The organism is Rahnella sp. BIGb0236 (assembly GCF_004364755.1).
Taxonomy (GTDB): domain Bacteria; phylum Pseudomonadota; class Gammaproteobacteria; order Enterobacterales; family Enterobacteriaceae; genus Rahnella; species Rahnella victoriana.
In genome coordinates this window covers 56,549-113,207 of the sequence record NZ_SOAO01000008.1, presented here as the reverse complement: position 1 = coordinate 113,207, position 56,659 = coordinate 56,549, and the positions used below count along the sequence as shown (strand labels likewise).

54 protein-coding genes, 2 tRNA genes and 3 pseudogenes (1 of these 59 only partly in view) are annotated in these 56,659 nt (G+C 54.3%); 33 read left to right on the top strand and 26 right to left on the bottom strand.

The genetic code is table 11. The features are described 5' to 3' along the window. The 3 genes in view from EDF78_RS16850 to EDF78_RS16840 are tightly spaced (at most 9 nt apart) and all read left to right on the top strand, a layout consistent with a single transcriptional unit that may run on beyond the window. Positions 1-772, top strand: partial view of a MetQ/NlpA family lipoprotein gene (locus EDF78_RS16850; RefSeq protein ID WP_133823535.1) — the 3' portion only. The gene continues 71 nt to the left of window position 1, outside the view; 772 of the gene's 843 nt are visible here — the last part of the coding sequence; the start codon falls outside the window, past its left edge; its stop codon occupies positions 770-772. 9 nt (positions 773-781) lie between these two features. Then, a complete protein-coding gene (locus EDF78_RS16845; RefSeq protein ID WP_131693441.1) occupies positions 782-1,936 on the top strand; it encodes a methionine ABC transporter ATP-binding protein in 1,155 nt (384 codons plus the stop codon). Continuing rightward, entirely contained in the window at positions 1,917-2,573 is a 657-nt protein-coding gene (locus tag EDF78_RS16840) for a methionine ABC transporter permease (protein ID WP_095921580.1), read from the top strand. Before EDF78_RS16845 ends, EDF78_RS16840 begins: the two co-directional genes overlap by 20 nt. A gap of 41 nt (positions 2,574-2,614) precedes the next feature. Here the strand turns inward: EDF78_RS16840 and EDF78_RS16835 are convergent, their stop codons facing one another. Continuing rightward, the gene (locus tag EDF78_RS16835) at positions 2,615-3,928 is read right to left on the bottom strand and encodes an FAD-binding oxidoreductase (protein WP_133823534.1); all 1,314 of its coding nucleotides are present in this window, start codon (positions 3,926-3,928) and stop codon (positions 2,615-2,617) included. A gap of 326 nt (positions 3,929-4,254) precedes the next feature. Between EDF78_RS16835 and EDF78_RS16830 the strand changes: the two genes are divergently transcribed. The 11 genes and pseudogenes from EDF78_RS16830 to EDF78_RS16780 all read left to right on the top strand — a co-directional run bounded on the left by EDF78_RS16830 (position 4,255) and on the right by EDF78_RS16780 (position 12,764). Beyond that, positions 4,255-4,407, top strand: a complete 153-nt coding sequence (locus EDF78_RS16830; RefSeq protein WP_095921582.1) for a Hok/Gef family protein — start codon at positions 4,255-4,257, stop codon at positions 4,405-4,407. A gap of 207 nt (positions 4,408-4,614) precedes the next feature. Beyond that, positions 4,615-4,803, top strand: coding sequence for a hypothetical protein (locus tag EDF78_RS16825; RefSeq protein ID WP_095921583.1), 189 nt, complete (start codon positions 4,615-4,617; stop codon positions 4,801-4,803). After that, positions 4,796-5,608 (top strand): helix-turn-helix transcriptional regulator, encoded by an 813-nt coding sequence (locus EDF78_RS16820; protein WP_133823533.1) that lies wholly within the window; start codon positions 4,796-4,798, stop codon positions 5,606-5,608. The genes EDF78_RS16825 and EDF78_RS16820 overlap by 8 nt, the downstream gene beginning before the upstream one ends. Positions 5,609-5,707: 99 nt before the next feature. After that, positions 5,708-7,123 (top strand): NAD-dependent succinate-semialdehyde dehydrogenase, encoded by a 1,416-nt coding sequence (locus tag EDF78_RS16815; RefSeq protein WP_133823532.1) that lies wholly within the window; start codon positions 5,708-5,710, stop codon positions 7,121-7,123. Between the two features lie 329 nt (positions 7,124-7,452). Further along, positions 7,453-8,133 carry a type 1 glutamine amidotransferase domain-containing protein gene (locus EDF78_RS16810; RefSeq protein WP_095921586.1) on the top strand — a complete coding sequence of 227 codons (681 nt, stop codon included), beginning with the start codon at positions 7,453-7,455 and terminating at the stop codon, positions 8,131-8,133. A gap of 154 nt (positions 8,134-8,287) precedes the next feature. Continuing rightward, entirely contained in the window at positions 8,288-9,043 is a 756-nt protein-coding gene (locus EDF78_RS16805) for an alpha/beta hydrolase (RefSeq protein ID WP_119823748.1), read from the top strand. A gap of 133 nt (positions 9,044-9,176) precedes the next feature. After that, complete coding sequence (locus tag EDF78_RS16800; protein WP_133823531.1) at positions 9,177-9,998, top strand: alpha/beta hydrolase; 822 nt, start codon at positions 9,177-9,179, stop codon at positions 9,996-9,998. Beyond that, positions 9,999-10,085, top strand: a pseudogene (locus EDF78_RS16795) (YdgH/BhsA/McbA-like domain containing protein); the annotation flags it as partial. A 69-nt stretch (positions 10,086-10,154) separates the two neighbouring features. Next, positions 10,155-10,760 (top strand): TetR/AcrR family transcriptional regulator, encoded by a 606-nt coding sequence (locus tag EDF78_RS16790; RefSeq protein WP_133823530.1) that lies wholly within the window; start codon positions 10,155-10,157, stop codon positions 10,758-10,760. 121 nt (positions 10,761-10,881) lie between these two features. Next, positions 10,882-11,562 (top strand): type 1 glutamine amidotransferase domain-containing protein, encoded by a 681-nt coding sequence (locus EDF78_RS16785; RefSeq protein ID WP_131693436.1) that lies wholly within the window; start codon positions 10,882-10,884, stop codon positions 11,560-11,562. 71 nt (positions 11,563-11,633) lie between these two features. Then, a complete protein-coding gene (locus EDF78_RS16780; protein WP_133823529.1) occupies positions 11,634-12,764 on the top strand; it encodes an alkene reductase in 1,131 nt (376 codons plus the stop codon). Positions 12,765-12,936: 172 nt separating this feature from the next. On the opposite strand, the gene EDF78_RS16775 is transcribed toward EDF78_RS16780, so the two are convergent. Beyond that, a tRNA-Asn gene (locus EDF78_RS16775) sits at positions 12,937-13,012 on the bottom strand. A gap of 259 nt (positions 13,013-13,271) precedes the next feature. Between EDF78_RS16775 and EDF78_RS16770 the strand changes: the two genes are divergently transcribed. The 3 genes from EDF78_RS16770 (at position 13,272) to EDF78_RS16760 (ending at position 17,435) form a co-directional block, all read left to right on the top strand. Next, positions 13,272-14,297, top strand: a complete 1,026-nt coding sequence (locus tag EDF78_RS16770; RefSeq protein WP_133823528.1) for an LLM class flavin-dependent oxidoreductase — start codon at positions 13,272-13,274, stop codon at positions 14,295-14,297. Between the two features lie 252 nt (positions 14,298-14,549). Beyond that, entirely contained in the window at positions 14,550-16,760 is a 2,211-nt protein-coding gene (gene katG / locus EDF78_RS16765) for a catalase/peroxidase HPI (RefSeq protein WP_243839463.1), read from the top strand. 135 nt (positions 16,761-16,895) lie between these two features. Then, complete coding sequence (locus tag EDF78_RS16760) at positions 16,896-17,435, top strand: DUF2058 domain-containing protein (RefSeq protein ID WP_133823527.1); 540 nt, start codon at positions 16,896-16,898, stop codon at positions 17,433-17,435. Positions 17,436-17,443: 8 nt separating this feature from the next. Here EDF78_RS16760 and EDF78_RS16755 read toward each other — a convergent pair whose 3' ends face one another. Continuing rightward, a complete protein-coding gene (locus EDF78_RS16755) occupies positions 17,444-18,142 on the bottom strand; it encodes an RluA family pseudouridine synthase (protein ID WP_095925111.1) in 699 nt (232 codons plus the stop codon). A gap of 264 nt (positions 18,143-18,406) precedes the next feature. Next, a complete protein-coding gene (locus EDF78_RS16750; protein ID WP_133823526.1) occupies positions 18,407-19,192 on the bottom strand; it encodes a MipA/OmpV family protein in 786 nt (261 codons plus the stop codon). Between the two features lie 125 nt (positions 19,193-19,317). Between EDF78_RS16750 and EDF78_RS16745 the strand changes: the two genes are divergently transcribed. The 5 genes and pseudogenes from EDF78_RS16745 to EDF78_RS16725 all read left to right on the top strand — a co-directional run. Further along, complete coding sequence (locus EDF78_RS16745; RefSeq protein ID WP_095921594.1) at positions 19,318-20,013, top strand: response regulator; 696 nt, start codon at positions 19,318-19,320, stop codon at positions 20,011-20,013. Beyond that, positions 20,010-21,173: an ATP-binding protein gene (locus EDF78_RS16740; RefSeq protein WP_133823525.1), complete on the top strand. Its 1,164-nt coding sequence runs from the start codon at positions 20,010-20,012 to the stop codon at positions 21,171-21,173. Before EDF78_RS16745 ends, EDF78_RS16740 begins: the two co-directional genes overlap by 4 nt. Before the next feature lie 109 nt (positions 21,174-21,282). After that, the gene (locus EDF78_RS16735; RefSeq protein ID WP_133823524.1) at positions 21,283-22,425 is read left to right on the top strand and encodes an efflux RND transporter periplasmic adaptor subunit; all 1,143 of its coding nucleotides are present in this window, start codon (positions 21,283-21,285) and stop codon (positions 22,423-22,425) included. Continuing rightward, on the top strand, positions 22,422-25,499 hold the full coding sequence (locus EDF78_RS16730) for an efflux RND transporter permease subunit (RefSeq protein ID WP_133823523.1): 3,078 nt from the start codon (positions 22,422-22,424) through the stop codon (positions 25,497-25,499). Before EDF78_RS16735 ends, EDF78_RS16730 begins: the two co-directional genes overlap by 4 nt. 59 nt (positions 25,500-25,558) lie before the next feature. Continuing rightward, positions 25,559-25,696: pseudogene (locus EDF78_RS16725) on the top strand (LysR family transcriptional regulator); the annotation flags it as partial. Positions 25,697-25,772: 76 nt separating this feature from the next. Here the strand turns inward: EDF78_RS16725 and EDF78_RS16720 are convergent. From EDF78_RS16720 to EDF78_RS16710, 3 genes are all read right to left on the bottom strand, one after another. Continuing rightward, complete coding sequence (locus EDF78_RS16720) at positions 25,773-26,624, bottom strand: aldo/keto reductase (RefSeq protein WP_095921598.1); 852 nt, start codon at positions 26,622-26,624, stop codon at positions 25,773-25,775. A 198-nt stretch (positions 26,625-26,822) separates the two neighbouring features. Beyond that, positions 26,823-27,959 (bottom strand): HlyD family secretion protein, encoded by a 1,137-nt coding sequence (locus tag EDF78_RS16715; protein WP_119823863.1) that lies wholly within the window; start codon positions 27,957-27,959, stop codon positions 26,823-26,825. Positions 27,960-27,963: 4 nt separating this feature from the next. Then, a complete protein-coding gene (locus EDF78_RS16710) occupies positions 27,964-28,287 on the bottom strand; it encodes a DUF3302 domain-containing protein (protein ID WP_095925587.1) in 324 nt (107 codons plus the stop codon). 248 nt (positions 28,288-28,535) lie between these two features. Between EDF78_RS16710 and EDF78_RS16705 the strand changes: the two genes are divergently transcribed. Then, positions 28,536-29,498: a hypothetical protein gene (locus EDF78_RS16705; RefSeq protein ID WP_119823867.1), complete on the top strand. Its 963-nt coding sequence runs from the start codon at positions 28,536-28,538 to the stop codon at positions 29,496-29,498. 97 nt (positions 29,499-29,595) lie between these two features. On the opposite strand, the pseudogene EDF78_RS16700 reads toward EDF78_RS16705, so the two are convergent. From EDF78_RS16700 to EDF78_RS25980, 8 genes and pseudogenes are all read right to left on the bottom strand, one after another. After that, positions 29,596-29,787: pseudogene (locus EDF78_RS16700) on the bottom strand (hypothetical protein). A gap of 326 nt (positions 29,788-30,113) precedes the next feature. Further along, on the bottom strand, positions 30,114-31,178 hold the full coding sequence (locus EDF78_RS16695) for an alpha/beta fold hydrolase (RefSeq protein ID WP_133823522.1): 1,065 nt from the start codon (positions 31,176-31,178) through the stop codon (positions 30,114-30,116). Positions 31,179-31,285: 107 nt separating this feature from the next. Beyond that, the gene (locus EDF78_RS16690; protein WP_133823521.1) at positions 31,286-31,870 is read right to left on the bottom strand and encodes a flavodoxin; all 585 of its coding nucleotides are present in this window, start codon (positions 31,868-31,870) and stop codon (positions 31,286-31,288) included. Positions 31,871-31,879: 9 nt separating this feature from the next. Then, positions 31,880-32,641 (bottom strand): carboxymuconolactone decarboxylase family protein, encoded by a 762-nt coding sequence (locus tag EDF78_RS16685; protein ID WP_133823520.1) that lies wholly within the window; start codon positions 32,639-32,641, stop codon positions 31,880-31,882. After that, complete coding sequence (locus EDF78_RS16680; RefSeq protein ID WP_133823519.1) at positions 32,619-33,098, bottom strand: cupin domain-containing protein; 480 nt, start codon at positions 33,096-33,098, stop codon at positions 32,619-32,621. The genes EDF78_RS16685 and EDF78_RS16680 overlap by 23 nt, the downstream gene beginning before the upstream one ends. 64 nt (positions 33,099-33,162) lie before the next feature. Further along, on the bottom strand, positions 33,163-34,620 hold the full coding sequence (locus tag EDF78_RS16675) for a heavy metal sensor histidine kinase (protein WP_133823518.1): 1,458 nt from the start codon (positions 34,618-34,620) through the stop codon (positions 33,163-33,165). A gap of 15 nt (positions 34,621-34,635) precedes the next feature. Then, positions 34,636-35,316, bottom strand: a complete 681-nt coding sequence (locus EDF78_RS16670; protein ID WP_095921607.1) for a heavy metal response regulator transcription factor — start codon at positions 35,314-35,316, stop codon at positions 34,636-34,638. Positions 35,317-35,330: 14 nt separating this feature from the next. Next, positions 35,331-35,462 (bottom strand): hypothetical protein, encoded by a 132-nt coding sequence (locus EDF78_RS25980; protein ID WP_267890962.1) that lies wholly within the window; start codon positions 35,460-35,462, stop codon positions 35,331-35,333. Positions 35,463-35,669: 207 nt separating this feature from the next. On the opposite strand from EDF78_RS25980, the gene EDF78_RS16665 reads away from it, so the two are divergent. Further along, the gene (locus EDF78_RS16665) at positions 35,670-36,719 is read left to right on the top strand and encodes an alpha/beta hydrolase (RefSeq protein ID WP_133823517.1); all 1,050 of its coding nucleotides are present in this window, start codon (positions 35,670-35,672) and stop codon (positions 36,717-36,719) included. A 413-nt stretch (positions 36,720-37,132) separates the two neighbouring features. Here EDF78_RS16665 and EDF78_RS16660 read toward each other — a convergent pair. Then, positions 37,133-37,208: transfer RNA gene (locus EDF78_RS16660), tRNA-Asn, on the bottom strand. 395 nt (positions 37,209-37,603) lie between these two features. Here EDF78_RS16660 and EDF78_RS16655 point away from each other — a divergent pair. The 7 genes from EDF78_RS16655 to EDF78_RS16625 all read left to right on the top strand — a co-directional run bounded on the left by EDF78_RS16655 (position 37,604) and on the right by EDF78_RS16625 (position 44,706). Further along, positions 37,604-38,476, top strand: coding sequence for a MurR/RpiR family transcriptional regulator (locus EDF78_RS16655; protein WP_119823046.1), 873 nt, complete (start codon positions 37,604-37,606; stop codon positions 38,474-38,476). Positions 38,477-38,512: 36 nt separating this feature from the next. Further along, positions 38,513-39,100 (top strand): D-alanyl-D-alanine dipeptidase, encoded by a 588-nt coding sequence (gene ddpX, locus EDF78_RS16650; protein WP_208294485.1) that lies wholly within the window; start codon positions 38,513-38,515, stop codon positions 39,098-39,100. Between the two features lie 48 nt (positions 39,101-39,148). Continuing rightward, on the top strand, positions 39,149-40,726 hold the full coding sequence (locus EDF78_RS16645; RefSeq protein WP_133823516.1) for an ABC transporter substrate-binding protein: 1,578 nt from the start codon (positions 39,149-39,151) through the stop codon (positions 40,724-40,726). 62 nt (positions 40,727-40,788) lie between these two features. Further along, positions 40,789-41,805 (top strand): ABC transporter permease, encoded by a 1,017-nt coding sequence (locus EDF78_RS16640; RefSeq protein WP_095921612.1) that lies wholly within the window; start codon positions 40,789-40,791, stop codon positions 41,803-41,805. Positions 41,806-41,808: 3 nt separating this feature from the next. Next, entirely contained in the window at positions 41,809-42,720 is a 912-nt protein-coding gene (ddpC, locus tag EDF78_RS16635) for a D,D-dipeptide ABC transporter permease (protein WP_162928571.1), read from the top strand. Position 42,721: 1 nt separating this feature from the next. Next, complete coding sequence (locus tag EDF78_RS16630) at positions 42,722-43,750, top strand: ABC transporter ATP-binding protein (RefSeq protein ID WP_095921613.1); 1,029 nt, start codon at positions 42,722-42,724, stop codon at positions 43,748-43,750. Next, positions 43,750-44,706: an ABC transporter ATP-binding protein gene (locus tag EDF78_RS16625; protein WP_095921614.1), complete on the top strand. Its 957-nt coding sequence runs from the start codon at positions 43,750-43,752 to the stop codon at positions 44,704-44,706. Before EDF78_RS16630 ends, EDF78_RS16625 begins: the two co-directional genes overlap by 1 nt. Before the next feature lie 201 nt (positions 44,707-44,907). Here EDF78_RS16625 and EDF78_RS16620 read toward each other — a convergent pair whose 3' ends face one another. Genes EDF78_RS16620 through galB form a run of 4 tightly spaced genes read right to left on the bottom strand, consistent with a single transcriptional unit; the run spans position 44,908 to position 48,387 of the window. Continuing rightward, positions 44,908-45,792, bottom strand: a complete 885-nt coding sequence (locus EDF78_RS16620; protein ID WP_119827394.1) for a DUF1932 domain-containing protein — start codon at positions 45,790-45,792, stop codon at positions 44,908-44,910. Further along, the gene (locus EDF78_RS16615; RefSeq protein WP_133823515.1) at positions 45,785-46,909 is read right to left on the bottom strand and encodes a 4-oxalomesaconate tautomerase; all 1,125 of its coding nucleotides are present in this window, start codon (positions 46,907-46,909) and stop codon (positions 45,785-45,787) included. Before EDF78_RS16615 ends, EDF78_RS16620 begins: the two co-directional genes overlap by 8 nt. 9 nt (positions 46,910-46,918) lie before the next feature. Further along, a complete protein-coding gene (locus EDF78_RS16610) occupies positions 46,919-47,644 on the bottom strand; it encodes a 4-carboxy-4-hydroxy-2-oxoadipate aldolase/oxaloacetate decarboxylase (RefSeq protein WP_119827390.1) in 726 nt (241 codons plus the stop codon). Beyond that, positions 47,641-48,387 (bottom strand): 4-oxalmesaconate hydratase, encoded by a 747-nt coding sequence (gene galB, locus EDF78_RS16605; RefSeq protein ID WP_133823514.1) that lies wholly within the window; start codon positions 48,385-48,387, stop codon positions 47,641-47,643. Before galB ends, EDF78_RS16610 begins: the two co-directional genes overlap by 4 nt. A 150-nt stretch (positions 48,388-48,537) precedes the next feature. Here galB and EDF78_RS16600 point away from each other — a divergent pair, with 150 nt between their 5' ends. Next, on the top strand, positions 48,538-49,755 hold the full coding sequence (locus tag EDF78_RS16600; RefSeq protein ID WP_095921619.1) for a LysR family transcriptional regulator: 1,218 nt from the start codon (positions 48,538-48,540) through the stop codon (positions 49,753-49,755). Between the two features lie 272 nt (positions 49,756-50,027). Here the strand turns inward: EDF78_RS16600 and aroQ are convergent, their stop codons facing one another. The 6 genes from aroQ to EDF78_RS16570 form a co-directional block, all read right to left on the bottom strand. Then, on the bottom strand, positions 50,028-50,468 hold the full coding sequence (gene aroQ, locus EDF78_RS16595; protein ID WP_095921620.1) for a type II 3-dehydroquinate dehydratase: 441 nt from the start codon (positions 50,466-50,468) through the stop codon (positions 50,028-50,030). Between the two features lie 15 nt (positions 50,469-50,483). Then, the gene (locus tag EDF78_RS16590; RefSeq protein WP_095921621.1) at positions 50,484-51,317 is read right to left on the bottom strand and encodes an amidohydrolase family protein; all 834 of its coding nucleotides are present in this window, start codon (positions 51,315-51,317) and stop codon (positions 50,484-50,486) included. Continuing rightward, positions 51,314-52,576 (bottom strand): gallate dioxygenase, encoded by a 1,263-nt coding sequence (locus tag EDF78_RS16585; protein ID WP_095921622.1) that lies wholly within the window; start codon positions 52,574-52,576, stop codon positions 51,314-51,316. The genes EDF78_RS16590 and EDF78_RS16585 overlap by 4 nt, the downstream gene beginning before the upstream one ends. Positions 52,577-52,680: 104 nt before the next feature. Then, entirely contained in the window at positions 52,681-54,060 is a 1,380-nt protein-coding gene (locus EDF78_RS16580) for an aromatic acid/H+ symport family MFS transporter (protein WP_095921623.1), read from the bottom strand. 324 nt (positions 54,061-54,384) lie between these two features. Beyond that, positions 54,385-55,224, bottom strand: a complete 840-nt coding sequence (gene dapF, locus EDF78_RS16575; protein WP_133823513.1) for a diaminopimelate epimerase — start codon at positions 55,222-55,224, stop codon at positions 54,385-54,387. 72 nt (positions 55,225-55,296) lie between these two features. After that, a complete protein-coding gene (locus EDF78_RS16570) occupies positions 55,297-55,872 on the bottom strand; it encodes a nuclear transport factor 2 family protein (protein WP_095921625.1) in 576 nt (191 codons plus the stop codon). A 196-nt stretch (positions 55,873-56,068) separates the two neighbouring features. Between EDF78_RS16570 and EDF78_RS16565 the strand changes: the two genes are divergently transcribed. Next, positions 56,069-56,638, top strand: coding sequence for a GNAT family N-acetyltransferase (locus EDF78_RS16565; protein ID WP_133823512.1), 570 nt, complete (start codon positions 56,069-56,071; stop codon positions 56,636-56,638). The last annotated feature ends 21 nt before the right edge of the window (positions 56,639-56,659 follow it).

Here is a 56,659-nt window from a genome sequence, read left to right as displayed (position 1 = left end):
GCTGATTTTCGGCAGCGTGCTGGCACCGCTGAGTGCCGCGCAGGCCGCCGATAAAACCACCATCAAGGTCGGCATTATCAGCGGTGAGGATGAAGATGTCTGGCGCGAAGTGGTTAAACAGGCCGCAGCAAAAGGTCTGACCGTAAAACCGGTGGTTTTCAACGATTACAATCAGCCCAACGAAGCGCTGCAAAACGGGGAAGTGGATGCCAATGCCTTCCAGCATCAGCCTTTCCTTGATAATCAGATCAAAGTGAATCACTACGATATCGTGCGCGTCGGGGATACCGCCGTCTGGCCGATTGGTCTGTACTCCAAAAAAGTGAAAACTGCCGACGAACTGAAAGAGGGCGCGGTGATTGGCGTGCCCAACGATCCGGCGAATGAAGCACGCGGCCTGATCCTGCTTCAGCAATCCGGTGTGATTAAACTGAAGCCGGGTGCCGGTATTTTCGCTACCACGGCAGATATCACCGAAAACCCGCGCCACGTCACCATCAAAGAACTGGATTCCGGCATTATCGGTCGCTCCGTGCCGGATCTGGATGCCGCGATTGTGAACACCGACTGGGCGCTGAAAAGTGGCCTGACGCCTGCCGATCGCATTGCGCAGGAACCGGTTAAAGACAATCCGTATAACAACTTTATCGCGGTGAAAACCGAAAATGTGCATGCGCCGTGGGTGAAGACACTGGTCAGTTCTTACCAGAATGATGCCGTCAAACAGGTGTTTGATAAGGTCTATAAAGGCACTGGCGTTTCCGCCTGGTAAGGATTCAGCATGACGACCCTCTCTGAAACCGGCGCGCATTTCACGGCGACGCCTTCAGAAACCGCCCATGCCCGCCCGGCTGACGCCGGGCAGTTTGCAGCGGAAAGCCTGAAGCCGAACCGCGGGGAGGCGCATGACGTCGTCCGTCTCGACCGCGTCAGCCGCCAGTTTGGCACCACGCAGGCGCTGAAAGATGTCTCACTGACCGTCCGGCGGGGCGAAATCGTGGGCATTATCGGTCGCAGCGGCGCAGGTAAATCTACCCTGATCCGCTGTCTCAACGGACTGGAACAGCCGGACAGCGGAGTGATTGAAATCGAAGGCCGCGCGATCACCGGTCTGAACGAGAAAGCTTTGCAGTCGGTGCGCAGCCGCGTCGGCATGGTGTTCCAGCATTTCAATTTGCTGGCGGCCAAAACGGTTGAACAGAACGTGGCGCTGCCCCTGAAAATCGCCGGGTATGACAAGGCCCGGCGGCAGACACGGGTGGCAGAATTGCTGGCGCTGGTCGGGCTGGCAGACAAGGCGAAAAATTACCCGGCGGCACTCTCCGGCGGCCAGAAACAGCGCGTCGGAATTGCCCGCGCACTGGCGGCGAATCCTGCCCTTTTACTTTGTGACGAAGCCACATCCGCGCTGGATCCTGAAACCACCCGTTCAATTCTTTCGCTCCTGCAATCGCTTAATCAGACACTCGGCATCACCATTTTGCTGATCACTCATGAGATGGAAGTGATCAAAAAAATTGCGCATCGCGTGGCCGTGATCAATGACGGTGAAATTATCGAAGAAGGGCCAGTGTGGCAGGTGTTTGCTCATCCGCAATCACCGCTGACCCGTACGTTGTTGCAGGGATTACTGCCGCAGTTGCCGGAAGCACTGGCAGAACGTCTGTCACCGGTGCGAAAAGGCGAGGCGATTTACAGCGTGCAATATGCGGAGCAGGGCAGGCAGGGGGAAATCCTCACGCTGATGGCTATCGCGTTGCCGGGAAAATTCCGTCTGATCCAGGGCGGGGTGGACCATATCCAGCATTATGCCGTGGTTCGTTTCTTCTTCTCAGTGCCGGTACAGGATGCCGCCGCTGAGCAGGCCGTTTTACACTGGCTGCAACAGCACCAGGCCACCGTGGAGCTGACAGGTTATGTCTCCGGTCATGATTGATTTACTGATTAACGCTGTCGAAGACACCTTGCTGATGACGGCGATTTCCGGCCTGTTTTCCCTGATTGCTGGTTTGCCGCTGGGGCTTATCCTGGTGATGAGCAGTCCGGGCGGCATTGCTGAAAACCGCTGGGTGAACCGCTCGCTTGGGCTGGTGATCAACGGTTTCCGTTCGCTGCCTTTTATTATTTTACTGGTGGCGCTGATCCCGGTGACCCGTTTTCTGGTGGGCACGTCGCTGGGCACCTGGGCGGCCATTGTTCCGCTGTCCATTACCGCCACACCTTATTTTGCGCGGGTGGCGGAGGTGTCGTTGCGGGATGTTGATCGCGGACTGATCGACGCCGTGCGGGCGATGGGAGCCAGTAAGCTGCGCATTGTCTGGGACGTTCTGATCCCGGAAGCCTTGCCGGGCATTCTTTCCGGATTTGTGGTCACGCTGGTGGCACTGATTGGCGCTTCCGCCATGGCGGGCGCTATCGGCGCGGGCGGGCTGGGCGATCTGGCGATCCGTTACGGGTATCAGCGTTTCGAGACGGTCGTGATGATTGAGGTGATCGTGGTGCTGATTGTGATGGTGTGCGGTATTCAGTGGCTGGGCGATCGCATCGTGGCGCGGGTCGATAAACGGCATTAAAAAAGCCGGTTGTCATGACGACGACCGGCTTTGTACATCTCTCAGAGTTCGCTGCGGGAACGCCACCGTTCCCGCGCCATAAAGCCTTTCACTCCGGCATCCAGGAACGGGCGCGGCGGCAGATAACTGGCGCGCCCGATCCCCTGCATATCCGCCAGCAACGGATTATCTTCATTCAGGGCATGTTCTGCCAGCAGACGCCCGAATGCGCTCTGTTTTGAACTGCCTGAACCGTTACATCCCGCAGACGAATAGACATTGTCGGCAATTTTCCCCCATACCGGCGCGCCGTTGCGCGTGATACTGATCAGCCCCGACCAGGTATACGCCATGTTCACGTCCTGCAACTGCGGGTAAATGCGCGCAAACAACCGCTGATGTCTGTGCGCATGGCGGCCGGTTTCAACGGCACCGGTCACCAGCCCCGGTGTAAAGTTGACGTGTTCGCGGATCAGGAAGCGGTGGTCAGAGGTATAGCGCAGCGTCGCGCCCGCCAGCGCATTGACGGGTGTTGACCCCCACGGCGCAATATCGCCGATCAGCGCGCGCTGTTCCGGCGTCAGGGGTTCGGTCAGGGTGGCGAATGTCGACATGGCAAACACGTTGCCTTTGAACAGCGGCAGACCGCGCGCGGCACCATTGATCGCCAGCATCAGCTTACCGGCGCGCACTTCGCCATGTGGCGTTTGCGCCCGGATCGTGCCCTGCGTATCAATCTGTAAGGCCGGAGAATTGGCGTATACCGTGACATTCGGCGGCAAGGTGTCCGCCAGTCCGCTGATCAGCGCCGCCGGATTGACCAGAATACAGTTGGGCGTATACACCGCGCTGCGGTAAAAACTTGTGCCCAGCCGCTGCCTGAGCGCGGCTCTGTCCAGCAGTTCGAAGTGCTCGCCGAGAGTGGTAAGCTCCTGCTGATAATGCGCGATTTCACCGTCAAACTGCTCGCTCACCGCGCAGTGATATTTCCCCGAATTCAGCCAGTCACATTCAATGTGATGGCGGTCGACGGTGTGTTTCAGATGACTCAATCCGTACTGCAACAGGCGGCGATACGCATTGGCATGCTCCAGCTCCGCCGATGTGCTGCCCACGGTGTGCGGCAAATCAATCACAAAACCCGAATTTCGTGCCGATGCGTTATCCGCCACATCCAGCGCTTCGAGCACAACAATGTGCTGGTGAGGGCGAAGTTCCGCAATACGGCGGGCAAACGCCAGTCCGGCAAATCCGGCGCCAATCACCAGCCAGTCGGCGGTGACCGGGCCACGCAAGGCCGGGTAACGACGTGTCTCATCCCGCAGCGCGGCCCAGCCATTAATATTCTGATCAAGAGGTAGGTGTTTAATTTTCATCGTGGCATCAGGCAGTTATCCCAGGTGGTTCAATCCTAAGTGATAGCCGTATAGATGTCTAATGCCGATTAGAGAAAAGGATAATACGGGAACGTGTAAGCGGGTGAAAATTAGGACAAAGTGAACAATAAAACATCGTAATACAGAGAGGGAAGGCTGGTAGAATGCGCGCGGGTGCTTGAGGCTTGTCTGGCTTGAGCAGTGTTGTTCGAGGCATATAAGACGAAAGCCCCGGGGAAATTTTTTCAATCTACCCGAGGCTATCACTTCATACCTAGACAGCATGAGGATAGCCTCTTAAAAGCAGAAATGCAACGGAGGGCAAGATGTCGCGAAAGCTTGTGTTACATGGCCTCATCGTGATTTGTTTCACGCTTTTGGCCTGGACCTGGATGGTACGGGATTCGCTTTGCGAATTGCATATCAAACAGGGCATGACAGAAATTGCGGCAGTCTTAAGCTACGAAATTAAGAGCTAACCGTAAGGTGGGGTTCGCCCCACCTTTTACGATGTTGCCAACGTATGTTGACCTCAGGCACCCGTTCTTTTCCTTTTTTCTCCTCATTCTGTCAAGACCACCAGAATGACCCCTTTTTTATTAGTCTCTCGGTGGTAAATGCCTGCTATAACTTACTACCGAACTGAGCGCGGACAACACGCAAACTCCACTAATCGCCGGCATTACTTGAGTGATGCGTTAATTCTTGGCTTCGATGCTTTCCATCTGGCGGAAATCCTGCTCACACAGCCGGTCCTTGAAATCCCAGGCGCGCGCCATTATCAGATGTATGACGTCCCGGAATACGTCGGTCAGGCGGTGGACCACCTCGAGCAGTTTTTCACGCATCATTTACAGGCAGACTATTATGGTTAAAAAAACCACTTCAGAGCAGCGTCGTGAACTCGGTGTTTTCTTAGTAAGCCGGCGCGCACGCCTTAATCCTCAGGACTTCGGCATGCAGCAGGGTACCCGCCGTACACCCGGTTTACGTCGTGAGGAAGTCGCCATCCTGGCTGGAGTCAGTGTGAGTTGGTATACCTGGCTTGAGCAGGGGAGAGAGATTAAACCTTCGGCAGATGCACTCCAGCGTATAGCAAAAGTTCTAAAACTTAACAGAATTGAATCATCCCATCTTTTTGCCCTTTCACCGCGCGAAGAGCCGGTACCCCATCCCCTCGCGGATGGTGTGAGTGATGGCCTGAAAAGTTTAGTGCGCGCTATCGATCCCATTCCGGCCTATGTGAGAAATGCCCGACTTGATATTCTCGCCTGGAATGATGCTATTGCTGATTTGTTCATCGATTATGGATCGCTGGAACCTCATGAGCGTAATACGTTGCGACTGCTGTTTCTATATCGTCCGTATCGCACGCAGATCCTGGATTGGGAGCAGATGGCACGAGGAATGATCTCCGTTTTCCGCGCGTCACGCGCCCATGCTCAGGACAAAAAGCCTTTTGACCATCTCATTGAAGAACTCTCTGAAAAAAGCCCGGAATTCAAGGAGTGGTGGCTGGATACGGAAGTGAAAGGCATGGGTGAGGGGAGCAAACGGCTTTTGCATCCCACTTCCGGACATATTGAATTTACCTATGTCGCACTCACGCCAGAGGGAAGACCCGACCTTTCTCTGGTGACCTATATTCCCCGGCACGTTGCCGGTGACTCCCGGTCATAGGATAACAAGACGCCTTCCAGGGATGATTCGACCTGCCTAAACTGAATTTTATCGAAGCACACAACGTGCTTCTCTTAAACCGTTTATGAGGCAAAAACTATGTCATCCCAACATGTCACACAGAATACGCTTTCTCCTGATGTCGCGACTTCACGTAATCCTGCGACGGACGAGTTGATCGCGACTTATGCATTTCAAACTGCTGACGAAGTAGAAGGCATGCTGGCGGATAATAACGCGGCTTTTCGCCTGTGGCGTGCTACTCCCATGCCGAAACGCGTAGAAGCTTATCGTCGTTTATCCGCGATTCTGCGCGAGCGCTCAGAAAATTTGGCAGGGATTATCACCGCTGAAATGGGGAAAACACTGGCAGCAGCCCGCGCAGAAGTTGAGAAGTGTGCAGCGACAATTGATTGGATTGCCAGCAATGGCCCGGCAATCCTCGCAGATGAACCTGTTTCTGTCGAAAATGACGATCAGGTACATGTCTCGTATCTGCCGGTTGGCTCAATTTTGGCCGTCATGCCCTGGAACTTCCCTTTATGGCAGGTCATTCGCGCTTCGGGCCCGATTATGCTGTCGGGTAACGGTTTTATCCTCAAGCATGCGCCCAATGTGATGGGCTCTGCCTATGCTTTGCAGGATGCTTATGAGAGCGCGGGCTTCCCTAAAGGTTTATTCGCCAATCTTATTGCTGATAACGAAACTGTTGCAAAAGTGATTGAGGATGATCGCATTGCCGCAGTGACATTGACGGGGAGTATGCGGGCGGGGTCTGCCGTATCGGCGATTGCAGGCAAAGCATTGAAAAAAAGCTTGCTTGAGCTAGGTGGTTCAGACGCATTTATTGTGCTGGCTGACGCCAATATTGATTTGGCTGTTACCGCGGGTGTTGAAGCGCGATTCCAAAATGCGGGCCAGGTGTGCTTAGCCGCGAAACGGTTTATTTTGGAAAAACCCATCGCGGAGGAATTCACACAAAAATTTATCGCGGCCGTCAGACTGTTGAAAGTTGGCGATCCGCTGGACCCGCAAAACAGAATCGGGCCAATGGCGCGAAAAGATTTGCGTGATGAATTACATCATCAAGTAGAACGAACTCTCGCAGCCGGCGCGACACGTCTTCTTGGGGGGAATAAAATTGCTGGCCCCGGCAACTTCTATGAGCCTACCGTATTGGGTGAAGTCGGTCCGGGAATGGCTGCATTTGATGAGGAAACCTTCGGCCCTGTTGCAACTATTACTGTCGCAGATGACGTCGAGCATGCCATTGAGCTGGCAAATACCAGCGATTACGGCTTAGGGGGCAACCTTTGGACCAGCGATGTTTCACGTGCCCAGCGAATCGCGAGACGCTTAGAAACAGGAGGCGTGTTTATCAACGGATTTTCTGCCACGAATGCACGTATCCCTGTTGGTGGTGTGAAAAAGAGCGGGTATGGTCGCGAGCTCTCCCACTTTGGCCTGCGCGAATTCACAAATGCTCAGGCAGTTTGGGCAAAGAAAGTTGACTAAGTGCGTTATCAGTACGTAAAAAAACGCAGTTGAATAAGCAGTAAAATGAGTGAGTTATCTCATCATGACAGGCATCCGCTATGAGAAGGTGCCTGACATATAAAAGATGAAAAAGTTTTATTAACTATCTATAGACGACCGGTCTATTCGGTGTTAGCTTATTCACATGGCAACGGCGACTAAGCGACATAGCACGACAGCCGTTCCGCTGGAATGAACAGCACGCAGAGTTGGCAGGAATAGCAGGCACGGATATAACATTTTTATTTAAGAACATATTAGACGACTGGTCTAATTCAATTATCAATTTGAAATACTGGAGAGTAATGATGAAAATTCTGATGGTCTTAACCTCACATGACAAACTGGGTGACACCGGCCGCAAAACCGGCTTCTGGCTGGAAGAGCTGGCCGCACCTTACTACGCCTTTAAAGACGCAGGCGCAGAAATTACGCTGGCTTCACCGAAAGGCGGTAACCCGCCGTTAGACCCAAAAAGTAATGAGCCTGACTTCCAGACCGAGCAGACCCACCGCTTCGAGGCAGACGCAGAAGCAACCGCACACCTGGCGTCAACGGTTCGTCTCGACAGCGTTTCACACGCTGATTACGACGCCGTTTTTTATCCGGGTGGTCACGGCCCTTTGTGGGACCTGGCCGAAGATAAAAACTCCATCGCCCTTATCGAAGCCTTCCTGGCGGCAAACAAACACGTCGCTCTTGTCTGCCATGCGCCTGGCGTGCTGCGCCACGTCAAAACCCCGGAAGGAAAACCGCTGGTAGAAGGCCGTAAGGTCACCGGTTTTACCAACAGCGAAGAGGAAGCCGTGGGCCTGACGCAGATTGTGCCTTTCCTGGTAGAAGACGAGCTGATTGCCAAAGGCGGGATTTACTCTAAAGGGGCGGACTGGAGTTCTTATGTTGTTACTGACGGCCTGCTGATCACCGGGCAAAACCCAACCTCCTCTACCGAGGCGGCAGAAGAACTGATTAAACAGCTGGGTGCATAACGGTTAATCACGTGGGGAGGGAGTTCTTTAAGCCCTCCCCACGGAGCAAATCTGGACAACATTACACACCTGAATGTCCGTCCGCTGGCCTGTAAGGCAGGGGGCCAGATGTCAGGGTATTAACTTAAAAAATGACAATTGAAGGAAATACATCATGTTTAAAAAATCATTGACCACGCTGGCTTTAAGCCTGGTTCTGTCAGTTTATGCTCAGTCTTCAATGGCTGCGCCGGTAAAAAACATCGTTCTGGTACATGGCGCTTTTGTTGATGGCTCCGGTTGGGATCCGGTGGCTCGCATTCTGAATAAAGCGGGCTACAACGTATCGATTGTTCAGGAGCCGCAAACCTCGCTGGCTGATGATGTCGCTGCGACTCGACGCGTTCTCGCGTTACAAAGTGGTAAATCATTGCTGGTTGGCCACAGCTACGCCGGCATGATCATCAGTGACGCGGGTAATGATCCCTCTGTTGCCGGTCTGGTTTACATCGCAGCGTTCCAGCCGGAGCAAGGTGATTCATTGCTGAGTCTGGCAAAAAAATATCCGCCAGCTGCTCAGTCAATTACAGAAACGCCAGATCACTTCCTTTATATCAAACCGGAAAATTTCCACGCGGACTTTGCCGCTGACTTGCCCGTCAAAGAAACAAATCTGTTGGCGCAATCTCAACTCATGCCTGCAGTAGCCGCATTCACTGCCCCGGCAGGCGTTCCTGCATGGAAAACGAAGCCTAGCTGGGCCGTCGTGGCGACGCAGGATCGTGCTATTAATCCAGAACTGGAGCGCTTCATGGCTAAACGCGCGCACAGCACCGTCACTGAATTGAAAGGCAACCATGCCATTTACGCATCGCAGCCGGAAAAAATTGCGGCGGTGATCGAAAAAGCGGCACAAAGCTTATCTCAGTAAACATCAGTGAAATGCTTTCCTTGCCAGCCATTATTTGAATGATTGCCAGGTGTAAAAGCAAACATACGAAAAATCAATTCTAAGTTAAATGCGCCGCCAATGAGGCGTCGCCAACAGAAAAGAGAAAAAAGAGATGAAAACTATTCAGGTGAAAGACGGTTCTAAGATTGCATATAAAGACTTTGGCAAGGGACAAACCATTATTTTCTCCCACGGCTGGCCATTATCGAGTGATGCATGGGACGCGCAAATGTTGTTCTTCGGTCAGCAGGGGTTCCGTGTCATCGCTCACGATCGCCGCAGCCATGGCAACTCCAGTCAGACGTGGGACGGCAATGATATGGATACCTATGCTGAAGATTTATCATCACTCATCGAGCAGTTAGATCTCCACGACGTTGTTCTGGTTGGGCATTCGACCGGTGGCGGTGAAGTCGCACGCTATATCGGTACCTACGGTTCAGCCCGTGTCAGCAAAGCCGTTCTTATCGGCGCAGTACCGCCGGTTATGCTGCAAAGTGAGAAAAACCCTGGCGGTCTGCCTATGGAAGTGTTTGATGGCATCCGTGCTGCGGTCGAAAAAGACCGTTCTCAGTTCTACAAGGATCTGACCACGCCGTTTTTCAACTATAACCGTTCATCAGAGACGCCTTCTGAGGGTGTGAGGGAAAGCTTCTGGCTTCAGGGCATGCAGGGTGGGATCAAAGGTCAATATGACTGTATCAAACAGTTTTCTGAGGTTGATTTCACTGATGACCTTAAGAAAATCGATGTACCAACCCTGATCATGCATGGTGATGACGACCAGATCGTGCCGCTGGCCGACTCTGCCATTCTGTCCGCGCAACTTGTCAAAGATGCGCAGATCAAGGTCTATGCAGGATTTGGCCACGGGATGACAATCACCCAAGCCGGGACGATTAATGAAGACCTGCTGCGATTCATTGAAGAGTAAGCGACTGAACATGGCGCAACGTCTTACCGTATTATTTCAGCCGGTGGCGATAACCATCTGTACGGTACTGCTGAAATCTACAAATAAGCGTTAGCAAAATGGGATATTTTTAACTTGCTTGTAGACGACTGGTCTAGTTCTTGGTAGATTGAGCACATGAATACTACAACGCAACTACATAACAATGAAATCCGCGAGCATATTCTGGCGACAGGTCAGCGGATCATGGCGGGTAAAGGATTTTCCGCGGTCGGATTGAACGAAATACTCAAAGATGCTGGTGTGCCCAAAGGCTCTTTCTATCATTACTTTAGTTCGAAAGAAGCTTTCGGCGCAGATATGCTGGCACATTATTTTGATGTTTATCTCGCCGATATCGACAGGACACTGGGCCAGCCTGGTCTCAACATGGCTCAGCGGCTGATGAACTACTGGCAGCAGTGGCGGGAATCTCAGTCGTTCTCTGATTGTCAGGGTAAGTGTCTTGCCGTGAAACTAGGCGCTGAAGTTGCCGATCTTTCGGACACGATGCGCTTAACGCTAGAGGCAGGCACTTCAGGGATAATCTCGCGTCTGGCAGAAGCGTTAGAAACGGGCGTAGCCGAGGGGTCTCTCACTATTGACGATACACCTCGCACCGTGGCAGAAAGCCTCTACCAGCTTTGGGTAGGTGCAAGCGTCATGGTCAAGATTGTTCGAAATACTGGCCCGTTTGATTCAGCGCTGCTGACGACAAGAAAAATTATTCATATTACCCCCTAGCCAGGGGGTACTCAGTAAAGAGCCGTTTTTGTACCCGTTTAATATACGACCAGTCTAATATTTACCGCTTAATTAGACGACTGGTCTAATCCAATTATTGATTTGAAATGCAGGAGTTGTTATGAAAATTCTGATGGTCTTAACCTCACACGACAAACTGGGTGACACCGGCCGCAAAACCGGCTTCTGGCTGGAAGAGCTGGCCGCACCTTACTACGCCTTTAAAGACGCAGGCGCAGAAATTACGCTGGCTTCACCGAAAGGCGGTAACCCGCCGTTAGACCCAAAAAGTAATGAGCCTGACTTCCAGACCGGGCAGACCCACCGCTTCGAGGCAGACGCAGAAGCAACCGCACACCTGGCGTCAACGGTTCGTCTCGACAGCGTTTCACACGCTGATTACGACGCCGTTTTTTATCCGGGTGGTCACGGCCCTCTGTGGGACCTGGCCGAAGATAAAAACTCCATCGCCCTTATCGAAGCCTTCCTGGCGGCAAACAAGCACGTTGCTCTGGTCTGCCATGCGCCTGGCGTGCTGCGCCACGTCAAAACCCCGGAGGGAAAACCGCTGGTAGCAGGCCGTAAGGTCACCGGTTTTACCAACAGCGAAGAGGAAGCCGTGGGCCTGACGCAGATTGTGCCTTTCCTGGTAGAAGACGAGTTGATTGCCAAAGGCGGGATTTATTCGAAAGGGGAGGACTGGAGTTCTTATGTGGTCAGCGATGGCCTGCTGATCACCGGGCAAAACCCAACGTCCTCGGCAGCAACGGCAGCCCAGCTAATCAGGCAGTTGAGTGCATAACTGTTGACGAAGTGAAGGTGACAGGATGCCTGCCTGTCACCTCTTACGATGATCACTGATGGAAAATCCTTATGAATCATAAAGCCTTATTCGAGCCAACTCAGCTTGGTCCTTATACCCTCAAAAATCGCATTGTATTTCCACCGCTGACGCGCCAAAGAAGTGGACAACCAGGAAATATACCCACCGACCTCATGGCCGAATATTACCGTCAACGCGCGGGTGCAGGTTTCATGATCACTGAAGGCACTCAGATTGAGCCTCGTGGACAAGGTTATGCCTGGACACCGGGAATTTATACTGAGCAACACATTGAGGGGTGGAAAAAAGTGACCCGCGCGGTCCATGCGGAAGGGGGGATTATTTTTGCACAACTCTGGCATGTGGGACGCGTTTCTCATTCCGCACTGCAACCAGAAGAAAGTGCCCCTGTGGCTCCTTCAGCCATTCAGGCTGAACAAGCAAAGGCGTTTATTGAGACGGGGCCAGGTACGGGCACGTTGGTCACCCCTTCAATTCCCCGCGAACTGACGCGGTCAGAAATTAAAGATCTCGTGAATTTATATGCCCAGGCGGCGAAAAATGCCATCAGTGCAGGTTTTGACGGGGTCGAGATCCATGCTGCGAATGGTTATTTGGTTAATCAGTTCATTTCAGAGCATGCAAACCAGCGTAAGGATGAATACGGCGGTTCCGTTGAAAATCGACTGCGGTTTTTGGATGAAATTGTGCAGGCTATCTCTCATGCAATAGGGCCAGACCGTCTGGGCGTTCGCTTTACGCCGTTATTTTCCAGCACAGATGAAGACCGCGTCTATATCGGCCTGGTTGAAAGTGATCCGCATAAAACCTATGTAGAAGCGGTAAAAATCCTGGAAAACGCCGGTGTTGCCTATGTGTCTATAGCCGAAGCCGACTGGGAAAATGCTCCTGACTTACCCGAAGCGTTCCGCCGTGAGATCCGCGCGATATTTAGTGGGCGCATCATCTACGCTGGTCGATACACAGCAGAACGTGGTGCCCGGATGGTTGAGGAGCAGTTGGCTGACCTCATCGCATTTGGTCGACCATTTATCGCCAACCCTGATCTCCCTGAACGCATAGCGAACGGTTGGGCATTTAACGATCTTAACAGCAGAACGCTGTATGGCGGGACGGGTGAAGGTTTTACTGATTATCCGGTTTACAACGCGCAGCGTTAGAAAATATTTGGCCAAGAAATCGCCACCCATGCCTGAGACGCAGAGGCGGGTGTCGTCTGAAGAACCGGGACTGCTTTTAAAAAGGCCAGCGCGGGAAGATAAATTCTGTATCCGGGACGGGTCAGGCAAAAGCAAAAAGCCCGCTCAGTTTCCTGAGCGGGCTTTTCTAATTTGGCTCCTCTGACTGGACTCGAACCAGTGACATACGGATTAACAGTCCGCCGTTCTACCGACTGAACTACAGAGGAATCGTGTGAACGGGGCGCATAATAGCGAGTGACGCCGCCGGTAGCAAAGGATTTTTTTGATCGGCGTTCTGATGGAAGACAATTTGTTCAGCTTATTAAAAAATAGCCAAAAATCGGCGGCATTCATCAAATAAACTGAATCAGTATGTTAAACAAATGATATTTATTCTCATCCTGAGTCGCGTAAAGTAAGCCTATTACTGCGCCATTTCGCGATGGCTCAACGTCAGGATTACCCGGACATGAGGATAAATACGCTATGAAGAAGATTGGATTTTTATCATTTGGTCACTGGACGCCTTCTCCGCAGTCGGGAACCCGCTCGGCGGCTGACGCGTTGCTGCAATCTATCGATCTGGCGGTCGCGGCAGAAGAGCTCGGCGCGGATGGCGCTTACTTCAGGGTGCATCACTTTGCCCGTCAGCTGGCGTCGCCTTTTCCGTTGCTGGCCGCCATTGGTGCGAAGACCCGCAAAATTGAAATCGGTACCGGCGTGATCGACATGCGGTATGAAAATCCGCTGTATATGGCGGAAAATGCCAGTGCGGCCGATCTGATCTCTGGGGGTCGTTTGCAACTGGGCATCAGCCGTGGCTCACCGGAACAGGTGGTGGATGGCTGGCGCTATTTTGGCTATCAGCCCGCTGAAGGTGAAACTGAGGCTGATATGGCGCGTCGTCATACCGAAGCCTTTCTTGATGTGCTGCGTGGTGAAGGTTTTGCGAAACCGAACCCGCAGCCGATGTTTCCGAATCCGCCGGGCATGTTGCGCCCTGAGCCGTATTCTGAAGGTCTGCGTGAGCGCATCTGGTGGGGCGCTGGCTCGAATGCCACAGCAGTCTGGGCGGCGAAACTGGGCATGAATTTGCAAAGCTCCACCCTGAAAGATGATGAAACCGGGGAGCCGTTCCATATTCAGCAGGCGCAGCAGATCCGCGCTTATCGTGAAGCCTGGAAAGAGGCTGGACATACGCGAACGCCGCGCGTCTCGGTCAGTCGCAGTATTTTCGCGCTGATGGATGACCGTGACCGTGCCTATTTTGGCGGCAGCAGCAACGATGGCGATAAAGTCGGTTTCCTCGATGAGAAAACCCGGGCGATTTTCGGCCGCAGCTATGCGGCGACGCCGGACCTGCTGATCAAACAGCTGAAGCAGGATGAAGCGATTGCTGAAGCCGATACGTTATTGCTGACGGTGCCGAATCAGCTTGGCGTGGAGTACAACGTGCATGTGATTGAATCGATACTTAAACATGTGGCCCCTGAAATGGGCTGGCGCGATTAATCTCCCGTCCGTCCTGAAGCCCGCCTGAGGAAACTCACGCGGGCTTTTTTCATTTTGCGACGCTGAAAGAGAAGCCTCGCTTATTAAGTGGCTATTCTATAATCACTGTGGCCCTTTTTGTGCTGTCAAAACCTTCAATGTCTGCGCATAAATCCGAAGGGAAGGTCTATCAAATACATAGGGTAATTCAGATGTGACTGGCGTAAATCCGCGTATAGAGTAGCAATGAGACTACATAACAGGAGTGTGAGCATGAGCAGTTCTATTGATGAAGAAGCAAAAGACGCAAAGCCCATTGTTGAAGCAAACAGAGAAGCCGATGTCAGCAAATGTCCTTTCCATCAGGGAAATACCAATAAAGCCTCTGGCGGCGGGACCGGTAACCGCGACTGGTGGCCTAACCAGCTCAGAGTCGACTTACTGAATCAGCATTCCGCGCGCTCAAACCCGTTGGGCGAAGCATTTGATTACCGTAAAGAATTTGCCAAATTAGACTATTCCGCACTCAAAGCCGATCTCAAGGGGCTGCTCACCGAGTCGCAACCCTGGTGGCCTGCCGACTGGGGAAGTTATATCGGCCTGTTCATCCGCATGGCGTGGCACAGCGCCGGGACCTACCGTTCCGTTGACGGGCGTGGTGGCTCGGGGCGCGGCCAGCAACGTTTTGCACCGTTAAACTCCTGGCCAGATAACGTCAGCCTTGATAAAGCGCGCCGTCTGTTATGGCCGGTGAAACAAAAATACGGCCAGAAAATTTCCTGGGCCGATTTATATATTCTGGCGGGGAACGTCGCGCTGGAAAACTCCGGCTTCCGCACCTTTGGATTTGGTGCCGGGCGTGAAGACGTCTGGGAACCGGATCTGGACGTAAACTGGGGCGACGAGACCACCTGGCTTGAGCACCGTCATCCTGAAGAACTGGCTAAATCGCCGCTCGGCGCAACGGAAATGGGGCTGATTTACGTCAACCCGGAAGGCCCGAATCACAGTGGCGATCCGGCGTCCGCCGCCCCGGCTATACGCGCCACGTTCGGTAATATGGGCATGAACGATGAAGAGATCGTCGCCCTGATTGCCGGCGGGCACACGCTCGGAAAAACCCACGGCGCAGGTCCCGCCACCCACGTCGATGTGGATCCTGAAACCGCACCGATTGAAGCACAGGGGCTGGGCTGGGCCAACAACTACGGCTCCGGTGTCGGCGCGGATGCCATCACGTCCGGTCTGGAAGTCATCTGGTCGCAGACGCCAACGCAGTGGAGCAATTACTTCTTCGAGAACCTGTTCAAATACGAGTGGGTGCAGACCCGCAGCCCTGCCGGTGCGATCCAGTTTGAAGCGGTCAATGCGCCGGACATTATCCCTGATCCGTTCGATACCTCGAAAAAACGCAAACCGACCATGCTTGTTACCGATCTGACGCTGCGTTTTGACCCGGAATTCGAGAAGATTTCCCGTCGTTTCCACAGCGATCCGCAGGCGTTTAACGAGGCTTTCGCCCGTGCCTGGTACAAACTGACGCACAGGGATATGGGACCGAAAGCGCGCTATATCGGTCCTGAAGTGCCGAAAGAAGATCTCATCTGGCAGGATCCGCTACCGGCGCCGGTTTATCACCCGACCGTCGCTGATATCGCGCAACTGAAAGAAAAAATTGCCGCGACCGGTTTGTCTGCCGGTGAACTGACCTCGGTGGCATGGGCGTCGGCGTCCACCTTCCGTGGCGGTGACAAACGCGGAGGTGCCAACGGTGCCCGCCTGGCGCTGCAACCGCAGCGAGGCTGGGACGTGAATGCCATCGCCGCCCGTGTATTGCCAGCGCTGGAATCCGTGCAGCAGGCATTCCCGAAAGCGTCTCTGGCAGATGTGATTGTGCTGGCGGGCGTGGTTGGTGTCGAAAAAGCGGCAAAAGCGGTCAATGTCGATATTGAAGTGCCGTTCACGCCGGGGCGTGTGGATGCGCGTCAGGATCAGACGGATGTTGAATCCTTCGAATTGCTTAAACCGAAAGCAGATGGTTTCCGTAACTACCGTGGGGAGTCGGCCAACACCTCAACCGAAAATCTGCTGATCGACAAGGCTCAGCAACTGACGCTTACCGCACCGGAATTAACCGTGCTGGTGGGGGGCTTACGTGCGCTTGGGGCGAACTATGACGGCAGTGATCTGGGCGTCTTCACCGATAAAACGGGCGAGCTGAACACGGACTTCTTCGTGAATTTGCTGGATATGCGCACGGAATGGAAAGCCACCGATGCGACCGGCGAACGTTTCGAAGGGCGCGATCGGGTCAGCGGGGAAGTGAAATATACCGCCACCCGCGCCGATTTGGTGTTTGGCTCGAACGCCGTGCTGCGTGCCAGCGCCGAGGTTTACGCCAGCGGTGATGCCAAAGAGAAATTCGTGAAAGACTTTGTCGCGGCATGGACCAAAGTCATGGATCTGGATCGCTTCGAACTCTGAGAGACAAAAGCCTGAAAGTATCAAGCCCGCGCAGGTTGCCCTGAGCGGGCTTTTCTAATTTGGCGCGCTGACTGGGATCGTGTCTGCAATTACAGGTATAATCCCGCCCATTATTCAGCGGATTCAGAAACCAAGATGACAAAACTTACTTTACAAGAGCAACTGCTCAAAGCCGGCTTAGTGACCAGCAAGAAAATGGCCAAAGTGGAAAGAACGGCTAAAAAGTCCCGCGTTCAGGCCCGTGAGGCCAGAGAAGCGGTGGAAGAGAATAAAAAAGCGCAACTTGAACGTGACAGGCAGCTCAGCGAACAGCAAAAACAAGCCGCGTTATCGAAAGAATATAAAGCGCAGGTGAAGCAGCTGATTGAAATGAATAAAATCGATATTTCAAAAGGCGATATCGGTTTTAACTTCACCGACAATAATCTGATTAAAAAAATCTATGTGGATAAAACCACCCAGGCTCAGCTGATCAGCGGTCGTCTCGCGATTGCGCGTCTGATGGTGGATAACGGCGGCGAGAGTCAGTACGCGATTATCCCGGCCAGCGTGGCCGATAAAATCGCGCAGCGCGATGCGGGCAGTATTGTGCTGAACAGCGCGCTGAGTCAGGAAGAACAGGATGAAGAAGATCCGTACGCTGATTTTAAAGTGCCTGATGATCTGATGTGGTGATACTGCGTTCAGAACGGACAGCGGTTACGGGCTTCGATTTTCTCTCCGCTGACGGGATGAACAAAATTCAATGCACTGGCGTGCAGCATTAATCGCGGCGTCAGTTCTGTGCCCGGCAACAGGCGTCCGCCATACAGGTCACAGCCCAAAATCGGGTGGCCCAATTGCTGACAATGAATGCGCAGCTGATGGGTTCGCCCGGTCTCCGGGATCAGTTCCACCCGCGTCAGCGGCAGTAACGTCCCGTCTTCCCCCTCACGATGAAACCGTTCAATCACCTTAAAGCGTGAGCGGGCGGGCTTACCGTGGATGGCGCAAATCGACATCAGCGGGAACAGCGCCGGATCTTTGGCAATCGCCGCATCTATCACCCCTTCGTCGTCGCGCAGGTGCCCGCAAAGCAGTGCGCTGTAGACCTTCGTCACCGAACGCTGACTGAACTGCTGGCAAAGCGCGGCATTAATCGCTTTATTGCGGGCAACCACCAGTAATCCTGACGTGCCGAAATCCAGCCGGTGAACCAGCGTACAGCCAGGGAAAATCCTCACCAGCCGGTGATGCACGGAATCCAGATTTTGCGGATTTTTCCCCGAAAGGCTGAGCAGCCCGGCGGGCTTATTGATCAGCACCAGATGATCGTCCTGAAAGAGGATTTCTATCTCGTCATGGCACGGCGGGGCAATAAACGTATCGGTGATCACAGACATCAGACTGACCGGCGGCAAAAGGGAGGCGGATGATAACGAATTTTCAACCAGCTGGCGAATCGACTGACGTGGCCTCAAAAACGCCGGGGCGATAATAATAAAAAAACGCAATAATATGAGAATAAATAAAACAGAATGATCACAACCAGTGTTGCGATATCTCCTTTCATCTGAGTCGCCTTTATTATGCAGGAAAGTGAATGAGTTTGGGCGTGTGAAAAGTCGCCGTTAAAGACGACTTTTCATCGGTTCATGTTCAGGCCTTCAGAAGGTATAAAGCACACCGAAATTGTAGGTTGTGCCGCCGCGCTTAACGACAATCGGGCTGTTACCGGCTTTGTCGTCCAGCCAGGTGTAATCGGCACTGACGACGCCGCCCCAGTGCGACGTGAACTGGTGGCTCCAGGTCAGGCTGCTGTCTACGCCATAGAACCCCCCGGCCGACTGATAAGGCGCGAAATTAGTGCGGTCGCTTTGTTCGCGGCTCACGCCATAAAAGGTGTTCATATAGCGCCGGTCGCCAAAGAGCGCCGCCGACTGAAGTGCGACAGTGTCGGTGTCGTTTTGTACCGGCAGTACCGTGACGGAAGTCTGATAATGCACACCTTGCCCGTCTGTCAGAGGCAGAGTGGCTTTGCCTTCAAAAGACAGCCACGGCGTGGCTGACCAGCCGACCGCGAGCGCGGTATTCATGGTCGCATCGATATTCCCCATGCCTTTGAGTTTATTCGAACCATCCCGCCAGGTGGAGTTTCTGTCTGTCCGCCCTAGGCCGTATCCCAGCGTATGCTCCAGATACAGGCCGTTATCCGCCTGCAGGTCATAACCCACGCCTTTGAGCGAATCGAAGAAAAAGGCACCGTCGCGTGCCTGAATGACCGGCGCGACCAGCCAGTGGCGCTGATCGGAACCGCTGTAGCGCGGCGCGCTCTGTGCGCCCATGCCGACGGTAAAAGTGGGGGCGGGTGGGGTATCGTCAGCCAGTGCCTGAAGCACTGTTGCGGACAGACCGAAACAGGTAATGTGCAGTATTAGTTTTCTGGATATCATGTGATTCCTCATCACCCAAACGTATGGTTCGTAGCGGATTGCAGCCGCGTCTGAGACCCAAAGTATGAAGAGGCAGTGTCAATAAACTGTCGGGAATTTATGAAGAAACAGTCAAGGCGACCAAAATGCAGACAAAACGAATCCTGATTATTGAAGATGATGCCGATGCGGCGGACGTTCTCGATGCCTATTTGAAACGTGAAGGTTATGAAGTACAGATTGCGGGAGACGGCCTGTCCGGGTTGGGTATCGCACAGGGCTGGAAGCCGGATCTTATTCTGCTGGATGTGATGCTTCCCGGCATGAGGGGAACAGAGGTATTAGCATCCTTGCGTCGGGAAAGCAGCATTCCCGTCATTATGGTGACGGCGATGGGGGACATGCCCGATAAGATCAGTGCGCTGCGTTTCGGTGCCGATGATTATATTGTTAAACCTTATAATCCTGCTGAAGTAGTGGCGCGGGTGCAGGCGGTGATACGCCGGATGTCGTCAGGTGAAAAATCAGCACCGATCCTCCGGTGGAGAGATCTGGAAGTGAACGCGGAAGCCTTCACTGCAACCGTCAGGACGCCCGCAGGCACGCTTTCCTACCTTGATCTGACGCCGACGGAGTTTTCCGTGCTCACGACACTGATGCGCACACCCACACGTCCGTTTTCCCGTCAGCATCTTCTGGAAAGTTGCCTGCCTGAAAGCGAGGCGCTTGAGCGCGTGGTGGACACGCACATTTACAACTTACGTAAGAAGCTTGAATCAGCGGGCATTGTTAACGTGCTGGTCAACGTGCGCAGCGTCGGTTACAGGTTCAGACAGCCATGATTTCGATCCAATCTCAGTCATTATGGCGCTGGATTTGTGTCCGCATCCTGACGCTGGCCATTGGCAGCGTGATCGTCATTGCGTTTTGCATGTGGCTGCGTTTTGCCATTGAGAACCTCTGGGTGTTACACCATATGTCTCCTGCGCTCAGGGCAGAATTTGACGTGCTGCGTGAAAATCCGGAGCTAAATCTTGCGCGATTTCATCAGATTATCGATGAAGGCTGGGGCGCGCGTTACTCGGATCCGTCTATTGCGAATGCCGACTGGATGATGGTCGGCATACTGGTCGTCGTGGTCATTCCCTTTATTGTGATACTCGGCCTCAAAGCGGCACGTCCGTTGTCCTCGCAGTTCAGTGATCTTGCACAGGTCGCGAGAGCCGTGACCCAGGGTAATTTCAATACGCGTGCCAGATCCGTTAAAAATGCCCCGTCCGAACTCATCCACTTTACTGATGATTTTAACGCCATGATGCTGCAACTCTCGCGTTATGAGAGGGAGTTGCGGGCTTCACACGTGGCGATGGCACATGAATTACGTTCACCGCTGACGGCGGCCGTGGGACGATTGCAGGGGATGCTTGACGGGGTATTTAAACCGGAGCCGCGACAATTGCAGATGGTCATGGAACAACTTCTGCACTTAAACCGGTTGATTGATGAGCTTCACCTGCTGTCACTGGCCGATGCAGGCCAGCTCAATCTTGATAACGTCCCAACAGACCTGACTGAATTGCTGCGTGAGCGCGCAGCATGGCTTAATCCTCAGACAACGCAGGCGGGGTTTAGCATCATCCTGAAGCCATCGGAGGTTTGCCATTACGTCGGGGATCCCTTTCGTCTTGGGCAGGTCTTCACCATATTGATGGAAAATGCGTTGCGTTATGCCGCAGAGGGCCAGCGTCTGGACATTAATGTGGTGCAGCGACCAGAGGGGGTCGACGTTGTCTTTGAGGATTTTGGTCCCGGTGTGGAGGGGGATTTTCTTCCAGTGATGTTTGAACGTTTTACCCGGGCAGAGGCCTCCCGTGCGAGACATTCCGGCGGAAGCGGCTTAGGGCTGTCGATTGCCCGTGCAATATGCGAAGCACATGGCGGCAGCATAAGGGCATCACTGAAAGCGCAGGGAGGGTTGATTATCACCGTGAGCCTGACCTGAATGGGCGGTAATAAAAAAGTGCTGATCTTGACGATTTCTTGATGAAATATTACGGGAATCTGGACAGTGAACGGATTGAATAGCGATATCTCAATTCAGGAAGACTGTCATGGCTGTTACCTTCACCGATTATGCGCGCCACGCCGTTCGCCACTTATCCGCCTCTGGTCGGATGCTTCCCTTCATTCCTGCCGCCTGTCTGCTGGTGATTGCCATGGTGCTGACAGGCTGTGGTGAGAAAGCCCATAAACACGCGCCCTCCATCAGGCCGGTGCGTACATTCATTGCACCGCCGCCTGTTGCTTGCGGCTCCCAGCTTCAAACGGGTGAAATTCGCGCCCATGAAGAGGTGACGCTCGGATTCCGGCTGGACGGGCGTATTCTGACGCGGCAGGCCGAGGTGGGGGACCACGTGATCGCCGGTCAGGTTCTGGCCACGCAAGAAAGCGAGACCAGCCGTAACCAGCTCAGCAGTGCGCAGTCCGACCTGAACAGCGCCCGCGCGGCTGAGCAGGTCGCGGCGCTCAGTCTCAGACGTATGCAGTTATTGATGCCTTCCGGGGCGATTGCACGATCGCAGCTTGATAGCGCGCAGGCAGACTGGCAGGCAGCCCGCGCGAAGCGTCAGAACAGTGAAGATGCGCTGAAAAATGCGCAGGAAAACGTCTCCTGGGCAAAGCTCACGGCTCCCGCTGACGGCGTGACCACCCAGGTCAGCGCGTCGGCAGGACAAGTGGTCAGTGCCGGGCAATCTGTAATCACCCTGGCCAGTGGTAACCTGCGTGATGCCGTATTTGATGTGGCCGATCCCCGGTCTGTTCCTCAGCAAGCTGATAGCCTGTTTACTCTATCGTTACTTTCTGCTCCTTCCGTGGTTGCGCAGGGGCATTTCCGCGACGTCAGCCCGCAGGCCGACCCGCAAACCCGCACCTGGCGCCTCCGCATCACCCTCGATAACCCGCCACCGGCCATGGCACTCGGTGCCAGTGTTCAACTCACTCTTAACGCATCAGGCCCGCTTTTGATCGCACTGCCTGCCTCTGCGCTGACCCGTACCGGGAATAAACCGGCTGTTTTTGTGTTTGATGAGAAAACGCAGTCGCTGCATTTACGACCGGTTGCTGTTGGGCGCTACAGTACCTCTGAAATATTTATCTCAACCGGTGTACACCCGGGCGAAAGGGTGGTCATTGCCGGTGTGAGTAAACTTCGTGAAGGTGAAAAAGTCATGCCCGGCGAGGACAGCGAATGAAACCGTCTTCCCCTGTCGGGGCCTTCAACCTTTCAGCCTGGGCGCTGGATCATCAGTCACTGATTGCCTTTTTTATGCTGCTGTTAATGGCGGCGGGCGTCATCAGCTATGAGCAACTCCCCCGTAATGAAGATCCGGCGTTTACCATTAAAACTGCCGTGGTGTCCGCGAACTGGCCGGGGGCGAGCGTGGAGGATACGGTTAATCTGGTTACCGATACGCTGGAGAAAAAACTGCAGGAAACGCCTTATCTTGATTTTGTGCAAAGTGAAACGCACGCCGGGCAATCGGTCATTTTCGTCAATCTTCGTGATGACACGCCCCCTGCAGAGGTTGCGGGTATCTGGTATCAGGTACGCAAAAAGATGCAGGATATCGCGCCGTCACTGCCAGCGGGCGTGCAGGGCCCCTCGGTGGATGACGAATTTGATGACACGTTCGGCACCCTTTATGGCTTTACTGCGGAAGGTTTCACGCCGCGCGAACTTCGCGACAAAGTTGATGATATCAGCCGCAGTCTGATGTCGCTGCCGGATATGGGAAAAGCCAGCCTGCTGGGTGTGCAGGAGGAGAATATGGTTCTCGAATTTTCACCGGCACAACTGGCGGGAATGGGACTGGATCTCCGGCAAGTCACCGATGCACTGAAGTCGCAAAATGCGGTTGAACCTTCAGGCGTTTTGCGAACCGACAGTGAAAACATTGCCCTGCGTGTGAGTGGCGCACTGACGTCAGAGCAAAGTTTACGCGCGGTGACGCTGCACATTGCCGGGCGCTACATTCCGCTGACGGATATCGCGAAGATTAGCCGCCAGGATGCCGAGCCTCCGTCACCGGCATTCCGGGTCAACGGGCAGCCCGCTATCGGTCTTGCCATTTCCATGGCTTCCACAGGCAACATGCTGTCTTTTGGCAAGGCACTTAATGACCGGATGGCCGTGATTGCCGCACAGCTCCCGCACGGTATTGAAATGGTTAAAGTTGCGGATCAGTCGGCCGTAGTATCGCAGGCGGTAAGCGGCTTTATCCGGGTGTTGATTGAGGCTGTGGTGATTGTGCTGGCGGTGTCCTTCGTCTCATTAGGCACCCGTGCCGGGCTGGTGGTGGCTGCGGCGATCCCCATCGTGCTGGCGATGACGTTTATCGGCATGATGCTTGCCGGCATCGGGTTACAACGTATTTCGCTGGGTGCGTTAATCATCGCCCTGGGTCTGCTGGTGGATGATGCCATGATCACCGTCGAGGCGATGGTGTCACGCATTGAGGCCGGTGATCCTACATGGCGGGCGGCGACTTACGCATTTGAAACGACGGCTTTCCCGATGCTGACCGGCACGCTGGTGATGATAGCGGGTTTTATCCCGGTGGGGTTTGCCGCCTCAAGTGCGGGAGAGTATTGCTATTCTCTCTTCGCCGTGGTTCTGATTGCGCTTTTATGTTCCTGGGTCGTGGCCATCCTTTTTTCACCCCTGATCGGAACCTGGCTGTTGCCTGAGAAACTGGCATCACACGCTGAAAAACAGGGCAGACTGATGCGTTTCTATCAGCGTCTGCTTAATCAGGTTCTGATGCATCGCGTGATGACCGTCGGCTTTGCCTGCCTTTTGTTAGGGCTTGCCGCTTATGCGACCACGTTTATGCAGGGCGAGTTTTTCCCGGCGTCGGATCGTCCGGAACTGCTGGTCAGCCTTACGCTTCCCGGCAATGCTTCTCAACGCGACACGGCACGACAAGCGGAGAGGCTGGAGCACGCCCTGAAAGACAATCCGAACATTGACCATTTTTCTACGTATGTGGGGTCAGGCGCAGTGCGGTTTTACCTGCCTATGGACGTGTTACTCAATGATGAGAACACGGCACAGGTGGTCATCGTCGCCAAAAGTCTGGAGGACAGGGATACGTTACGGGCGCGACTGGAAACGGTTTTGGCCCGGGATTTCAGCGATATCACGACGCGCGTTTCGCCGCTGGAACTGGGTCCTCCCGTCGGCTGGCCGGTAAAATATCGCGTCAGCGGACCCGATTATGCAAAGGTCAGGCAGATTGCGCAGCAACTTGCCAGCGTTCTTGGAAACAGTCCCGAAACCCGCGAAGTTAACCTGACCGCCGGTGAACCCGAACGGGTCATCACCTTAAAGGTGAATCAGACTGCGGCACGGGCGGCGGGTGTTACTTCCGAAAGCCTCGCTACGTTACTTAACACAGTCTGGTCTGGCAGCGTAGTCACCACCATCAGGGATAAAAACCGGTTGATTGATGTTGTTCTGCGGGGGAATAAGCGCGAACGGCAAGATTTGACGACGCTGTCCGGGCTGATGATCACCACGGCAAAAGGGCAGAAAATCCCCGTGAGTCAGGTGGCGACGCCGGTCTGGGGAATTGAAGACCCGGTTATCTGGCGTCGTCAGCGCCTGCCGTTTATTACAGTACAAACTGATTTAGCCGCAGGTCTGAGTGCAGAGGGGGTTTCTCAGCAGCTCTCTCCTTTGGTCTCACGTTTCAGGGCAACGTTACCGCCGGCGTATACGATAGAGGAGGGCGGTGTGGTGGCCGAGTCGGACAAAGGCAACAGCTCGGTGTTCGCGGTATTGCCGGTTACCCTGTTTGTTATGCTGACCCTGCTGATGATTCAGTTGCAGCGCTTCTCCCGTATGCTTCTCGCGTTGTTTATGGCTCCCTTCGGACTGATTGGGATTGTGCTGGCGATGTTGCCGACGGGGACGCCGATGGGCTTTGTTGCCTTGCTGGGTATCATCGCACTGGCAGGCATGATTATCCGCAATGCGGTGATCCTTATCAGTGAAGTGGACAATAACGTCAGGGAGGGGCTTGGCCGCGATGAGGCCATCAAAGCAGCGGCACAACATCGTTCCCGGCCAATATTGCTCACGGCTTGCGCTGCGATACTGGGAATGATCCCGATTGCCGGGCAGGTTTTTTGGGGACCCATGGCCTATGCGATTATCGGCGGGCTTATCATTGGCACGGTCGTCACGCTGACAGTATTACCTGCTTCGTTGAGTATTATTATGCAGTTTGAAAGGCGTCGTGATACAGGAAGGATCAATCGATAAACTTTTTTCACAAGGGTATTTTTCCGGATGCGGCAGTGCAATCGAACTGAAATGAACCCAAACTGGGTGTTTCTCCGTCTGAACTCAGCCAGGCGATGAAGGCACTAGAGGAAAGGCTGAATATCCGCCTTCTGACCCGCACGACACGAAGCGTTGCCCCCACAAAAGCCGGGGAGCATGCCGCGCTAAGTCTGGTATAGCCGAAGTTAAAACCTTTCCTCAGATTGACCTAAAAAAGCTTTTGCATTGAAAAAATGCCGCTTTTACCGCAACTTAAACATCAAGTTTGCGGCCAGTCAGCCATTCCACCATCGCCGGGTTGCGGTGAGAGAAGAAGGCGCTGGTTGCGGTGTCGAGGGCGGCAATTTGCAGCATATCTTCAGCGCTGAGTTCAAAATCGAGAATGTTGATATTCTCTTCCATGCGTTCTTTTCGCACCGATTTGGCCAGTGAAACGATGCCTCGCTGGAAGATCCAACGCAGTACCACCTGGCCCACGCTTTTGCCGTACTTCTGACCAATTGCCGTTAACACGGGGTGCTGGAACAGACCATTTTTACCTTCTGCAAACGGTGCCCAGGCTTCCGGCTGAATACCACGGCTTTGGTTCCATGGAACGGCATGCAGCTGCTGGTTGAAGGGATTAACTTCAATCTGGTTCACCGCAGGGGCAATGTTGTTGAAGGCGATAAGGTCGGCCAACCGGTCAGGATGGAAGTTGCTGACACCAATGGCGCGAATTTTGCCTGCCTGTTGCAGTTCTTCCATAGCTCGCCATGCCCCGTGGACATCGCCGTAAGGCTGGTGAATCAGGTACAGGTCGACATAATCAAGTTGCAGTCGGTTCAGGGAGCGTTCGAACTGTGCTTTAGCGCCCTCATAATTTGTATCCTGCAGCCATAGCTTGGTCGTTACAAAGAGTTCGTTACGGGCGATACCGCTTTGTTTCAGTGCGTTCCCGACCTGGGTTTCATTCTGGTAAGACGCGGCGGTATCGATCAGGCGGTATCCCGTATCGATGGCATCAATAACGGCTTTTTCGCATTCGGCAGCATCCGTCATCTGGAAGACACCAAAGCCCAGCAGGGGCATTTCAATACCGTTGTTCAGTTTTACAGTTTGCATGACGTTATCCTTCAGCTGTTGTGTAGGAAAAGCATAACGTAAAGTAATTTATTCGATTAGATGGGGTAATTAGCTAGGGCTTATTAGATGAGTTCATTAATTTTTGAGGGGGGGATGGTCGGCTTTGTGCCAACAGCGGACCTACAGGGGTTTTAAATGGCCACCTCATGAAGTGGCCAACTTTTATCGACCATTTCACTAATGATCCAGATAGAGGTAGTGCATCCAACTGGTCATACGCAGCAGTACTTTACGCATCACTGAAACATGGGCGAAATGGTCTGAGTACACGGCCACTTGTGCGTAAATACCATCAGGCAAAACGTCAATTTCATTGTTTGGCGCCAGTTCAATGATGGCAATCACGCTGTCGCTGCCCGCGACGTTACTCAGTGACTGAAGGGCACCCTGAGCCTGATATGCCCCTCCTGGTACTACGGGAAGAATACTGGTTAATTTTCCAGAAAATACTTGCCCAGGGAGTGCGTTGAATACAACTTCAGCCTCATCGCCAGCCTCCAGTCGTAGCAGCGAGTTTTGTCTGAACTGAGCTATGATTTGCCTTTTTTGCTGAGGAATAAATATCATTACCGGGCGCAGGGGAAGGGAAGCTGCATACGTTCCCGGTCGAATCAATACCTGAGTGACATAACCGTTACTCGGAGCCCGAACGACGGTTTGCTCAAGATTATATTTAGCTTCTGCCAGCTGAGCTCTGATACTCACTATTTGCGATTGCTCCCCGTTCAGCACACTGTCTAACTGACTTCGAATCTGTGACTGCTCGGCAACCGATCCTTTCACAAGCGCATCCTGAGCCAGGTAGTTTTGCCGGGCATTATCAATATCGCTTTCAGAAAAAGGGTTTACACGCGCTTTGCTCCCGGTAAGGTAACGTTGGTAGTCTTTATATAAACGATCGCGTTCGGCACTGACGCGAGATGTGTTAGCGATAGCGCCCTCTAATTGTCCCTTGAGGACTTGATTATTGTGAATAGCCGTCACCAGATCAGCTTGTAATTTATCAACACGAGCCTGAAAGCGGGCTGGGTCGATCCTGAAAAGAAGGTCTCCTTTTTTCATTAACGTATTTTGTTTATTGGTTACCTCGCTAACAATACCCGTTACCTGAGGAGTAATAGGAATTGAAATAACTGCTTTCTGCGCCAAATCTGTATAGGGATGGTTGTAATTCATCAATAAAATGAGCGCGCCAATTAAAAAAACGCCACCTAAGGCCGCAGTGGGTATTGTCCATTTATTTACCGGTATTCTGAAAATCTTAAATATTGCCCACGCAAAGGCGACATAAGTCAGGATAATGAGTAAATCCATGGTGTTACTCCAATGGAGGAATGTTGGTGTTTACCATTTTTTGTTCTAATTCCGTGACCCGTCGCTGCAACTGGGTCAAGGAAGCTTCCTGAGTTTGCATGCCCCATCCGCGTTCGGGACGATACAATGTGGCCCATATCCATAAAAACGGCCAAATAACATGTAGCGTAAATAAACTCACCCAGCCGGCCACGTGGATAGCATCAGCATGAGGATGGTTTCTGGATTTGGCAATGAGATAGGGAATATCATGAAGAATAATAATTCCATAGAAGATAACGAGGAAGACGACAATAAGGACACCCAATGCAAAATAATTCAGGAACATAGCGGCCTGGAACCTCAATAAGTGGTGTTGAGTAAATAATAGACGTTAAATGGCATTGCTGCCTTTTTTTTATGCGCATTAATACACTATACTGAATGTTTACAGAGTGTTTAGATTTAAATCCATGAAATTAGAGCTGTTTTATTTACGATGGGCTGGTTTTTATAGTGCTTTCTCAGCGCTCATTTAAAGAGAAAACATATAATATAACTATATTCCACCAGCAAAGGGTTTTAATGGAGCCAAGTATGGTGATACGGTTCGCAATTTATCAGTTCAAAATGGTTATCTTATTAATACTATTGCTGGGAAGCGCGAAGACTTTTTCCTCCGGTGGGGACCTGATCAAGAAACGGGCCAATGCGGTTCTTTCACTAATGACTTATACGGTGGTGCCTGATATCACCGCCAGCGACCTCAATATCCGCAATACATCCAACGAGAGTACGGCGCTCTCTCTCACTCAGATGGGTGGCGGAGCTACGTTGAGTGAAAAGGTCCCCATCTATCTGGAAGGAGTTCTGGGATATAGTCGATACGATCCCCAGTTTGTTGTCTCCAATGGCAGCGAGAGTCGTAATATCCCGGTCAAATGGAACAGCGTGACGGCCACCGGGGGCATTGGCTGGGACATCCGGCTTCTCAAAGATAAATTGGGGGGTAACCTGGTATTACGCCCCATCGCTAACTTTTCGTTAGGTACAGTGGCGAGCGATTTACGCATCGGCGCCCGGGTGCTTGAACGCCAAAGGGGCGGCGAGTACGACTTCCTCGACGGTGGACGCCTTAATGCCTACGGGTTGGGCGGAGCACTGATGCTGGACTACGAACTGTTCTCCAAGACCCAGGATATTGACCTGGAATTACGCTATTCCTATCAACATTTGCAAAGTTTCGCCACCAGCTCGGACGTTGTCAGCGGCAACGCCGACGCGGAAAATATCGGGCTATATTTGCGCCGTAGAGCACCAATAGCCGACTGGACGCTATTGGATAAACCGGTACGGTATGTAATGGAAGGTGCACGCACAGAATACCTGGGAAATCAAAGAGGCCAGTTGGGTTTTGATAGCTTAAATTCGTTAGGCCTTGGGTTGGAACTCGACAGCAGCAAGTATGATATTGTAATCAGCCGTACACGCGTGGTCGCACGCTACATGTTCGGAAATAACACCACGGGTTACGGTATCGGCATGGCAATCAGTTTTTGATCGCGCAATTGAGCCTGTGGCGATTTCAGGGCATCGGGACATGAGGTAGACTTTTTCGAGGTTTGGGTTTATTGAAGCAATTTAAACTTTTTGCATACTACTTTTTCTTATAAACAATTGCGGGGCCAGAAATTTTATTCGAGGTATTTGCTGAGGTTAAAAATTAAATGTCACCAACTTTAACATAGTTTTGTTTCACCTTTTCAAACTCTACTTTTGACATTAGTTCTGCTGAGAATACGCTGAATGATAGGGTTATTGTAATAAGACCAAGCACAAGTTTCTTCATTTAATATCTCCTGATGGTTGATGGTGTGTTGCTAATCAAGTAAACAACATCATGAGTATAGTAGGTAAATAAGTAGCTGGTATGTTTAATTTAAGCACGAAAATCACCGTCAATAGTCAGAGAGTGTCGGTGGCCAATTTAAAGACAAACACTACTTAATAGTGATTTGACCTGCTACCCATAACTTAAGTTACCTTGATGTAAGTATCAATTGCGAACTTCCGCTTTTCGCTCAAAACTGACCGTCACGTTCTCATTTTATTTTTTTGATAAAAGCTGATGTTTGTATTAAGCCCTCAATAATGAAGGCTCAATACTATTTCGTCCTACTGCAGATTTTTCTCTTTCAAAAACTGACTCACTAAATCAGCAATCTGCACATTATTTAAATCAGAGAACGGGAAGTGGGTATTCCCTTTTATTCCCACTTCTGGCAGATGCGTCACCGTCACATCCCCGCCATGCTTGTTCACCACATCACGCCACTCACGAGCCATCGCCAGACGTACGCGCCAGCTGTCCTGCGCGGGCATGGCGACAGGTTTATCCGGAATGTTATCGCCGTAAATGATCAGAATCGGGATTTTGGTCAGTGCCATAAACTGCGCCATTGGCACAGGCTCACCCTTCAGCGTGTCGAACGCGCTTGGCATAGGGGCAGGGAGTTCTTTTTCGGGGAAGACAAAGCTGCTGCCTGGCTCGAAGGCGACAATGGCTTTGACCTTGTCATTTTTCATCGCCGTATACCAGCCTGGTCCGCCACCCTGAGAGTGGGTGAAGAGGATAGCGGGGCCGGATTTATCCACGACGGCGGACATCGCATCAGAGATAACATTGATATCAAACGGCCCGGTATTCGGGGTCATCTGACGGAAATACTGATTCAGCGCTTCTTTGTCGTGAGAGAACTGAACGCCCTTAAAATACTCTGGCCACACGCCAACGCGGAACTGATTAAACCACATCTGTTCATCCGGTTTTGGCGAAACAGTACCTTCTACAGTCGTGCGCCCGGCGCTGCCCCGGCGTGGCTGATCGACAAGATAAGTTGAGAACCCGCGACGCAGGAATATGTTCCGGAACCCTTCGCGACCATCCGGCGTGCTTTCCCAGGTACGGGAGAACTGACCTGCGCCGTGCAGCATGACGATAGGGTATTTATGCGGATTCTCCGGGATTTGGTAGAACACAGACGCATGATCGCCATGGTAGGTTTGTCCGGCAGAATCCAGCGGCTTTTTCGCGTCAAATGTTCCTGGTGCGGTGATGATAGTGCCACCAGCAGAAAAGCTTCCCTGTTCCTGAATGACCAGCGGCCCGGCGTATACCGACTGAGCCACCAGACCACCCGCCATTACGCAGATGGCCAGCGTTTTTAAGATTGTCTTCAAGATTACATCCTCTGTTATGTGTGCCGTTCAATCATATCTGAGTTGTCAGCGTTAATTATTTAGCACCCCTGATTGCCCTTATTTGGCAGATTCATGAATGCGGACGATTAACTGCGTATTGTCTCTAACCAACTGGTGACTGTTTCAGTGGTTCTTCGCTCCTGGTCGCATTCAATGACCAGCGGTTTTTCCCTGCGCGCAGTGGGGGCGAGGCTGGCAAGGATGTCGTCGCTGTCTCCTTTACCGTAGCCACCGTGAGTAATAAAGGGGATGAGTAATTTGCCCGCAAGGTTGTGGCTGCTGAGAAACGTTTGCACTACAGGCGGCACGCTGGTCCCCCAGATGGGAAAGCCTAAATACAGGGTCTCATAGCGGGAGATATCTGCGACGCTATTTTTCAATGCGGGTTTTACTCCCCGCTCACGCTCATTTTTCGCCTGTTCAACGGTCTGAAAATAGTCTTCCGGATAAGGCGCAGCCGGTTCGATTTCAAACAGATCGGTGTTCAGGCTACGGTGAATGACGCCCGCAATCACCCGTGTATTTCCGCTGCGGGAAAAGTACGCCACCAGAACACGGCTTTTACCCTGCACGTTTGCGGTTCCGGTGGCTGCTGATGCCAGAGAAACGTTCGCCAGCGTGAGCCCGGCAAGTGCGGTGATTAACATTCTGCGGTTAGGATCATGCTCCATACCCAACTCCTAATTGTTTGCGAGCGCCTGTTGCAGCGCCTTTTCAGCTCGCGTTGCTGCATCATTTTCGCCATGTTCACGCAGAACCTGTGCCAGCTGGCGCAGCTGCGCTGCCGTCAGGCCGACCCGCATGCTGGCTCGCGTATGCGATAACAGCTGGGCTTCAACGCCTGGCGTGGCCGCTAATGCGCCAACCGTTGCCAGCTCGCGGCTTTGCCAGTCGAGGTTATCGCGGGCGAAAATGTCGCCGAACAGGTGCGTTTGCAGGAACTGATTAATGACCGGGGCAAAATCAAACAGCGGGCCCTGAACGGGAGCGCCTGAGATTTTTGTCTGGTTTGCAGTACCGACACGGCGAAGCTCATCCCCGACAGGGATTGGGGCGACCGGTTCTTTGCCCTCAACGTCGTCGATGCCACGTTGTTTACGTGCTTCGACGACCTTCATCAGTTCACTAAGCGCATTCAGGCTACGGGGGAAGCCCGTGTAGGCATAAAGCTGGACGAGAACCTCTTTGGTTTCGTTTATGGTGAGTCCTGCATCAAGACCCTGATTCAGGGCTGCATTCAGCTTATCCATCTGACTGCTGGCCATCGATGCCGCAATCAACGGGATGGCCTGTTGGCGGGCTGACAGCGTATCTGAAACGGTTTGTTCGTGGTTCATTTCTGAGGCTCCTTTATTGACGGGTGCAGCATGTGCCGCGAGACCAGAACCAAAGGTCAGCAGCACTGCTGCCGCTAATGCTTTAATGGGCGTGGTATTGTTCATCTGTCACTTTCTCCATCCAGTTAACGCTTTTGCCATCCACAATCCCGGTTATCGCCAGATGCGTCATCGCGCTGCCGGGTGCCGCCCCGTGCCAGTGTTTGACGCCCGCCGGGCAAGAGACAACATCACCCGCGCGGATAACCTGCACCGGCTGGCCTTCTTGTTGGGTCAGCCCGATACCCGAGGTCACAATCAGCCGCTGACCTGCCGGATGCGTATGCCAGGCGGAGCGGGCACCGGGTTCAAAGGTGACATAAGCCCCGGAAACACTGATGTCGTTATCCGGCTTGAAGAGCGGATCAACCCGGACGCGACCGGTAAAGTTCTCGGCTGGTCCGTACACCGCATTCTGACTTCCTGCGGGGGCGATATGGACAGCGGGATTTTGCTCCGCTGCCCGTGATGAAAAGGTGAAGAGGGGCAGTAACAGCCCGAGGTAACGTAAATGTCCGATCATGCAAAGCGTCCTTATCAATGAAGAGGGGATTGCCTGCGATGATTTTATCGGGGGGGTGATGACGTCAGGCTGACGCCCCCCTGACAATTCTGTCAGTTAAACCGGGTCCCGGCTCAGCGCCGGATTGAGCATTGCCCGCCGCTTTATCCGCTTGTATTGCAAAGGTGAGGCCAAATGTATTGATGCCAGCTTCGCTACGGGCAAAGACATCTCCCCGGTGCATAATGGCGACGGCACGCACGATCGACAGGCCCAGCCCATGATGGGTATCACTCCTGGCCCGGGAGGTGTCAACGCGATAGAACCGCTCGAAAAGCCGGTGTAAGTGCTCTGGCGATATCGGATCGCCAGGGTTTGAAACTTCAACACAGGCCTGATGACCTTTTTCGCTTAACCGCACCGTTACCCTGCTGCCGGAGGGTGAATGTCTTGCGCTGTTTTCCAGTAAATTAGCCAGTGAGCGGTGGAACAGCCGCCGGTCGATGTGCGCGGTGACATCCCCCTCCACATCCAGAGAAAGCTGTTTTTCCGCAAAAGAGGGTTCCACATACTCCGCTGTTTTCAGGGTTTCTTCCCGCAGGGAAACCTGCGTAAGCTGGGAAGCATGTTCACCTGCATGAGCATGAGACAGGAACAGCATGTCGTTTACGATTGACGTCATACGCTCAAGCTCCTCGAGATTGGAACCCAGTAACTCTTCCAGTTCTTCATGCGAACGCCGGCGTGAGAGACCCAGTTGCGTCTGACCGATAAGGTTTGTCAGCGGAGTACGGAGTTCATGCGCAACATCGGCGTTAAAGCTTTCGAGCTGACGCCAGGCGATTTCCTGACGTTCCAATACGCCGTTAAATGATGAGGCTAACTGCTGCAATTCTTCAGGCAACGCGCGGGTATTCAGGCGCTGACCATGATCCCCGGGAGCGAGATGTTCGGCCTCTTTACTGAGTGCTCCAACGGGACGAAGACCGATCCTTGATACGATGTATCCCAGCAAGGCGACAATCACGACTCCCAGTGCGGCTATGATTAGCAGCGTCCGGGTGAAGGCATTCAGTGTGCCCATGTACGGCGTGGAGTCGATGGCAACCACATAGCGCAGCTCAGGTCTTTCACCATTGGCAGGGATGGTTTTCACTAACAGGAACAGCGAACATGCACCTTCCGATGCGCCGGGCATTTTATTAAAGCCTTCCTGCAAAGAAGACCACTGAACACCCACGGGTGGCGTTCCCCCCATGCTAAAACGCGGGTTATCGCTCACTATCCAGTAGCGAACGCGCTCACCTTCAGAATTGGTTAACACAGTGAATTTATTGGCAAGCTGTGACCAGCCGTCCGCCGAGGTTCGTGCGGTGATCCACGGACTCATTAATGATTCCCGGAACAGCAGTTCGTTATGCATCTGCTTTTGCAAAGAGTCATGTAAGGAGCTTCTGAGCAGGATGCCGATAACGGATACAATCAGCAGCGCGGATAAGGCAAACATCAGCGCCAGATGAACGGAGATGGAACGCTCAGGCATGCTTATCCCCTTCATTTATTCGGACCGGACTTCGAGGACATAACCCATGCCACGGACGGTATGCAGTAGTTTGATATCGAACGGGGCATCCACTTTGGCTCGCAGACGTTTAATGGCGACTTCAACCACATTGGCATCGCTGTCAAAATTCATGTCCCATATCTGCTCAGCAATCATCATCTTTGACAGAATCTCACCCTGATGACGGGACATAAGACTCAGCAGGGAAAACTCTTTTGCGGTCAGTTCCAGTCGCGTTCCGGCGCGAAAAACGCGGCGAGCCAGTAAGTCGAGGTGCAGATCGTGAATTTGCAACTGGGTGATGTCCGCGCCATCCGTAGCGCGGCGGCGCACCAGTGCCTGAATGCGCGCCACCAGTTCAATAAGCGAAAAGGGCTTGGGAAGATAATCATCCGCGCCAAGGCGCAGCCCTTTGACGCGCTCATCGACCGATCCCCGTGCAGAGAGCATCAGCACCGGCGTCTGTTTGACAGCCCGCACCCCCTCAAGAACCCGGTAGCCATCCATCCCCGGCAGCATGACATCCAGGATTATCGCGTCGTAGTCGAACTCCAGCGCGTAATGAAGACCTTCAGCGCCATCTGCAGAAACATCTACCGTAAATCCGGACTCACTCAACGCACGGTTGAGATAGGTTGACGTTTTTTCTTCATCTTCGACTAACAACAGGCGCATAACGGGACTTCCTCTTAACTTTTCATCGGTGCTTCAACATCGGAATAAACCTGCACGGCATCCGGCAGACGTTGACCCTGGATAGTGATGGCATCCAGTGAGCGGGTACCCGCCCCGGCGACTAACAGCTTGCGTCGTGCTGGCATTGTTGGGTCATTCTGCCTCCTGATTGCCAACATAAAGCTGACCGTTACCTGACAGCGTTGTCAGAAACACTTACCCATCGCAGTCCCTTTCCTGACGAAAATGTTATTTCCCCGTCACGATGCTGACAGCCCTCTCTGCCTACTCTGAGCCTGCAAATTTGATTCCGCGAGCCTGCATAACCAGGCCAACACTCATCGGGAGAGACCATGAAATTTACGCTTATCAGTGCAATGCTAATCACGGCAATGGCCGGAGCCACCTCAGTCAATGCGGCTGATTACAAAAAAAATCCATTCACACTCGTCTATGACGGTGCCGTTACTGAGAACGTCAAAGGCAAGGTCAACATTCATCCGGTGAAATACGATCTGCATGGCATCCAGATTGCGGCGAATGTCTATACCCCTGCTGACTACGATCCCGCCAAAAAATACCCTGCCGTGGTGGTTGCACATCCTAATGGCGGCGTAAAAGAGCAGGTCGCGGGTTTGTATGCCCAGCGTCTCGCAGAGCAGGGCTACATCACGATTACCGCTGATGCAGCTTACCAGGGTGCCAGCGGTGGTATGCCTCGCAGCGTGGATAAACCGGCTAACCGTATTGAGGATGTTCACGGCATGGCTGACTACATCAGCCAGTATCCTGGAGTGGATACCGCACGCCTTGGTCTGCTGGGTATTTGCGGTGGCGGCGGGTATTCACTGGTTGCCGCCGAGACGGACAAACGGTTCAAATCGATAGCAACCATCAGCATGTTTAACTCCGGGCTTGTGCGCCGCAACGGTATGCAGGATTCACAGCTGGATACTCTCCAGCAGCGTCTTCAGCAGGCTTCTGACGCACGTGCTCAGGAAGCCGCCGGAGGAGAAGTGCTTTACTCCGGCGATGCCAACCTGACGGATGAACAGATTGCTAAATTACCTTTTGCCTTGTATCGCCAGGGCTACGAGTACTACTGGAAAACCCACGCGCACCCGAACTCCACGTTCAAATACACCACCAGCAGTCTGTTAGATTTGATGAACTTTGACGTGACGGACCATATCAATCTCATCAATAAACCGCTGCTGATGATTGCCGGTACAAAAGCGGATACGCTCTATATGACCGAAGATGCGTTCGCGAAAGCAACCGGGACGAAGAACAAAGAACTCTTCCTGATCGAGGGCGCTACCCATATCGAGACGTATTGGGTACCTAAATATGTAGACCAGGCAATGCAAAAACTGGACGTCTTCTTCGATAAGAATATTTAGTCAGCCCCCGGTGATGCCCCGGGCGTACAGGCCGGGGTATGTCCATCAGCTGTAGCCACTTTCCGCTTGCGTATTCACACAACAGACCCAGATTAACGAAGTTGCAGTGAAAGATAATTGCGCTGCTTAGATAGGCGCTATGAATAGAATTCATAGACCTCATCTGGAGCAGAGAATGAAAATGATAAGCCTGACGTGAGAGAAACAGCGAGCCGGGTGAATTCCGTTCCCTGATGATAGCCATCAGGGCGATTCAACGGCTGGGGTATTCATTTAAGGGGGGGGCGGTGAAGTGTCGTACACCGGGACGGTTTTTCATGCTAATTCGTTGAACCTGAATCCTATAAATAATCGCCACGATGCAAGAAAAGCAAAAAGCCCGCTTCAGTTTCCTGAAGCGGGCTTTTCTAATTTGGCTCCTCTGACTGGACTCGAACCAGTGACATACGGATTAACAGTCCGCCGTTCTACCGACTGAACTACAGAGGAATCGTGTGAACGGGGCGAATAATAGCGACTGCCCCGTGGCATGTCAAAGGGTTAAGGAAAAAAGTTGTCTGACTGTTTCCTTAATATCCAACCTGTTGACTATTAAGGCAAAGTGATTAAAACCTCGGCTTTTACTTCTCCTCACCGGCGTGGTATCTCCCGATGCTGCACTAAAAGCACACATAAGTTGCCTGATTGTTGTGCAGCGGTTATCGGGAAAACCCGCGCGGGGAAATATTACGCCCGGCTTTTGACCTTCCTGCGCCATAAATCCGTCACAAACTCAGATCTGCTGCACAAATTTCACTCATTTCCCGGAATTGGCACACCCCGTGCATTGTTATTTTACTAACAGCAGCTAGTTTTTTGACAATGAAGCAACAAGAGGTTAACCGATGCAGCCTGCTCAGGATGTGATTTCACAGATCGAAGCCTCGTTTGCCGGTCAGACGCCAACGGGCAAACGCATCGCCGGTTATCTGCTGGCGAATCTGGCGCAGATCCCGTTTGAAACGGCGGACAGCATTGCGCGCAGTGCCGCGACCAGCGGGATTTCAGTCGGCCGCTATCTGCGCAGTCTGGGCTATCGCAATCTGGATCACTTCAAGCAAACGCTGCGTCTGCAAAGCGGCACCTCCTATCAGCCGTGGGTGGTGACCGATCGTCTTGGCGCTTACCGCGAACGCAGCAAACAGCCGCAGCAGGAAAAACTACAGCAGTCGCTGGCGCTCGAACTGGAAGCCATCAGTCACGTTTACCAGCTCGCACAGACTGACAGCTTTGCGCAGGTCAGCCGCCGTCTGGCCGATGCGGAAGCGGTGTTTATCCTCGGCATACAGTCGGTGCGCGGCATTGCCAATAATTTCTCCAGTTATCTCGAATACTTGCGGCCAAAAGTGTATTTCGCCGACGGGCTTTCCGGCACTTATGTGGAATCCCTCAACTCAGAATTTGCGCAGCCGTATCTGGTGGTCACTGACACCCGCGCCTATTCAAAAATGGCGCAAACCTATTGTGAAGCGGCCTGCGAGCGCGGCCTGAACGTGGCGCTGATCACTGACATTTATTGCCCCTGGGCGCGCGATTATCCGGTGGATCTGTTGCAGGTAAAAACCGACACCGGCCAGTTCTGGGACTCGATGGCGCCGCTCAGCTGCCTGTTCAATCTGCTGTGTTCGGCGGTGCTCGAACTGCGCGGTAACGAAGTGGAACAGCGGCTGGCCAACAACCGGGTACTGCAAAAACAGCTTGGGCAATTTGAATCGTAATTTCACTGCAAAGACAGGAACGGAAAGATATCCATCATGACCATCAATACGAAAACACCTGACATCGCGCTGACGGATCTGGCTGAGCTTCTGCCGGATGCCGTGATCGACCTGAAATACGCCACGGCAGATAACCTGACCGGTCAGCCTATTTACCGCGAATCACGCTGCCTGCTGCATCCCGATGCGGCGTCGGCGCTGGCTCGCTGTCACGAGGTGGCAAAACTGGCCGGGTTCGGGCTGAAAATTTATGACGCTTACCGGCCGCAGGCGGCGCAGGCCTGTCTGTGGGCGGCATTCCCGAATCCGGATTATGTGGTGGATATCAAACTCGGATCCCATCACAGCCGCGGCGTGGCCGTCGATCTCACCCTGATAGATGAACAGGGTGAGGTGGTGGATATGGGCGCGGGCTTTGATGAAATGACCGAGGTGTCGCATCCGTTTTATCCCGATTTACCGCCACACATTCAGCGTAACCGCTTGTTGCTCAATGCCGTGATGGCGGCGGGCGGCTTTAAAGGTATCACCAGCGAGTGGTGGCACTTCGAATTACCGGATGCCAAAACGTATCCGTTGTTGGAAGAGCGGTTCGGCTGTTATCCGCCGGTCAGTGCCGCGTAATCATTGCACGTCTCTTATCCCTTTTTTGACAGAGCCAGGAGTTCTCCGATGAGCAACACAGCAATTAACACGTTCCGCAAAAATACCAAAACACAGATCGCCGGTGCCCTTTTACTTGCCTTGTCTGGCCTGAGTGTTGCGGCGCAGGCGGCCGTGCCGAAAGACATGCTGGTGATCGGTAAAGCGGCGGATCCGCAAACGCTGGATCCGGCAGTGACCATTGATAACAACGACTGGACGGTCACGTATCCGGCGTACCAGCGTCTGGTGCAGTACAAAACAGAAGACGGCAAAGGCTCGACGCAGGTGGAAGGCGACCTGGCGGCAAGCTGGACAGCCTCGCAGGATCAGCTGGTGTGGACGTTCAAACTCAAACCGGGCGCGAAATTTGATGACGGCACGGAGGTGAATGCCGATGCGGTGAAATGGTCATTTGACCGCCTGATGAAGATCGGTCAGGGGCCGTCGGAAGCCTTTCCAAAAGACATGACCGTGACGGTGGTGGATCCGATGACCGTGACGTTCACGCTGAAAACGCCGTTCGCGCCTTTCCTTTACACGCTGGCGAATGACGGCGCAGGCATCGTCAACCCGGCAATTGCCAAGGCCAACCCGGCCGATGAAGGCAAGGCGTGGCTGGCAGGGCATACCGCCGGTTCCGGCCCGTATAAGCTGGATCGCTGGCAGAAAGGGCAGCAACTGGTGCTGGTGCCGAATCCGCATTACAGCGGCGCGAAACCTGCGTTCAAACGCGTGACGGTGAAAATTATCGGTGAGAGCGCCAGCCGCCGCCTGCAACTGTCGCGCGGGGATCTGGATATCGCCGATTCCCTGCCGATGGATCAGCTGGCCGCGCTGAAAAAAGAAGACAAAGTGGCGGTGGAAGAATTCCCGTCGCTGCGCGTGACCTATCTGTATCTCAACAATGCTAAAGCGCCGATGAATCAGGTGGATTTACGCCGCGCGATCTCCTCTGCCGTGGATTATCAGGGCATGGTGAAAGGCATTCTCGGCGGTAACGCCAAACAGATGCGCGGGCCGATCCCGGACGGCATGTGGGGCTTCGACCCGACGGCGAAACAATACAGTCTGGATCTGACGCAAGCCAAAGCCGATCTGGAAAAGGTCAAAGACAAACCACAGACGCTGGATTTCCTCTATTCCGATAACGATCCGAACTGGGAATCCATCGCGCTTTCCGTGCAGGCCAGTCTCGGTCAGGCCGGGATCAACGTGAAGCTGGAAAAACTGGCTAACGCCACCATGCGCGACCGTATCGGGCAGGGCGATTACGACATTTCCATCGGGAACTGGAGCCCGGACTTCGCCGACCCGTACATGTTTATGAACTACTGGTTCGAGTCCGATAAGAAAGGGCTGCCGGGTAACCGTTCCTTCTACTCCAACCCGGACGTGGATGCGTTGCTGAAAAAAGCCGTGTCAGTCACCGATCAGAAACAGCGCACCGACTACTACCAGCAGGCGCAGAAAATCGTCATCGACGAGGCGGCGTATGTGTATCTGTTCCAGAAAAACTATCAGGTGGCGATGAACAAAGACGTCAAAGGTTTCGTCTTTAACCCGATGCTGGAGCAGGTGTTTAACGTGGGGCAAATGCATAAGTAAAACAGCAACATCATTCGCGAAACCCCTTTTCGAAATTAAAGGGGTTTACGGGGAAAAACACTATGACTTTTTGGACTTTGATCCGACAACGCTGCTGGGGTTTGATTCTGGTGATGGCGGGCGTTTGCGTTATCACTTTTATCATCTCGCATATGATCCCCGGCGACCCGGCGCGGTTGCTGGCGGGCGATCGTGCAAGCAATGAAATGGTCGAACATATCCGTGAACAACTGGGGCTGAATCAGCCGCTGTACGTGCAGTTTTTCCGTTATGTCAGTGATTTGCTGCACGGCGATTTGGGCACGTCAATCCGTACCGGGCGTCCGGTGCTGGAAGACCTGAAAGCCTTCTTCCCGGCGACATTAGAACTGGCGGTCAGCGCGCTGTGTCTGGCGATTGTGTTCGGCATTCCGCTGGGCGTGCTGTCGGCGGTGTATCGCAATAAATTCCCGGATCATCTGGTGCGTCTGCTTTCCGTACTGGGCATTTCCACCCCGGCGTTCTGGCTGGGGCTGGGCGTCATCATTCTGTTCTACGGCCATCTGAACCTGCTGCCGGGCGGCGGAAGACTGGATGACTGGATGGATCCGCCGGCCAATATCACCGGTTTTTACGTCCTCGATTCCCTGCTGACCGGTAATTGGGAGGCCTTCTGGAACAGCCTGCAACATCTGGCGATGCCTGCGCTGACCCTGGCGTTTGTGCATATGGGCATTGTGGCGCGACAGATCCGCTCGGCAATGCTCGAGCAACTGAATGAAGACTATATCCGTACGGCGCGGGCTAACGGGTTGTCGCGCTGGCGGGTGATCCTGAGTCACGCCTTGCCGAATGCGCTGATCCCGTCGGTCACCGTGCTCGGGCTGGCGATGGGCGACTTACTTTACGGCGCGGTGCTGACCGAAACCGTCTTTGCCTGGCCGGGCATGGGCGCGTACGTGGTGAACTCCATTCAGGCGCTGGATTTTCCGGCGGTGATGGGGTTTGCGGTGGTGGTGTCGTTCGCTTACGTCATCGTTAATTTATGTGTGGATTTACTGTATGTGTGGATCGATCCGCGCATTGGCCGTGAGGGGTGAGGCATGTCTGTGATCGAACCGGGCGTCAATAATCATCGGGCCGACATCGTGGCCCCGGACGTCAAACCGCGTTTCGCCAACGGGCGGCGCACCTTCCATTTACTGAGCCGCAGCCCGCTGACCCTGCTGGGGCTGGCGATCATGTTGATCGTGCTTTTCATCATGATCTTTTCGCCGTGGCTGGTGCCGCACGATCCGAACGCCATCAACCTGACCGACCGCCTGCAGGCACCTTCCGCGCTGCACTGGTTTGGTACCGATGAAGTCGGACGGGATCTGTTCAGCCGCGTGCTGATTGGCAGCCAGCAATCCGTGGCCGCCGGGCTGGCGGTGGTGATCATCGCGGGGACGATAGGTTCGCTGCTCGGCTGCTTTTCCGGCGTGGTCGGCGGGATGGTCGACGCCCTGATTATGCGCTGCATGGATATCATGCTGTCGGTGCCGTCGCTGGTCTTAACGATGGCGCTGGCCGCCGCGCTCGGGCCGAGCCTGTTTAACGCCATGCTGGCCATTGCCGTGGTGCGCATTCCGTTTTATGTCCGGCTGGCGCGCGGCCAGACGCTGATGCTGCGTCATCAGGCTTATATGCAGGCTACGCGGACGTTCGGCGCATCCCGCTGGCATCTCATCACCTGGCACGTACTGCGTAATGTGATGCCGCCGCTGGTGGTGCAGGCGTCGCTGGACATCGGTACGTCGATTCTGATGGCCGCGACCTTAGGTTTTATCGGCCTTGGCGCGCAACAACCGACCGCCGAGTGGGGCGCGATGGTGTCCAACGGCCGCAATTACATTCTCGATCAATGGTGGTATTCCGCCTTTCCCGGCGTGGCGATTCTGATCACCGCCACCGGTTTTAACCTGTTCGGCGACGGTCTGCGCGACCTGCTGGATCCGAAAAGCAGAGGGCGCTGAGATGACGGAGCAAACCCCTGCGCCGGTACTGGAAATCGACCATCTGCAACTGGTCTTTCCGGTGTACGGCGGTGAAGTGAAGGCGCTGAATCAGGTGTCGCTGACCGTCAGCGCCGGAGAAATCGTCGGCGTGGTCGGCGAATCCGGCTCGGGCAAATCGGTCACGGCCATGATGGCGATGCGTCTGTTGCCGCCCGACGGGTTTACCGTGACCGGCGGCGCGTTACGGCTGCTCGGCACCGACGTGGTTAACGCCACGGAAGACCAGATGCGTAGCCTGCGCGGCGCGCGTGTGGCGATGATTTTTCAGGAGCCGATGAATGCCCTGAATCCGACGCGCAAAATTGGCCGTCAGATGTGTGAAGTCATCTGTCTGCATCAGAAACTGAACAAGGCGCAGGCATGGCAAAAAGCCATCGGCCTGTTGCAGGACATGCAGATCGCCGATGCGGAGCAGGTGATGTCGCGCTATCCGTTCGAACTGTCCGGCGGTATGCGTCAGCGCGTCCTGATCGCCATGGCGTTTTCCTGTGAACCGGAACTGATTATCGCCGACGAACCGACCACGGCGCTGGATGTCACCGTGCAGCGTCAGGTGCTGCGTTTACTCCAGCGCAAGGCCCGGGCCAGCGGCACCGCCGTTTTATTTATCACGCATGACATGGCGGTGGTGTCCCAGCTGTGCGACCGGGTGTACGTGATGTACGCCGGGCATGTGATTGAAAGCGGCAATACGACGGATGTGATCGACACGCCGTCGCATCCGTATTCCATCGGATTATTACAGGCCGCGCCGGAGAACGGCGAGCCGCGCAGCCTGCTGAAAGCCATTCCCGGCACGGTGCCGAATCTGGCAAAACTGCCGCAGGGTTGTGCGTTTCGCGGGCGTTGCCATCATGCCGATGACCAGTGCATACAGACACCGGCGCTGGCCCCGCTGCCGCATTTCCCGCAGCAATCGGTGGCCTGCTGGCATCCGCAACGCCATGCCGGTGAGATCCACATTCAACGTATTGAGGAGCATTCCTGATGATGGCAGAAGCCCTGGTTGAACTGCAGGATGTGCGCGTCCGCTTCCCCGCAAGCTATAACTGGCGCGGTAAACCGACCAGTTATGTGCACGCGCTGAACGGGTTGGATCTGAATATTATTCGCGGCGAAACGTTAGGCATTGTCGGGGAATCCGGTTGCGGGAAAAGTACGCTGGCGCAGTTGCTGATGGGCTTACAGAAGCCGAGCAGCGGAGAAGTGCACCGCGCGCGGCATGACAATTCCTGGTTCGGTTCAGGCATGCAAATGGTGTTTCAGGATCCGCAGTCGTCGCTGGATCCGCGTCTGCCGGTCTGGCGAATCATCACCGAACCGGTGTTTGTGCAGAAACACAACAGCAGCCGCGAACGCCGCGAACTGGCTGCGACGCTGGCGGAACAGGTGGGGATCCGCAAAGAATACCTTGACCGTCTGCCACATGAATTCTCCGGCGGTCAGCGCCAGCGTATTTCCATCGCCCGCGCCTTGTCTTCCGAACCGGACATCATCGTGCTGGATGAACCGACCTCGGCGCTGGATATCTCGGTGCAGGCGCAAATCCTCAATTTACTGGTAGAACTGCAACGCCAGCGTAACCTGACCTTCGTGCTGATCTCCCATAACGTGTCTGTTGTGCGCCACATGAGTGACCGCGTGGCCGTGATGTATCTGGGGCAAATCGTTGAGCTGGGCGCAGCGGAAAAAGTCCTGTCCGAACCGCAACATCCCTATACCCGTCTGCTGCTGGATTCTGTGCCCCGCGCCGGACGTCAGCTTGATGAGGGGATCGTGGATAAAAAAGGTGAATTACCCGGCAACCGCAACCTGCCGATGGGATGTTATTTCCGCGAACGTTGCCCGCTGGCAGGTGACGGCTGCCAGATGCCGCAGGAACTGGTCTGCGGGGCAGGCGGGGTGGTCGCGAGATGTCATCGGGTTATGCCGGAGCGGGCATAGTTTTTGCTCCTCCCCCTGCGAAGGGGGAGGCGGGGAGGGGGTATGAAAGGCGAAACGATTATTGAAGTATCCGCCAGGTAAAAACGTGCCAAAGCAAACTTCAACATTCTGATTTTTCTGTAATACCCCGCCCCGGCCCTCCCCTTCGCAGGGGAGGGAGTTGACCGGTTTTCTCCTCCGGTCAGGTGAGCAAGGGACAACTTATTTTCGTAAAAGATCCACTGTTTTCCCCCAGTCAAACGGCTCCAGATCCGAATACCTGAGGCCCTTCGCGGCCAGCGCATCCACCAGCCCTTGCTGGGCCAGCACCGTGCCGGAACTCATATCCGGGGCGACGCCGACGTCTTCCAGCGTTTTCACCACTTCGCGCATTTCCTCGGCGCGGCGTTTGCCGTGTTCGGCGATGCGGCTGATCAGGTAATGCGGAAATTGCGCATCCCAGCCCAGTGACGGAAAGCTGGCGTGCAGCGAGGCGAGCACTTCATTTTCTACGCCGTACTGACGCGCCGCGCTCAGGCATTCGGCAGTCAGCGCTTCCAGCCCTTTGATCATCACGCTGCGACACATTTTGATCGCCGACGCCTCGCCGACCACGTTGCTGTGAACCTTGCTGTTAAATCCCTGCTCGTTAAGCCATTCGCTGACGGCACGGGCATGGATGCCACCCAGCAACAGCGGGGTTTTCAGTCGGGCAGGCGGATAGGGGGCCATCACGGCGACGTCAATGTAGTTACCGCCCGCCTGTTCGATTTCTGCCATGGCGGCGCGTTTGGTGTGTGGCGAGACCGAATTCAGATCGAGAAACAACTGCTGCGGGCCGATGTGCTGCGCGACGGCGGTGGCGACGTTCAGGGATTCTGCGGCGGTGACAGCAGAAAAGATGATCAGACTGCCCTCTGTCGCTTCCTGCACGGACTCCGCAAAGCGGACACCGGCGGCGCGGGCGCGCTGGCGAATGACGTCGCTGTCGGTCTGCTTATCAAACGCCACAATCTCCAGTGCCGGATGGTGCTGTTTAAGGTCGGTGGCGAGGATAGTGCCCACTTCGCCGAGGCCGATAAGGGTAATGCGGGTGATGTTATTCATGATGAGATCCCTGTTGATCGTCCTGATGTCCGTTCCAGACGCTGGCGGGGATGGCGACACGGCCATCAAAAATCAGCCGCGCGGTGCGTAACAGTGCGCAGCCTGCCAGTCGTTCTGCACCGGTCCGGGTCGGATCGAGTTGTAATTCCACGCTGAATTCGCCGGTCGGATGTTCGACGCTGAGTAACGGCGTATTGCCGGAAGGCGTATGTGCCAGCCCGTCGGTGATGCTGCCGGGGATCAGGCAGGCGCTGGCGACACTGACCGCGCCCAGCACGCCGATGGAGGCGTGACAGCGGTGCGGAATGAATGTCCGGCTGGAAATGGCACCGCCGTTTCGCGGTTCGGCAATCAGCGTCATTTTCGGTACAGTGCGCTGCGTGACATCGCCGAGATTCATTTTTGGCCCGGCCTGCAAGCGAATGGATTCGAGGCGTTTTTTCAGTTCCGTATCGGCATCAAGTTGTTCACGGGTTTCATAACCGCTGCGGCCCACATCGGCGGCGCGCAGCAACACCACCGGCATGCCGTTGTCGATGCAGGTCACCCCGATGCCGTCCAAGGTATCGCGCGGATTGCCGGTCGGCAGCAATGCGCCGCAACTGGAACCGGCGATATCGGCAAATTCCACGCTGATTTTGGCGGCGGTGCCCGGTACGCCATCAATGCGTAAATCGCCCTGATAGCACACCTCACCGTCCTGCACCGGCACATAAGCCGTCGCCATCTGACCGGTGTTTTCCATAAAAATCCGTACCGGCGTGATGCCTTCCTGCGGGCGGATTAATTGCCGTTCGAGGGCGAACGGACCGACAGCCGCCAGAATATTGCCGCAGTTTTGCCCGTAATCCACCCCCGCGTTATCGACGTTAACCTGCGCGAAAAGATAATCGACGTCGGCATCCGCACGGGCGGAAGGGCGGATAATCGCCACCTTGCTGGTCAGCGGATCGGCACCACCGAGGCCGTCAATCTGGCGCGGATCAGGCGATCCCATCACCGCCAGCAGCACGCGGTCGCGCAGATTGTCGTCTTGCGGTAAATCATCCGCCAGAAAGAACGCGCCTTTTGAGGTGCCGCCGCGCATCAGCAGGCAGGGAATTCGGGTCTGTGGCATATCAGCTCCTCAGCGTTTTTCGGCCTGTTCCAGTTCTTCGGTCGAATCGAAATACGTCAGACCTTTTTCTGCCAGACGCGGGCGCATGTTGTAGATATCCAGCCCCAGTTCGCCGTCGGCCATTCTGGCCCGCTTACCTTCTTCCAGCGCTTCCCGCTCGCGGCTGGCCTGGACCACCTGCGCCACCTCTTCGCGGCGTACCACCACCACGCCGTCATCATCGGCCACGATGGCATCGCCCGGATACACCAGCTGTCCGGCACAGACCACCGGCACGTTCACGGAGCCGAGCGTTTCCTTGATGGTGCCCTGCGCATGAACCGCCCGTGACCAGACGCGGAAACCCATATCGCGCAGCGTTTTGGTATCACGCACGCCGAGATCGGCCACCAGCCCGACCACGCCGCGCGCTTTCAGCGAGGTTGCCAGCAAATCACCGAAGAAGCCGTCGGAACACGGCGAGGTCGGCGCGACCACCAGAATGTCGCCCGGCTGACACTGTTCCACCGAGACGTGGAACATCCAGTTATCGCCCGGTGCCGTCAGCACGGTGACGGCGCTGCCGGAAATCGCACAATCCTGCTGGATCGGACGGATACCGGCATCCAGCAATCCTTTGCGCCCCTGCGCTTCATGCACCGTCGCCACGCCAAAAGCCGCCAGCGCCGATACGTCGGTTTTATCTGCCCGTGGAATATGGCGAACCACGACGCCTTTTTTGCCGACCAGACTCATGCTAAATCCTCCGTTACGCGCGGGAAGATGCTCTGATAGCCTTCGCCGTAAACGATATTTTTGGTGCTGGTGATCCCGACATTACGTTTGGCCTGCACGCCGCGCTGCTGGGCGACGCGGGTGTAGTATTCCCACAAATGTTCCTGACCGGCCATGCACTGAATGGCCTGATATTTTTTGTCCCAGACGTCGGTGATATCGAGCAGCACGTCGGGTTTCCACTCACATTGTTCCGGCTGATGCGGCTCAAAACAGTAAACCGGCGGCGCGCCGACGATAGTTTCGCCCGGCCGGTAACCTTCCGCCTGCGCAATGATGCGGGCTTCCTGCGCCAGATGGGTCGCCATCGGGTGATCGTAGTTGTACGGGTCTTTCAAAGAATGGGTCAGCACGAAATGCGGCTGCACGCGGCGGTAAACGTCCGCCAGACGGAACAGCGATTCTTTGTCGGCACGCAGCGGATAATCGCCAATATCGAAGAACTCGACAGTGGCACCCAGGATTTCTGCGGCCGCCATGGCTTCTTCACGGCGTGATGCTTTGACAATCTCTTCGGTCATGTTGCCCTTGCGCCACAATTTTGCGGATTCACCGCGTTCACCAAATGACAGGCAAACGATGTGCACGGCATAACCGGCCTGTGTATGTTTGGCGATGGCACCGCCCGCGCGCCAGACGAAATCGGCGGAGTGGGCACTGACGACTAATGCACTTTTGGCGTTCTCTTTTTTTGGCTGAGTCATGAAGATGTCCTTGGTTTTTGTTCTCAAAATGTCTGAGTTCCATGCTGTCAGCCTCAGCCTGCGGCGGGTAATTCATTTGATTGCACGGGGTATGCGTTTTATTTATATTGCGGGGAGACGTCACGCAAAAAAACCAGAAGGGAGAAGGGGATGGCGCAGGATGAGATGCTGAGTAACCTGATGCAAATACGGGCTTTTTGTCAGGTGGTCGATCAGGGGAGTGTGTCGCGCGCGGCAGATGAACTCTATCGCACGCAGTCGGCGGTGACGCGGGCGATCCGCGATCTGGAGCAGTTTCTGGATGTCCCGCTGTTTGAGCGCCATGCCAACGGCATGTTGCTGACGGATTTCGGTAAATGCGTGCTGCCCCGCGCACGGCGGGCGATTGCCGAGCTGCGGCAGATCCCGTCGCAGCTGGCGAAATTACAGGGCAAAAGCGGGCAACGGCGCGGCGATACCGAACCCTTGTATCTGTTTAACGTCCGGCGGCTGCAAATTTTTATCTCCCTGTGCAAAACGCGGCATATGCAAACCGTCGCCACGCTGCTGGGTCTTAGCCAGCCCGCGGTCAGTGCCGCGCTGAAGGTGCTGGAAAACGGTGCCGGTGTCGCGCTGCTGGAGCGCACACCGCATGGCATGATGCCGTCGCTGGCGGGGCAGGATATCGTGCCGAACCTGCGCCGTGCGCTCAACGAACTGCGTCATATTCCTGCGGATATTGCTGCCCGTCGCGGCGTGCTGGAAGGTACGGTTCAGGTCGGGGCGTTGCCGCTCGGACGCACACGCTTACTGCCGCAGGCGATTATCGGCCTGACGCAGCGGTATAACGGCGTCAAAGTGGTGACCAATGAAAGTGCTTTCAGTGCGCTGGCATCCGAACTGCGATCCGGCGAAGTGGACTTTATTTTCGGCGCGCTGCGTTCCAGCGATTACGCGGCGGACATGACAACCGAAACGTTGTTTACCGAAAGCATGGTGATTCTGGCGCGAAAAGGCCATCCGCTGCTGGCAGAAACCGTCACGCAGGAACATCTGCGCGAAGCGCGCTGGGTCCTGCCGCGTGCGGAAACGCCAGCCCGACGTCTGCTGGATAACAGCTTTGCGGCGATGAATATGCCGCCGCCGGATCCGGTGGTGGAAAGCGGCGATTTGGGGATTGTGCGCGGCTTGCTGCTCGGTTCAGACATGCTGGCGGCGGTATCCGCGCGTCAGCTCGAGCATGAACTTGAATCCGGTGAACTGGTGAAACTGCCGCTGGAACTGGCCGATACGCACCGCGCTATTGGCCTGACATTCCGTGCCGGGAGTTTGCTGTCACCCGCCGCACACGCGCTGGTGGCTGAAATTCGGAAGGTGTGCGCTCAATAATACCCTCGCCGGGTTTTGCCTTTGCTCCTCTCCTTCACTGGGAAGGGAGCAGATTGAACCACACTTTGGGCTTTTGCTTTAGCTCCTCCCCCTGCGAAGGGGGAGGCGGGGAGGGGGTTTTAATGACAAAACCACTGCCTGCGGAAACGTCAACTTATTGATTTTACTGTAATACCCCACCCCAACCCTCCCCTTCGCAGGGGAGGGAGCGGATTGTGCCATACTTCGGGCTTTTGCCTTTGCTCCATCCCCTGCGCAGTTGAGGGTGTTAATCACTTATTCAAATTCACCACTGCCTGTCTGATCGCGTACTCGTAGCCCTGAATACCGAACCCGCAGATCACGCCGACGGAAACATCGGAGAGAAATGAGTGGTGACGGAAGGCGTCGCGTTTGTGCACGTTGGTGATGTGCACTTCGTACAGCGGCAGGCTGACGGCAGTCACCGCGTCACGGAGGGCGACGGAGGTGTGCGTCCAGGCCGCGGCATTGAGGACAATGGCATCCACCGTGCCACGGCAGGCCTGAATGCGGTCAATCAGATCGCCTTCGTGATTGGTCTGAAAGAACTCGATTTTTGCGCCGCAGCTTTCGCCGGTCTGACGGCACAGCTTTTCAATGGTTGCCAGCGTGTCGTGGCCGTAGGTTTCCGGTTCGCGGGTGCCCAGCAGGTTCAGGTTCGGGCCGTTAAATACGGCAATGTTGTAGTTCATCGGTGCCATCCTTTTTTAATAATCCGTAAATCCAAACAAATCTTTCGGTGTCTGCCACAAAATCTGCTGGCGGACTTTTTCGTCAGGGAATAATTGTTCAACCAGCATCAGCAGCGTGCCGAGATCCATCCGGTGCTCTGCGCGCAGAAACGGCCAGTCGGATCCCCACAGGCAATGCTCTGCACCAAAGGCGTCGAGCAGGGCATGCTGATAGGCGTGACCGTCCTGATAAGGGAAAGGCTGGCGGCTGAATTTCGCCAGGCCCGAGAGTTTCACCCAGGTGCGTTGCTGGCTGGCAAGGTTGAGCAGCGCCTGAAAAGCAGGCTGATGCAGGCCCTGTGTGACATCCGGACGCCCGGAGTGATCAATCAGCAGCCGTGTTTTGGTGCGGTTAATCAGCGGCAATAACGCCAGCAGCTGATCGTCCTGCACCTGAATGGCGGCGAACATATCGAGTTCGGCCAGTCTCCCCATCAGGTCGTCAAGATGCAGAAAGGGCGTCGTACCCAGCATCGCCACATTCATGGCAATGCCGACCACACCGGCCTGTTTGAGACTGGCGAGCCGTTCAGTGCTGATATCAAAAGGCACCACGGCGATGCCTTTGAAACGTCCGTTGCCTTTTGCCAGCGCATCCAGCAGACACGAGCTGTCGGTGTTATAACCCGACGTCGGGCCGACAATCAGCGAATGGCGGATGTTGTACGCCTGCATTACGGCGCGGTAATAATCGGTGGTGCCAATCTCGTGTCCTTCCGGACGATAAGGCGTGTCCGGAAGGTACGGGAAGCGCGCCGGATCAAACACGTGATGATGTGTGTCGATCTTGGGTTGCTCAAAAATCGTCATGCTTTCGCTTTACCTGCTACTGAATAGAGAACTTGTTGATTGCGGGTTTTCTGGAATTCTTCCAGCGTTTCTCCGCGCATCGCGGAATAAATATGTAAGTTGGAGACACCGACCACCGCGCCCAGTTTTTCCAGCAGGAAGAAGCTGACGCCGTAATGGATCATGCCGCGCCAGTCGAGTTCGCGCAGAAGTTGTTGTTCCTCTTCGGTCAGCTTGTTTTCGGCAAACAGCGCGTGCTGATCGGTAAGGAAACGCGCGCGCCACGCAGGCTGGATCAGGCGGTGCAGGAAACGGTTAATGCGCAGTGCTTTCAGGCTGCGTGCCTGCGTGAAGGGATAGGTGCCCGGCAGCTTTTCGACGCCCGCCATCTGTTGCGCGATTTTGTCACGCTGGCGCTGCTGCACGTCATACGGCGCTTCGCGTGACTGATTCTCGAGGATCAGCGTGGCAATGCCGGTCATCGACGGCAGGTAATACGCCTGATGCAGTTTCTTCACATTGGCCGACAGCGCCCCGCGCATCACCAGCCACATGATCACTTCCGCGCCTTCCATGCCGCCCGATGTGGCAAATTCCGCCAGCGTCATTTCTGTGAGACGTTCCGGGTCGTTGACGATCATATCGACAAACTGCTCATCCCAGTCCGGGTTGTTAAAGCCGCAGCGTTCGCCGTGAACCTGATGCGACACGCCGCCGGTCGCGACAATCGCCACGTTCAGATCTTCCGGAAAACTTTCAATCGCCCGGCGCAATGCCTGCCCGAGTTTGTAGCAACGACGGGCGGTCGGAATAGGAAACTGCAACACGCCGATTTGCAGCGGGACGATCTGCGTCGGCCAGCCGCCTTCGTGCGGTAACAGGGCGGAAAGCGGAGAGAACAGACCGTGATCCAGCGGCTTATCCTGGAAGAAGGACATATCGAATTCGTCCGCCATCAGGCTGGCACCGATATGCTGAGACAGCGCCGCATGCCCTTTGACCGCAGGCAAATCGCGCGGACCACCGCCTTCGTCAGCCACTTCATACTGCTCGTCGATCCCTAAGGTAAACGCCGAATAGTGGTCGAAAAAGAACGAGGTCACGTGGTCGTTAAAAATGTAGACCAGCGCGTCGGGTTTCTTTTCCTCGAGCCATTTTTGCATCGGTGCGAAACTCTCGAAAATCGGTGCCCAGGCGCTTTCTTCCTGCTTGTTATGGTCAACCGCAAAACCGATAGTCGGGGTATGTGAAACCGCTAAACCGCCAATGATTTTCGCCATCTTAAATCCTCAATACTTTTGTAGGGTAATCGCGGTGCTGTCACCACGTCATGATTTTTATGTTGATGAACAGGTTTCTAATTATTAGGAGGCTAATCCAGAGATTAGCGGATATTCATGGTGCGCGACAACTCCGGGATGTCAGTAATATCAACGCCTTTGATCATCTCGGCCGGGTGTGCCGCACGGTGTAAAAGGATGCTCAGGCCAGCCAGCAAGGCAGGCAGGGCCAGAATAATAAAGATCATGTTTTCGCCGGAGAAAATGCCCAGCAGGATCCCGCCCATGGACGAGCTGATGATGGCGCCGCTGCGGCCGATGCCGTGCATCCAGCACACGCCGGTGGCGCGCATTTCTGTCGGGTAAAAGGCCGGGGAAAATGCCTGCAAACCGGTTTGCGCGCCGTTAATGCAGACGCCGCTGATGAACACCAGCAGGGCAAGAACATCCGGGCCGAAGTTGCCGATGCCCTGTGACAGCAGGCTGACCATGCCCATCATGTAGAAACCGGCAATCACCCGTTTGGCGGTGAATCGGTCCATCAGCCCGCCAACCATCAGGCCGCCGAACGTGCCGCCTAACTGGAACAAACCGGCGACGATGGCCGCACGCTCCAGCGAGAAACCGCCGTTGCGCATGATGGTCGGCAGCCAGCCGTTCAGCAGGTAAATCACGAACAGCCCCATAAAGTAAGTGACCCACAGCACAATCGTGCCTTTGGCGTAGCCGTTGGTGAATAACTGGAAGACTTTGGCTTTCTTCTGAATCACCGGTGCCTTGAGCACGAATTTGGTGCCTTCACTGAACACGCCACCGGCGCGCGTCAGCACTTTGGCGATTTTCTCTTTCGCCACATCGCGCACCACCATGTACATCGCCGACTCCGGCAGGATCCACAGCAGCAACGGCAGCATCAGCAACGGCACAATCCCGCCGGCAAAAATCACCGCTTTCCAGCCGAAATGCGGCAGCAGACCGGCGGCGACAAAACCGCCCGCACCGGAACCCACGTTAAAGCCGCTGTACATCACGGTGATCATCAGGCTGCGGCGGCGTTCGGGCATATATTCCGACACCAGCGTGACGGTATTGGGCATCACTGCGCCTAAGCCGAGGCCGGTGAGAAAACGCAGAATTGCCATTTCCATCGGCGTGCGGGCAAAGGTGCTCAGCAGGCTGAACAGGGCGAAACACAAAATCGACCACATCAGCACCCGTTTACGGCCAAAGCGGTCCGCATTCGGCCCGGCAATCAGTGCGCCGATCGCCACACCAAACATCGCCGCGCCTAATATCGGCCCCATTTCCGCGCGGCTGATGCCCCAGTCTTCGATCAGCGCCGGGGCGATAAAGCCCATGACGGCGGCGTCGTATCCGTCGAACATGATGATGATGAAACACAGGGACAGAACCACCCATTGATATTTCGATATCGGGCGTTCGTCTATCCACGTTTTGACATCCACGATGGTGTTGTTGCTCATAGGGTACGCTCTCTGTTTTTTTTATTAATATGTGATCGGATTAAAACTTTGAAGAAAATTTCACTGACCGGAGCAGCACGAAACACGGCAGTGATGGGTTTTTATTAAGATTATTTTATTTATTAAACAATGAGTTGGTTAATCATTGTTGTGCTTCCTGATAACCAACTTAGGGGCTGTAAAGCGCGCTGTCTGCCATAAAATCATTATGCGGGTATGAGTTTTATTTATGACGGACTGTTCGAAAAGTGCGGCAGCGGGACTGCCGCAGGGAAGAGGTTTAGCAGGAGGACATCCCTTCGCGGGGATAAAACAATGAAATGACTACGCGGGCATATCCCGGAAACAGTCGTTATCGAGGGTAAGGGTGGCGATTTTCTGCACCGGCCCGCGCATGTTGACCTGAAAATCGCCGCTGAAACGGATGGCGAGTTCACCGCCGGGCATCTGCACGGTAACGGTGTCGTCCACCAGCCCGAGCTTGCGCATGGCGCTGGCCGCCGCACAACTGCTGCTGCCGGAAGCCAGCGTATACCCCGCGCCCCGTTCCCAGATGCCGATGCGGATAGTATTGCGATCAATGACTTGCGCGAACTGCACGTTGGTACGTTTCGGGAAAATCGCCAGCGTTTCAATTTCAGCACCGAGCTGCCTGACCAGATCCAGATCCAGCTTTTCCACCCGGATCACACAGTGCGGATTGCCCATCGACACCAGCGTTGCACTGAGATTGTGCCCGCCAGCCACCAGCGGTAACGCGAGGGCTTCATCGCCTTCAACCGTTGCGGGTAACGCGGCTGGCGAGAATTTTGCCTGCCCCATATCCACAATCACCTGATGCGCACCTTCGGTGACTTCGCAGCGCACCTGTCCGCCCGCCGTGTTCACCAGAAAAGGTTTATGCGTTACGCGCCCGATATCAAACAGATAGCGGGCGTAAATACGCAGACCGTTGCCGCTTTTCTCGGCTTCTGAACCGTCGGGATTAATAATGCGCAGGGAGGGAATGTCAGCACCGTCGTTGTCGATCAGCAGACCGTCGGAACCGATGCCGTAATGGCGGTCGCAGACGCGCTGAATTTGCTGATTGCTGAGCAGGGCGGCGACGCTGTGATGGCAGACCAGATAATCATTACCCAGTCCGTGATAGCGGTGAAAAATCATAAGGCAGCTCCGGAAATATTCATCATAACTATGAACAGATCTAATCGGAAACTGCCCGTTTGTCAGCTAATTTCAGCCATGCAACCACGCCAGTCCTTCTTCTTTCATCTCTTTTTCCAGCTGACTGAATTTGGTCGCGAACACCCGTTTCACCGGGAACCCGCTTTGTTCCAGCAGATAGGCCAGCGGAGCATATTCACGCGGGTATTTCGCCACGACGGTTTTATCAATGTCCACCAGCCCCTGCGGGAACGTGAAGGTTCCCATGTCATATACCGACTGACGTTTTACGATTCGCCAGACGCCATCGCGTTTTTCAATCAGATCATAGAAGCGGTTATGGTTACTGCATCCCAGACCCAGTCTGATATTTTCCCCGACAATCATCGCGTTGGTTTCTGCAATGGCGCGGTTGCCATTAAAGGTAATGACCGGTGCGGCGATCAGATGTTTGGTGACTAAGTCCGAGCCACCCATTTTTTTTGAGCCTTCGACAAATTCGCTAAAAATTCCTTCAAACCAGGTGACTTCAATCACACCATCGCCGTGGAAAAGCTCAAGAAGCTGATCCCACTGCGATAAATCACGGTGGATCCAGCCGTTCATCAGGTCAGCAATATCTTGTTGGTCTTGTAAGGTGTGTGTCATGAAAAAACTCCGGTTTGAACAGGGCGGTTATGATGCATTATTAATAGTCACCATGGCAACTATTTCATATGTTATTTGTGAGGGTGATGGATAAGTTAAGTGTAGTGACAGGGAGGGAATACATTTTAAACCGATGGGGGGGTGTGGTAATAAAGAGGTTTCGTGCTGAATATATCGCCATAAAAAGGAGTGATTTATGGAGTCTTTTGCCGTCCCGCTCGCTTCACCGCCGCTAAATATCATCACGCCGCGTCTGATACTTCGTCAGTGGCAGGACAGTGATTTCGGGCCTTTTGCTGCAATGAATGCAGATCAGCAAGTGATGGAATTTTTCCCGTCAGTTCTGACCCGTGAAAAAAGCGATGAAATGGCGATCCGCTGTCGGGATTTGATCACAGAACGCGGATGGGGTATCTGGGCGGTTGAGCTGCGTGAAACCGGTGAGTTCATCGGTTTCGTTGGGTTACATACGCCGGGTTACGATTTGCCGTTTACGCCATGTATCGAAATCGGCTGGCGCCTGAGGGCGGATACATGGGGGCAAGGTTATTGCACTGAAGCCGCCCGCGCCGCGCTGGATGCCGGGTTTAACCAACTGGGGCTAAACGAAATTGTGGCCTTTACCGCGCTGCCGAATGTCCGTTCTCAGGCGGTGATGAAAAAACTCGGTATGGCATGTGATCCAAAAGAGAACTTCATGCATCCGGCGCTGGAGGAGGGGCACGGGTTACGGGAACATTGTTTGTATCGGCTAAAACGGGTCTGACTCCCTCCCCTGCGAAGGGGA

Excerpts from the sequence above, each read along its gene's own strand:
- EDF78_RS16620 (WP_119827394.1), bottom strand. The coding sequence starts at position 45,792 with ATGAATAACATCACCCGCATTACCCTTATCGGCCTCGGCGAAGTGGGC.
- EDF78_RS16585 (WP_095921622.1), bottom strand. The coding sequence starts at position 52,576 with ATGGCGAAAATCATTGGCGGTTTAGCGGTTTCACATACCCCGACTATC.
- EDF78_RS16590 (WP_095921621.1), bottom strand. The coding sequence starts at position 51,317 with ATGACGATTTTTGAGCAACCCAAGATCGACACACATCATCACGTGTTT.
- EDF78_RS16640 (WP_095921612.1), top strand. The coding sequence starts at position 40,789 with ATGACTTTTTGGACTTTGATCCGACAACGCTGCTGGGGTTTGATTCTG.
- aroQ (WP_095921620.1), bottom strand. The coding sequence starts at position 50,468 with ATGAACTACAACATTGCCGTATTTAACGGCCCGAACCTGAACCTGCTG.
- EDF78_RS16720 (WP_095921598.1), bottom strand. The coding sequence starts at position 26,624 with ATGCAAACTGTAAAACTGAACAACGGTATTGAAATGCCCCTGCTGGGC.
- ddpX (WP_208294485.1), top strand. The coding sequence starts at position 38,513 with ATGACCATCAATACGAAAACACCTGACATCGCGCTGACGGATCTGGCT.
- EDF78_RS16570 (WP_095921625.1), bottom strand. The coding sequence starts at position 55,872 with ATGACACACACCTTACAAGACCAACAAGATATTGCTGACCTGATGAAC.
- EDF78_RS16580 (WP_095921623.1), bottom strand. The coding sequence starts at position 54,060 with ATGAGCAACAACACCATCGTGGATGTCAAAACGTGGATAGACGAACGC.
- EDF78_RS16740 (WP_133823525.1), top strand. The coding sequence starts at position 20,010 with ATGATTTCGATCCAATCTCAGTCATTATGGCGCTGGATTTGTGTCCGC.
- EDF78_RS16690 (WP_133823521.1), bottom strand. The coding sequence starts at position 31,870 with ATGGAGCATGATCCTAACCGCAGAATGTTAATCACCGCACTTGCCGGG.
- EDF78_RS16770 (WP_133823528.1), top strand. The coding sequence starts at position 13,272 with ATGAAGAAGATTGGATTTTTATCATTTGGTCACTGGACGCCTTCTCCG.
- EDF78_RS16665 (WP_133823517.1), top strand. The coding sequence starts at position 35,670 with ATGAAATTTACGCTTATCAGTGCAATGCTAATCACGGCAATGGCCGGA.
- ddpC (WP_162928571.1), top strand. The coding sequence starts at position 41,809 with ATGTCTGTGATCGAACCGGGCGTCAATAATCATCGGGCCGACATCGTG.
- EDF78_RS16815 (WP_133823532.1), top strand. The coding sequence starts at position 5,708 with ATGTCATCCCAACATGTCACACAGAATACGCTTTCTCCTGATGTCGCG.
- EDF78_RS16715 (WP_119823863.1), bottom strand. The coding sequence starts at position 27,959 with ATGGATTTACTCATTATCCTGACTTATGTCGCCTTTGCGTGGGCAATA.
- EDF78_RS16685 (WP_133823520.1), bottom strand. The coding sequence starts at position 32,641 with ATGAACAATACCACGCCCATTAAAGCATTAGCGGCAGCAGTGCTGCTG.
- EDF78_RS16645 (WP_133823516.1), top strand. The coding sequence starts at position 39,149 with ATGAGCAACACAGCAATTAACACGTTCCGCAAAAATACCAAAACACAG.
- EDF78_RS16730 (WP_133823523.1), top strand. The coding sequence starts at position 22,422 with ATGAAACCGTCTTCCCCTGTCGGGGCCTTCAACCTTTCAGCCTGGGCG.
- EDF78_RS16790 (WP_133823530.1), top strand. The coding sequence starts at position 10,155 with ATGAATACTACAACGCAACTACATAACAATGAAATCCGCGAGCATATT.
- galB (WP_133823514.1), bottom strand. The coding sequence starts at position 48,387 with ATGACTCAGCCAAAAAAAGAGAACGCCAAAAGTGCATTAGTCGTCAGT.
- EDF78_RS16810 (WP_095921586.1), top strand. The coding sequence starts at position 7,453 with ATGAAAATTCTGATGGTCTTAACCTCACATGACAAACTGGGTGACACC.
- EDF78_RS16625 (WP_095921614.1), top strand. The coding sequence starts at position 43,750 with ATGATGGCAGAAGCCCTGGTTGAACTGCAGGATGTGCGCGTCCGCTTC.
- EDF78_RS16835 (WP_133823534.1), bottom strand. The coding sequence starts at position 3,928 with ATGAAAATTAAACACCTACCTCTTGATCAGAATATTAATGGCTGGGCC.
- EDF78_RS25980 (WP_267890962.1), bottom strand. The coding sequence starts at position 35,462 with ATGCCAGCACGACGCAAGCTGTTAGTCGCCGGGGCGGGTACCCGCTCA.
- EDF78_RS16675 (WP_133823518.1), bottom strand. The coding sequence starts at position 34,620 with ATGCCTGAGCGTTCCATCTCCGTTCATCTGGCGCTGATGTTTGCCTTA.
- EDF78_RS16670 (WP_095921607.1), bottom strand. The coding sequence starts at position 35,316 with ATGCGCCTGTTGTTAGTCGAAGATGAAGAAAAAACGTCAACCTATCTC.
- EDF78_RS16840 (WP_095921580.1), top strand. The coding sequence starts at position 1,917 with ATGTCTCCGGTCATGATTGATTTACTGATTAACGCTGTCGAAGACACC.
- EDF78_RS16820 (WP_133823533.1), top strand. The coding sequence starts at position 4,796 with ATGGTTAAAAAAACCACTTCAGAGCAGCGTCGTGAACTCGGTGTTTTC.
- EDF78_RS16760 (WP_133823527.1), top strand. The coding sequence starts at position 16,896 with ATGACAAAACTTACTTTACAAGAGCAACTGCTCAAAGCCGGCTTAGTG.
- EDF78_RS16745 (WP_095921594.1), top strand. The coding sequence starts at position 19,318 with ATGCAGACAAAACGAATCCTGATTATTGAAGATGATGCCGATGCGGCG.
- EDF78_RS16750 (WP_133823526.1), bottom strand. The coding sequence starts at position 19,192 with ATGATATCCAGAAAACTAATACTGCACATTACCTGTTTCGGTCTGTCC.
- dapF (WP_133823513.1), bottom strand. The coding sequence starts at position 55,224 with ATGATTTTTCACCGCTATCACGGACTGGGTAATGATTATCTGGTCTGC.
- EDF78_RS16610 (WP_119827390.1), bottom strand. The coding sequence starts at position 47,644 with ATGAGTCTGGTCGGCAAAAAAGGCGTCGTGGTTCGCCATATTCCACGG.
- EDF78_RS16615 (WP_133823515.1), bottom strand. The coding sequence starts at position 46,909 with ATGCCACAGACCCGAATTCCCTGCCTGCTGATGCGCGGCGGCACCTCA.
- EDF78_RS16755 (WP_095925111.1), bottom strand. The coding sequence starts at position 18,142 with ATGTCTGTGATCACCGATACGTTTATTGCCCCGCCGTGCCATGACGAG.
- EDF78_RS16680 (WP_133823519.1), bottom strand. The coding sequence starts at position 33,098 with ATGATCGGACATTTACGTTACCTCGGGCTGTTACTGCCCCTCTTCACC.
- EDF78_RS16845 (WP_131693441.1), top strand. The coding sequence starts at position 782 with ATGACGACCCTCTCTGAAACCGGCGCGCATTTCACGGCGACGCCTTCA.
- EDF78_RS16600 (WP_095921619.1), top strand. The coding sequence starts at position 48,538 with ATGGCGCAGGATGAGATGCTGAGTAACCTGATGCAAATACGGGCTTTT.
- EDF78_RS16655 (WP_119823046.1), top strand. The coding sequence starts at position 37,604 with ATGCAGCCTGCTCAGGATGTGATTTCACAGATCGAAGCCTCGTTTGCC.
- EDF78_RS16805 (WP_119823748.1), top strand. The coding sequence starts at position 8,288 with ATGTTTAAAAAATCATTGACCACGCTGGCTTTAAGCCTGGTTCTGTCA.
- EDF78_RS16800 (WP_133823531.1), top strand. The coding sequence starts at position 9,177 with ATGAAAACTATTCAGGTGAAAGACGGTTCTAAGATTGCATATAAAGAC.
- katG (WP_243839463.1), top strand. The coding sequence starts at position 14,550 with ATGAGCAGTTCTATTGATGAAGAAGCAAAAGACGCAAAGCCCATTGTT.
- EDF78_RS16735 (WP_133823524.1), top strand. The coding sequence starts at position 21,283 with ATGGCTGTTACCTTCACCGATTATGCGCGCCACGCCGTTCGCCACTTA.
- EDF78_RS16710 (WP_095925587.1), bottom strand. The coding sequence starts at position 28,287 with ATGTTCCTGAATTATTTTGCATTGGGTGTCCTTATTGTCGTCTTCCTC.
- EDF78_RS16565 (WP_133823512.1), top strand. The coding sequence starts at position 56,069 with ATGGAGTCTTTTGCCGTCCCGCTCGCTTCACCGCCGCTAAATATCATC.
- EDF78_RS16630 (WP_095921613.1), top strand. The coding sequence starts at position 42,722 with ATGACGGAGCAAACCCCTGCGCCGGTACTGGAAATCGACCATCTGCAA.
- EDF78_RS16705 (WP_119823867.1), top strand. The coding sequence starts at position 28,536 with ATGGTGATACGGTTCGCAATTTATCAGTTCAAAATGGTTATCTTATTA.
- EDF78_RS16780 (WP_133823529.1), top strand. The coding sequence starts at position 11,634 with ATGAATCATAAAGCCTTATTCGAGCCAACTCAGCTTGGTCCTTATACC.
- EDF78_RS16785 (WP_131693436.1), top strand. The coding sequence starts at position 10,882 with ATGAAAATTCTGATGGTCTTAACCTCACACGACAAACTGGGTGACACC.
- EDF78_RS16830 (WP_095921582.1), top strand. The coding sequence starts at position 4,255 with ATGTCGCGAAAGCTTGTGTTACATGGCCTCATCGTGATTTGTTTCACG.